49 protein-coding genes, 1 pseudogene and 1 riboswitch (1 of these 51 running past the window's edge) are annotated in these 57,671 nt (G+C 71.0%); of the genes and pseudogenes, 32 read left to right on the forward strand and 18 right to left on the reverse strand.

The window, feature by feature from the left end:
- Positions 1–754: 754 nt before the first annotated feature.
- Positions 755–1,378, forward strand: coding sequence for a carboxylesterase family protein (locus IH26_RS53485; RefSeq protein WP_245665148.1), 624 nt, complete (start codon positions 755–757; stop codon positions 1,376–1,378).
- Positions 1,315–1,647, forward strand: a complete 333-nt coding sequence (locus IH26_RS0112810; protein ID WP_051808048.1) for an MmcQ/YjbR family DNA-binding protein — start codon at positions 1,315–1,317, stop codon at positions 1,645–1,647. The genes IH26_RS53485 and IH26_RS0112810 overlap by 64 nt, the downstream gene beginning before the upstream one ends.
- 136 nt (positions 1,648–1,783) lie before the next feature.
- Here IH26_RS0112810 and IH26_RS0112815 read toward each other — a convergent pair whose 3' ends face one another.
- Positions 1,784–5,116 (reverse strand): TIR domain-containing protein, encoded by a 3,333-nt coding sequence (locus IH26_RS0112815; protein WP_030436392.1) that lies wholly within the window; start codon positions 5,114–5,116, stop codon positions 1,784–1,786.
- Between the two features lie 110 nt (positions 5,117–5,226).
- Positions 5,227–7,419, reverse strand: a complete 2,193-nt coding sequence (locus IH26_RS0112820) for an MMPL family transporter (protein ID WP_030436393.1) — start codon at positions 7,417–7,419, stop codon at positions 5,227–5,229.
- A 92-nt stretch (positions 7,420–7,511) separates the two neighbouring features.
- Here IH26_RS0112820 and IH26_RS0112825 point away from each other — a divergent pair, with 92 nt between their 5' ends.
- Entirely contained in the window at positions 7,512–8,120 is a 609-nt protein-coding gene (locus IH26_RS0112825; protein ID WP_051808050.1) for a TetR/AcrR family transcriptional regulator, read from the forward strand.
- Here IH26_RS0112825 and IH26_RS0112830 read toward each other — a convergent pair.
- Positions 8,117–9,613: a hypothetical protein gene (locus IH26_RS0112830; RefSeq protein ID WP_030436395.1), complete on the reverse strand. Its 1,497-nt coding sequence runs from the start codon at positions 9,611–9,613 to the stop codon at positions 8,117–8,119. The two genes, IH26_RS0112825 and IH26_RS0112830, sit on opposite strands and share 4 nt — an antisense overlap.
- A 97-nt stretch (positions 9,614–9,710) precedes the next feature.
- On the opposite strand from IH26_RS0112830, the gene IH26_RS0112835 reads away from it, so the two are divergent.
- From IH26_RS0112835 to IH26_RS55785, 4 genes and pseudogenes are all read left to right on the forward strand, one after another.
- The gene (locus IH26_RS0112835; protein WP_157437172.1) at positions 9,711–12,449 is read left to right on the forward strand and encodes a helix-turn-helix transcriptional regulator; all 2,739 of its coding nucleotides are present in this window, start codon (positions 9,711–9,713) and stop codon (positions 12,447–12,449) included.
- Between the two features lie 58 nt (positions 12,450–12,507).
- Complete coding sequence (locus IH26_RS0112840; protein WP_030436397.1) at positions 12,508–13,707, forward strand: cytochrome P450; 1,200 nt, start codon at positions 12,508–12,510, stop codon at positions 13,705–13,707.
- A gap of 8 nt (positions 13,708–13,715) precedes the next feature.
- Positions 13,716–13,961 carry a ferredoxin gene (locus IH26_RS0112845; protein ID WP_030436398.1) on the forward strand — a complete coding sequence of 82 codons (246 nt, stop codon included), beginning with the start codon at positions 13,716–13,718 and terminating at the stop codon, positions 13,959–13,961.
- Positions 13,962–14,011: 50 nt separating this feature from the next.
- Positions 14,012–16,915 (forward strand): annotated as a pseudogene (locus IH26_RS55785) (sensor histidine kinase); the annotation flags it as partial.
- A 41-nt stretch (positions 16,916–16,956) separates the two neighbouring features.
- Here the strand turns inward: IH26_RS55785 and IH26_RS62810 are convergent.
- Positions 16,957–18,375 (reverse strand): MFS transporter, encoded by a 1,419-nt coding sequence (locus IH26_RS62810; RefSeq protein ID WP_245665150.1) that lies wholly within the window; start codon positions 18,373–18,375, stop codon positions 16,957–16,959.
- A gap of 91 nt (positions 18,376–18,466) precedes the next feature.
- On the opposite strand from IH26_RS62810, the gene IH26_RS0112870 reads away from it, so the two are divergent.
- The 6 genes from IH26_RS0112870 to IH26_RS63885 all read left to right on the forward strand — a co-directional run bounded on the left by IH26_RS0112870 (position 18,467) and on the right by IH26_RS63885 (position 26,260).
- Entirely contained in the window at positions 18,467–19,153 is a 687-nt protein-coding gene (locus IH26_RS0112870; RefSeq protein WP_030436403.1) for a TetR family transcriptional regulator, read from the forward strand.
- Positions 19,154–19,162: 9 nt separating this feature from the next.
- Complete coding sequence (locus IH26_RS0112875; RefSeq protein ID WP_030436404.1) at positions 19,163–19,762, forward strand: mycothiol-dependent nitroreductase Rv2466c family protein; 600 nt, start codon at positions 19,163–19,165, stop codon at positions 19,760–19,762.
- A gap of 42 nt (positions 19,763–19,804) precedes the next feature.
- Positions 19,805–20,740, forward strand: coding sequence for a glycosyltransferase family 2 protein (locus IH26_RS0112880; protein ID WP_034214984.1), 936 nt, complete (start codon positions 19,805–19,807; stop codon positions 20,738–20,740).
- A gap of 146 nt (positions 20,741–20,886) precedes the next feature.
- The gene (locus IH26_RS55790; protein WP_051808057.1) at positions 20,887–22,197 is read left to right on the forward strand and encodes a glycosyltransferase family 2 protein; all 1,311 of its coding nucleotides are present in this window, start codon (positions 20,887–20,889) and stop codon (positions 22,195–22,197) included.
- Positions 22,194–24,266 carry a glycosyltransferase family protein gene (locus tag IH26_RS0112890; protein ID WP_030436407.1) on the forward strand — a complete coding sequence of 691 codons (2,073 nt, stop codon included), beginning with the start codon at positions 22,194–22,196 and terminating at the stop codon, positions 24,264–24,266. Before IH26_RS55790 ends, IH26_RS0112890 begins: the two co-directional genes overlap by 4 nt.
- Positions 24,266–26,260: a lipopolysaccharide biosynthesis protein gene (locus tag IH26_RS63885; RefSeq protein ID WP_030436408.1), complete on the forward strand. Its 1,995-nt coding sequence runs from the start codon at positions 24,266–24,268 to the stop codon at positions 26,258–26,260. The genes IH26_RS0112890 and IH26_RS63885 overlap by 1 nt, the downstream gene beginning before the upstream one ends.
- Here the strand turns inward: IH26_RS63885 and IH26_RS0112900 are convergent.
- Positions 26,243–26,794 (reverse strand): class I SAM-dependent methyltransferase, encoded by a 552-nt coding sequence (locus tag IH26_RS0112900; protein WP_030436409.1) that lies wholly within the window; start codon positions 26,792–26,794, stop codon positions 26,243–26,245. The two genes, IH26_RS63885 and IH26_RS0112900, sit on opposite strands and share 18 nt — an antisense overlap.
- A 678-nt stretch (positions 26,795–27,472) precedes the next feature.
- On the opposite strand from IH26_RS0112900, the gene IH26_RS0112910 reads away from it, so the two are divergent.
- Complete coding sequence (locus tag IH26_RS0112910; protein ID WP_030436410.1) at positions 27,473–28,672, forward strand: NAD(P)/FAD-dependent oxidoreductase; 1,200 nt, start codon at positions 27,473–27,475, stop codon at positions 28,670–28,672.
- A gap of 170 nt (positions 28,673–28,842) precedes the next feature.
- On the opposite strand, the gene IH26_RS55795 is transcribed toward IH26_RS0112910, so the two are convergent.
- Positions 28,843–29,208 carry a hypothetical protein gene (locus tag IH26_RS55795; protein ID WP_051808059.1) on the reverse strand — a complete coding sequence of 122 codons (366 nt, stop codon included), beginning with the start codon at positions 29,206–29,208 and terminating at the stop codon, positions 28,843–28,845.
- A gap of 80 nt (positions 29,209–29,288) precedes the next feature.
- Positions 29,289–29,444 carry a hypothetical protein gene (locus tag IH26_RS59735; RefSeq protein WP_157437173.1) on the reverse strand — a complete coding sequence of 52 codons (156 nt, stop codon included), beginning with the start codon at positions 29,442–29,444 and terminating at the stop codon, positions 29,289–29,291.
- A 31-nt stretch (positions 29,445–29,475) separates the two neighbouring features.
- On the opposite strand from IH26_RS59735, the gene IH26_RS53505 reads away from it, so the two are divergent.
- From IH26_RS53505 to IH26_RS0112930, 3 genes are all read left to right on the forward strand, one after another.
- On the forward strand, positions 29,476–29,847 hold the full coding sequence (locus tag IH26_RS53505; protein WP_051808061.1) for a TetR/AcrR family transcriptional regulator: 372 nt from the start codon (positions 29,476–29,478) through the stop codon (positions 29,845–29,847).
- 189 nt (positions 29,848–30,036) lie between these two features.
- On the forward strand, positions 30,037–30,816 hold the full coding sequence (locus IH26_RS0112925; RefSeq protein WP_030436411.1) for an SAM-dependent methyltransferase: 780 nt from the start codon (positions 30,037–30,039) through the stop codon (positions 30,814–30,816).
- Between the two features lie 40 nt (positions 30,817–30,856).
- Positions 30,857–31,492 (forward strand): SDR family oxidoreductase, encoded by a 636-nt coding sequence (locus tag IH26_RS0112930; RefSeq protein WP_030436412.1) that lies wholly within the window; start codon positions 30,857–30,859, stop codon positions 31,490–31,492.
- A gap of 37 nt (positions 31,493–31,529) precedes the next feature.
- Here the strand turns inward: IH26_RS0112930 and IH26_RS0112935 are convergent, their stop codons facing one another.
- Entirely contained in the window at positions 31,530–31,892 is a 363-nt protein-coding gene (locus IH26_RS0112935; protein ID WP_030436413.1) for a GatB/YqeY domain-containing protein, read from the reverse strand.
- 66 nt (positions 31,893–31,958) lie between these two features.
- Positions 31,959–32,831, reverse strand: coding sequence for a LysR family transcriptional regulator (locus tag IH26_RS0112940; protein ID WP_030436414.1), 873 nt, complete (start codon positions 32,829–32,831; stop codon positions 31,959–31,961).
- A gap of 70 nt (positions 32,832–32,901) precedes the next feature.
- Here IH26_RS0112940 and IH26_RS0112945 point away from each other — a divergent pair, with 70 nt between their 5' ends.
- A complete protein-coding gene (locus tag IH26_RS0112945; RefSeq protein ID WP_030436415.1) occupies positions 32,902–33,267 on the forward strand; it encodes a YybH family protein in 366 nt (121 codons plus the stop codon).
- A 197-nt stretch (positions 33,268–33,464) separates the two neighbouring features.
- Here the strand turns inward: IH26_RS0112945 and IH26_RS0112950 are convergent, their stop codons facing one another.
- Positions 33,465–34,148: a transglycosylase family protein gene (locus IH26_RS0112950; protein WP_030436416.1), complete on the reverse strand. Its 684-nt coding sequence runs from the start codon at positions 34,146–34,148 to the stop codon at positions 33,465–33,467.
- 1 nt (position 34,149) lies between these two features.
- A riboswitch (cyclic di-AMP (ydaO/yuaA leader) is annotated at positions 34,150–34,309 on the reverse strand.
- A 226-nt stretch (positions 34,310–34,535) separates the two neighbouring features.
- Here IH26_RS0112950 and IH26_RS0112955 point away from each other — a divergent pair.
- Positions 34,536–35,762, forward strand: a complete 1,227-nt coding sequence (locus tag IH26_RS0112955; protein ID WP_030436417.1) for a saccharopine dehydrogenase family protein — start codon at positions 34,536–34,538, stop codon at positions 35,760–35,762.
- A gap of 164 nt (positions 35,763–35,926) precedes the next feature.
- Here IH26_RS0112955 and IH26_RS0112960 read toward each other — a convergent pair whose 3' ends face one another.
- Positions 35,927–36,556 carry a TetR/AcrR family transcriptional regulator gene (locus tag IH26_RS0112960; RefSeq protein WP_245665152.1) on the reverse strand — a complete coding sequence of 210 codons (630 nt, stop codon included), beginning with the start codon at positions 36,554–36,556 and terminating at the stop codon, positions 35,927–35,929.
- 91 nt (positions 36,557–36,647) lie between these two features.
- Here IH26_RS0112960 and IH26_RS0112965 point away from each other — a divergent pair, with 91 nt between their 5' ends.
- The 3 genes from IH26_RS0112965 to IH26_RS0112975 all read left to right on the forward strand — a co-directional run bounded on the left by IH26_RS0112965 (position 36,648) and on the right by IH26_RS0112975 (position 38,856).
- Entirely contained in the window at positions 36,648–37,256 is a 609-nt protein-coding gene (locus tag IH26_RS0112965) for a GNAT family N-acetyltransferase (protein ID WP_034214987.1), read from the forward strand.
- A gap of 37 nt (positions 37,257–37,293) precedes the next feature.
- Positions 37,294–38,391, forward strand: a complete 1,098-nt coding sequence (locus IH26_RS0112970) for a winged helix DNA-binding domain-containing protein (RefSeq protein WP_030436420.1) — start codon at positions 37,294–37,296, stop codon at positions 38,389–38,391.
- A 165-nt stretch (positions 38,392–38,556) separates the two neighbouring features.
- Positions 38,557–38,856, forward strand: a complete 300-nt coding sequence (locus IH26_RS0112975) for a DUF3040 domain-containing protein (protein WP_030436421.1) — start codon at positions 38,557–38,559, stop codon at positions 38,854–38,856.
- 140 nt (positions 38,857–38,996) lie between these two features.
- Here the strand turns inward: IH26_RS0112975 and IH26_RS0112980 are convergent, their stop codons facing one another.
- From IH26_RS0112980 to IH26_RS0113000, 5 genes are all read right to left on the reverse strand, one after another.
- Positions 38,997–40,235: a bifunctional glycosyltransferase family 2/GtrA family protein gene (locus tag IH26_RS0112980; RefSeq protein WP_030436422.1), complete on the reverse strand. Its 1,239-nt coding sequence runs from the start codon at positions 40,233–40,235 to the stop codon at positions 38,997–38,999.
- Positions 40,236–40,370: 135 nt separating this feature from the next.
- The gene (locus IH26_RS0112985; protein ID WP_030436423.1) at positions 40,371–42,407 is read right to left on the reverse strand and encodes an ArnT family glycosyltransferase; all 2,037 of its coding nucleotides are present in this window, start codon (positions 42,405–42,407) and stop codon (positions 40,371–40,373) included.
- A 33-nt stretch (positions 42,408–42,440) separates the two neighbouring features.
- Positions 42,441–43,520, reverse strand: coding sequence for a 3-deoxy-7-phosphoheptulonate synthase (locus IH26_RS0112990; RefSeq protein WP_030436424.1), 1,080 nt, complete (start codon positions 43,518–43,520; stop codon positions 42,441–42,443).
- Between the two features lie 186 nt (positions 43,521–43,706).
- Complete coding sequence (locus IH26_RS0112995; RefSeq protein WP_051808064.1) at positions 43,707–45,278, reverse strand: sensor histidine kinase; 1,572 nt, start codon at positions 45,276–45,278, stop codon at positions 43,707–43,709.
- Positions 45,256–45,993, reverse strand: coding sequence for a response regulator transcription factor (locus tag IH26_RS0113000; RefSeq protein ID WP_030436426.1), 738 nt, complete (start codon positions 45,991–45,993; stop codon positions 45,256–45,258). The genes IH26_RS0112995 and IH26_RS0113000 overlap by 23 nt, the downstream gene beginning before the upstream one ends.
- 222 nt (positions 45,994–46,215) lie before the next feature.
- Between IH26_RS0113000 and IH26_RS0113005 the strand changes: the two genes are divergently transcribed.
- A complete protein-coding gene (locus IH26_RS0113005) occupies positions 46,216–46,533 on the forward strand; it encodes an RCC1 domain-containing protein (protein ID WP_084598815.1) in 318 nt (105 codons plus the stop codon).
- On the opposite strand, the gene IH26_RS0113010 is transcribed toward IH26_RS0113005, so the two are convergent.
- Complete coding sequence (locus IH26_RS0113010; RefSeq protein ID WP_245665154.1) at positions 46,520–48,616, reverse strand: hypothetical protein; 2,097 nt, start codon at positions 48,614–48,616, stop codon at positions 46,520–46,522. The two genes, IH26_RS0113005 and IH26_RS0113010, sit on opposite strands and share 14 nt — an antisense overlap.
- Positions 48,617–48,755: 139 nt before the next feature.
- Between IH26_RS0113010 and IH26_RS0113015 the strand changes: the two genes are divergently transcribed.
- Together IH26_RS0113015 and IH26_RS0113020 are read left to right on the forward strand one after the other, a co-directional pair.
- Positions 48,756–49,127 (forward strand): tetratricopeptide repeat protein, encoded by a 372-nt coding sequence (locus IH26_RS0113015; protein WP_030436429.1) that lies wholly within the window; start codon positions 48,756–48,758, stop codon positions 49,125–49,127.
- A 10-nt stretch (positions 49,128–49,137) separates the two neighbouring features.
- Positions 49,138–49,425 (forward strand): Smr/MutS family protein, encoded by a 288-nt coding sequence (locus IH26_RS0113020; RefSeq protein WP_030436430.1) that lies wholly within the window; start codon positions 49,138–49,140, stop codon positions 49,423–49,425.
- 99 nt (positions 49,426–49,524) lie between these two features.
- Here IH26_RS0113020 and IH26_RS0113025 read toward each other — a convergent pair whose 3' ends face one another.
- On the reverse strand, positions 49,525–51,891 hold the full coding sequence (locus tag IH26_RS0113025) for a M28 family peptidase (protein ID WP_030436431.1): 2,367 nt from the start codon (positions 51,889–51,891) through the stop codon (positions 49,525–49,527).
- A 76-nt stretch (positions 51,892–51,967) separates the two neighbouring features.
- Between IH26_RS0113025 and IH26_RS0113030 the strand changes: the two genes are divergently transcribed.
- The 7 genes from IH26_RS0113030 to IH26_RS0113060 all read left to right on the forward strand — a co-directional run.
- Entirely contained in the window at positions 51,968–52,303 is a 336-nt protein-coding gene (locus tag IH26_RS0113030) for a hypothetical protein (protein ID WP_030436432.1), read from the forward strand.
- 76 nt (positions 52,304–52,379) lie between these two features.
- Positions 52,380–53,582, forward strand: coding sequence for a PP2C family protein-serine/threonine phosphatase (locus IH26_RS0113035; protein ID WP_030436433.1), 1,203 nt, complete (start codon positions 52,380–52,382; stop codon positions 53,580–53,582).
- Positions 53,579–55,180 carry a sensor histidine kinase gene (locus tag IH26_RS0113040; RefSeq protein WP_030436434.1) on the forward strand — a complete coding sequence of 534 codons (1,602 nt, stop codon included), beginning with the start codon at positions 53,579–53,581 and terminating at the stop codon, positions 55,178–55,180. The genes IH26_RS0113035 and IH26_RS0113040 overlap by 4 nt, the downstream gene beginning before the upstream one ends.
- The gene (locus tag IH26_RS0113045; protein WP_030436435.1) at positions 55,177–55,632 is read left to right on the forward strand and encodes a response regulator; all 456 of its coding nucleotides are present in this window, start codon (positions 55,177–55,179) and stop codon (positions 55,630–55,632) included. The genes IH26_RS0113040 and IH26_RS0113045 overlap by 4 nt, the downstream gene beginning before the upstream one ends.
- Positions 55,625–56,434, forward strand: coding sequence for an inositol monophosphatase family protein (locus IH26_RS0113050; protein WP_030436436.1), 810 nt, complete (start codon positions 55,625–55,627; stop codon positions 56,432–56,434). The genes IH26_RS0113045 and IH26_RS0113050 overlap by 8 nt, the downstream gene beginning before the upstream one ends.
- Before the next feature lie 9 nt (positions 56,435–56,443).
- Entirely contained in the window at positions 56,444–57,214 is a 771-nt protein-coding gene (locus IH26_RS0113055; RefSeq protein WP_030436437.1) for an SDR family NAD(P)-dependent oxidoreductase, read from the forward strand.
- A 62-nt stretch (positions 57,215–57,276) separates the two neighbouring features.
- A protein-coding gene (locus IH26_RS0113060) for a coiled-coil domain-containing protein (RefSeq protein ID WP_051808066.1) crosses the window boundary here: on the forward strand, positions 57,277–57,671 show its 5' portion. It continues 619 nt past the right edge of the window; 395 of the gene's 1,014 nt are visible here — the first part of the coding sequence; it begins with the start codon at positions 57,277–57,279; its stop codon lies beyond the right edge, outside the window.

A 57,671-nucleotide genomic window follows, 5' to 3' on the forward strand; every position in this document is an offset into this window, starting at 1 on the left:
CGAAACAGGTCACCAACCCATACCAACCGGTCAGCGGCTACCGCAACGGGCAGACATCGACATGCATCACGAAGGTCACTCAGCGAAAAACGCACCCCCGGTGGATTCACCGCTGGCGGTCTGCACGGATGTGACAGTCTCTTTCATGGGAGGTCCCACAAGAAGCCGGCGGCTGAGCCGCCTCTCGGCGCGCGGAACGTCCGCGGGGATCACCGAGGACCATGCGACAAAGATGCGGCCTACCAGTAGCACGCCCTCGACAGGTCCAGCCGGATCATGCAGGACCGCTCTGATCACGGGCTCGTCCGTTATCGGTTCGCATCTTGCTGCCGACCGCGCGACAACGCCACGGTAGAGCCTGCGATCGGTTCCGGCCGGCGACAATCACGTCGCCCCTTCAGAAGTGTCACCTGGTGACCATCAAGTGACCGATGCCCACAGGTTGTTTCGCCGGATCCCCGGCAATGATTTCGGTGCGAGCAAGCCGGCCGTCGGCTTACCACGCGGCAGACCCGGACCGCGCCGGAAGGACACGTCATGACCGCCACCGCACCCACGGCCCCGACTGCACCAGGGGTGCGGTCCTGGTGGGGAATCCCGTTCGCCACCGCTGAGCGATACCGCCGCCCCGTGGTCGCGGATTTCGATCCGAACCTTCCCTATGACCGCAAGAGGGTCGTCTCTGTCCAGCCCGACAGCGGCGACTGGCTCGAAGCCGACAGCGGGATGGGTGAGGACTGCCTGAATCTGAAACGTGTGGGCTCCCGAGCAGCCGGCCGCCAACCCGCTTCCGGTGGCCGTGTACATCCACGGCGGCGGCTTCGAGTACGGCGCGAACACGCAGATCACCTCGAACGCCGCCGGTCTCGCCGCGTCGGGGCGCGTGGTGAGCGTGTCGGTCAACTACCGGCTCGGGGCGCTGGGCGCGGTGTCGCTGTCGCAGTACGGCGGTCGGCTCGCCGAGGCCAGCAACCTCTGTCTGCAGGACGTCATCGCCGCGCTGACCTGGCTCCAGCGCAACATCGCCCACTTCGGCGGCGACCCGGGCAACGTCACGGTCTATGGCCACAGCGGCGGCGCCTACGCCACCTTCGGACTGCTCGGCGCGGCCTCCGGCAACGGCCTGTACCGGCGGCTGGCCGGCTTCTCCGCCGGGCCCTCGCGTCTCCAGCCGGCCTGGTGGGCCGAGGAACTCGCGCACCGGTTCGTCACCGAGCTCGGCGTCGGGGACAACCCGGAGAAGCTGCTCGACCTTGACCCGGCCGCCCTGGTGGGCGCGCCGCCGACTGCGCGCAGGCACTCCGCGGAGCCCAGTTGGAGCACCCCTTCGGCCCCGACTGGGAGGTCTTCAAGGTACGCGGCAAGGTGTTCATGCTGATGACCGAAGTCCCGGGGCGACCCGTCGTGATCCTCAAAGCGGACCCTGGCGAGGCTCACGCCCTGCAAGAGCAGTACAGCTACATCACACCCGGCTACCACATGAACAAGAAGCACTGGATCACCCTGGAGAGCGGAGAAGGCCTCGACGAGGAACTCGTCAGGGAACTCGTCACCGACTCCTACCGGCTCGTCGTCGCCCACCTGCCCAAGGCCGAGCAGCCCGTCGACCCGCACACCTCCAGCACCGGCACATGGGCGGCCCGGTGACCGCGGCCGGTGCCTCCAGGAAACCACCCTCATCGCGAACCTCGCCGAACAAGACCCGCTCCGGCAACGCCTTACCTGGACCTACCCCGGACATCCGGAGCCCACCGGCCGCTTGTCACTCCATGGGGAGTTGTCGTCAGCAGGTGGGCTGGTAGGGCAGTTCGGGCAGGTACTGGCTCCACTCGTCGGCGTTGAGGCCGCGACCGCTGATCGCGCAGGCGCGCCGGACCGGGTCGGCGGCGAGTTCGGGCGGAATGGTGGCGTCCCAGAGTGTGATGTTGTTGCTCGGCGGGCCGAAGGTGCCGCCGGCGGCGAGGATACGCCCGTCCGGGCTGAACGCCGCGTTGAAGCTTTGCAGGTCGGGGCTCTTGATGGTCGCGTACCGGATCGGGCTGGTGGGGTCGGCGATGTCCCACAGCATCATGGCATCGTCCAGGCTGGAGCTGGCCAATGTGCGGCCGTCGGGGCTGAAAGCCACCCACACCACCGAGATGGTGTGACCGATCAGCGTGGCGATCTGGCCGGGCTGGGACGGGTCGGCGACATCCCACAGCATGATCGTCGCGTTGTCGAGGCCGGCCGCCAGCGTACGCCCATCCGGGCTGAAGGCGAGCGAGCCGATGGTGTAGACGAAGTCCTGGAGCCGGATCGAGGTGAGCTGCTCCGGAGCGGAAGGGACGGCCAGGCTCCACAGCTTCACGTAATACCGCACGCCGACGGCCATGGTCCGCCCGTCGGGGGTGAAGGCGATGGCCGACACGCCCGTGCCGAGGCTGAGGTCGGCGAGCCGGGCGGGCTGCCGCCGGTCGGTCAGATCCCACAGGGTCGCCTTGCCGTCGCTGCGGCCGACGGCAAGGGTGCGGCTGTCCGGGCTGAATGTCAGCGCATCGACGGTGCCTCCACTGTCCTTGATCGTGGTCAGCGGAATCGGTGCGGCCGGATCGGTCAGGTCGAGCAGGGTGACTGTCTTGTCGGTGCCGACCACGGCCAGCGTCCGGCTGTCGGGGCTGAGGGTCATCCCGTCGATCGTGCCGCCGTAGAGCGGCAGCGGAGCACCGCGGACCGGGCGCGCCGGGTCGGTCAGGTCCCACGGCACGGCGGAGCCCTGCCTGCCCGCGGCGATCAGCGAGCGGCTGTCCCGTCCGAACGTCAGGCCCACGATCCGTCCGGGGAACGGCCCGGGCAGTACCGCGATCGGGTCCCGGGCGTACGGGCCTTTGACGCTCCACAGCGTCGCTGTCCGATGGGCGCCGGCGGTGGTCAGCGTCCGCCCATCGTGGCTGAACCCCAGCGACCGGATCGGGCCGCCGGGAGTGTTCAGGGTGGCCAGCAGGGTCGACATCAAGGGCACCGCGCCGCCGTCGACACTCCACAGCGAGGTTGTCCCGGCGGTGTCGGCAAGCGCCAGGGTGAGCCCGTCCGGGCTGAACGCCATCGCGCCCAGGTGCGCGTCCCCGATCGCCGCGAGCTGTGAGAATCCCTCCTGCGGCTGGGCCGGGTCGGTCAGGTCCCACAGCCAGACGTAGTCGCTGGCGCCTTCGACGGCGACGATCGGCAGCTTCGGGTTGAACTCGATGGCGGCGTCGGCGATCGCGTCGCCGAACGGCGACGCGAGCTTGGCGCCCGGCACCGGGATCCTCGGGTCGGCGAGATTCCAGACGGTGACCTCCGCACCGCTGGTCACTGCGGTCCGCCCGTCGGGACTGAATTTCAGCGGGTACGCGCCCGGGAGCGTAGCCAGCGCAACGGGCGCGGCACCGGAGATGTCCCAGAGAATCGTGTTCTTGGCCGCGTTGCTCGTCGCGACGGTCCGGCCGTCCGGGCTGACCGCCACGGACACGATCCCGGCGGCGTCGGTCAGAGTGGCGAGTCGTGCCGGGTGCGCCGGGTCTGCCACCTTCCACAGCACCGCCTCGGACCGGCCGTCGAAGACCGCGAGCGTACGCCCGTCCGGGGCGGCCGCCAGCATGGTGTCCGCGGTAGCGCCGGCGGCGATCGTGGCCAGCTTGGCCGGTTTCGCCGGGTTCGCCGCGTCCCACAGCGACACCGTCGCGCCGGAGTCGACGGTGGCGATCGTCTGCCCGGTCACCGGCACGACGTTGGTCACCTCGCCCAGCGCGCCGGCGTAGTGCGTCGACATGACCAGATGGCTGAGCTGCTCACCGGTCTGCGCGTCGGGGTTCAGGCGCTGGGCGGTCAAGCCCAGCATGAGAGCCTTCCTCGGGTCGTCCTCGACCATCGTGCGAGCCCGGCGCATCAGCCGATGGCTGATCTCGATGCGCTGCTGCAACGCCGCGGCCTCCCGCTGGCGACGGGCCTCCTCCGCTGCCTCCTGGGCCAGCTTCTCCTGCCGCTTACGCTCGGCATCCGCTTGACGTGCCGCCTCGCGATACTCCTCGGCGAGCGCCTTCTGCTCCTTGGCCCGCGCCGCGGCCTGGTCCGCGAGCGTCTGCTGACGGCTGGCCTCGGCCTTCTGCCGCTCGGCGTCGGCCTTCTGGCGCTTCGCGTCCTCGCCGGCGCCCTTGGCCAGTTGTTCTTGCCGTTCGGCGTTCGCCTTCTGCCGCTGAGCGCTCGCCTGGTAGCGGTCGGCGGCGGCCTGCTGCCGCTTCGCCTCCGCGGCGGCCTCGTCGGCCAGTGCCCGCTGGTCACTGGCGAGCCGCGTCTGCCGGGCGGTCTCGGTCTTCGCCGCGCTCGCCCGGTCCTCCTGCACCTCGGCGTTTTGCTGCTGACGCTGCGACTCCTGTATCGCGCGTTCGGCGGTGTCGTGCTGCTGCGACGCCAACTGCTGCTGCGCGTGGGCCTCGGCCGCCGCGGCGTTGGCCCGGTCGGCGTTGCGCACCGCGACGACCCCGGTCAGCGAGGCCGCCAGGGTCATCAGCGCCAGCATCGTCGTCGCCGCGGTCCACAGCCGTCGCGCCCGCCGGTGCTGCCGGACGTCCTCACCCTCCAGATCGTCCTTGCTCATCCCGTGCATCGGCGCCGCGAGTTGCGCGATGGCGTCCCGGAACCGGACGTGTTGCAGGCTCAGGTGCAGATCGTCGCGAGCCCACCGCAGGTCCAGGAACAGCGGCTCCTCGGTGAACACCCCACGGAGGGCAGCCGGAACAGCGGTGGAGTCGGCGGTGAAGTTCTGAGCGTCGGCGTCCCACTGCCACTCGCCGTCGGTGACCACCGGCAGGATGAGGTCGGGAGACTTCGTCGCCAGCCAGTGCTCGATCTCACGGTTCACCCAGTGCGAGTTCGCCGCCTCCGGGGAGGCCAGCAGCACGAAGTAGTTCGAGCCGTCCAGCGCCTCCCGGATGGACGTCCACAGTTTGGGCGTCACCGCGAGCCCGGTCTGATCCCGGAAGATCCACAGCGCCCGCCGCCGGTGCCATGGCCTCGCCAAGCGGTGCAGCCCACGCTGGACGGCCGGTGCCAGCCGCCCGTCGGCGGCGTGACTGTAGGAGATAAAACCATCGAATGGCATGACATTCCCGCGGTCGAGGTGATCGGCGGGAACCGATTCTCCATGCCATCGGCCCGACGCGCTGACCCGGTCTCGGCCTTGGACAGGCCGAGACCGGGGAAATTGCCGGTTCAGGCGCCGATCGGTGCCGGCTCCGGGGCCGGCTCGTCGCGTACGTCCTCATCGGCCGGCTCGACCGACAGGTGCGGAAGACGGCGGTCCAGCCAGCCGGGCAGCCACCAATTGGCCCGGCCGAACAGGTGCATCAGGGCCGGCACCAAAACCGTACGCAGCACGAAAGCATCCAGGAAGACGGCCGCGGACAGGCCGATGCCGAACTCCGCGATGACCCGCTGGCCGCCGAACACGAAGGCCAGGAAGACGCAGATCATGATGGTCGCGGCGGCCGTGATGACCCGGCCGGTGGCGGCTTGGCCGACGGTGACCGCGCGCCGGTTGTCGCGGGTGTGCACCCACTCCTCGTGCATCCGGCTGACCAGGAAGACCTGGTAGTCCATGGAGAGTCCGAACAGGATGGCCAGCATCATCACCGGCAGGAACGCCTCGACCGGCCCGGCCTTGCCCAGGCCTAGGGCGTCGCTGCCCCAGCCCCACTGGAAGAACGCGACCACCACGCCGAACGAGGCGCCGGCGGCGAGCAGGTTCATCACCGCGGCGGTGAGCGGGACGACCAGCGAGCGGAACGCGACCAGCAGCAGGAGGAAGCCCAGGCCCACGATCACGCCGATGAACAGCGGCAGCTTCCCGCTGATGACGTCGGCGAAGTCGTCGAAGATGGCGGTCTGCCCGCCGACGTACACCTTCAGGGTGTGGCCTTGCTCGGCCGCGGGAATGATGTCGTGGCGGAGCGTTTTGATCAGGTCGCTGGTCTTGGCGTCCTGCGGGGCGGTGGTCGGCACCACCTGGACGATGCCGACGGTGCCGCCAGGCTTGACCGGTACCGCGAACGCGGAGGCGACGCCGGGGGTGTGCGCCACCGTGCCGGCGAGTTGGGTGAGCGCCGTCGCGTCGTCCGGCGAGCCGATCGTGGCGACCAGTTGCAGCGGGCCGTTGAAGCCCGGGCCGAATCCCTCCGCCAGCAGGTCGTACGCCTTGCGGGTGGTGGTGCCGGCCGGGTCGTTGCCCTGGTCGGAATTGCCGAGCCGGAGCGAGAACACGGGAATGGCCAGGACCGCGATCACCGCGAGGGCCAGCGGGGCGAGCAGCATGCGGCGGCGCTGCACGAGTTGCGCCCAGCGGTACCAGAACCCGCGGGCGTACACGTCCTCGGGTCCTTCGTCCGCCAGCCGGCGGCGTTCCCGCCGGCTGAGCACCCGCGGGCCGAGGATGCCGAGCAGCGCGGGCAGCAGCGTGCTGGCCGCGATGACGCTGAACACCACCATGACGGCGGCCGCGATGCCGACGCCGTTGAGGAAGGACAGGTTGAGCACGAGCATGCCGAGCATGGCGACGCAGACCGTGGCGCCGGCGAAGAGGACCGCCCGGCCGGACGTGTTGAGCGCGCGGACCGTGGACTCCTCGGGAGTCAGCCCGGCCTTCAGCCCGCTGCGGTGCCGGGTGACCACGAACAGCGCGTAGTCGATGCCGACGCCGAGGCCGATCAGCGCCGCGATGGTCGGTGCGATGTCGGCGATGGTCAGCGCGTGGCTGAGCAGGCCGATGCTCATCACCGCCGCGATCAGCGAGAGGATCGCGGTGACGATCGGCAGCAGCATGGCCAGGACCGAGCCGAACGCGATCAGCAGGATGATCGCGGCGCCCACGATGCCGATGAACTCGGACGCGGAGGTGGAGACCCCGTTCGACGCCTGGATGGCCTGGCCGCCCAATTCCACCTGGAGATTCGCCTGGCGTACGCCCTGGGCCAGGCTGATCACGTGCTTGACGTCGGTCGGCGGCACCTCGTTGCCGATGCCGGTGAAGGTCACCGTTGCGTACGCCGTCCGGCCGTCCCGGCTCACCTGCGCCGCGCCCTGCTGGCTGTAGGGGCTGGTCACGCCGGCCACCGAGGCCGCGTGCGAGACCTGGTCGAGCATCGCGGTGACCGGCTGCTGGACGGCCGGGTCGCGGACCGAGCCGCTCGACACGTGCCAGACGATCGTGTCGGAGTCGCCGGCCTGCTGCGGAAACGCGGTCTTCAGCAGGTCGAGCGCGCGGGTCGACTCGGTTCCCGGCAAGGCGAAGCTGTTGTTGTACGCGGTACCGACGGCTTGGTTGGCCACCCCTAGTCCGACCAGTGCCGCCACCCAGAACAGGACGACGATGTACCTGTGCCGAAAGCACCAGCGAGCGATCGCGGCCATCGGCTTCCCCCTAATTAATCGGACGGTCGGTATGTTCGACGGGACGATATCGTTCAGTACCTGACAGCAAGCTGAGACCGGGAGGTGGCGTCGTGGCGCGCACGGTGGGCAGCCTGGCGGAGGACACCCGGCAGCGCATCCTGGACGCGGCGCTCGAGCTGATGATCGAGCGCGGCTACGCGGCGACCTCGGTGCGCGACATCGCCGAGCAGGTCCGGATGACCAAGGGATCGCTCTACTATCACTTCGCGTCGAAGGACGACCTGCTGTTCGCCCTGCTGACGCCGCTGGTCGCCGCGATGGACGAGTTCGTCGGGCAGGCCCGCACCGCCGACCGGATCACCGGCGACCTGCTCCGCCGGCTCGTCGACATCTTCGATGAGCACGCGCCGCTGCTGCGCGCGCTGATGGGCGACCCCTCGGTGATCCGCGGAATGATGCTGCGGCACCGCCTCCCGGAACGCCTCGGCACGCTGCTCCGCGTGCTCGGCGGCGGCGACGACGAGGCGGCCGGGTTGCGGGCGCGCTGCGTTCTCGGCGTGATCCACTCGGGCGTCCTGGCGCCGAGCGACCCGACCCGCAAGATGGGACCGGCCGCGGACGGGACGTGCGCCCCGCATCCGCAGCCACGGCTCACCGAGGCGGAGAAGGCGTACGTCACCGCCGCGGCCTGCGCCGTGCTCGCGGTGCCGACCTGTTAGGCCCGGTTCAGGTACACCACGGCGGGGCCGTGCGGGAACGGCGACGAGAACTCGACCGTGCCCGCCGACTCGACCCGCAGCACGTCGCTCGCGGTGGTTTCACGGGTGGTGACGTCGAACCATTCGACCTGGTACGAGCCGGCTGCCAGGTCCACGGTGAAGGCGCCGCCGTCCGGCTGCAGCACGAGGTACTCCGTGCCGGGGTTGGCCAGGGCGTACCCGGTGGAGGCGACCTCGCGCCGCGGCCGCATGTCGATCAGGCCGATGCGCTCGGCGTACCGGCGGGTGTCGCCCATCGCCCACCGCGCGGGCTCGTAGTGGGCGAACGGCGGTACACCGGTCTCGGCGGGCGACTCGGCGGTCGGCTCGAGGCCGGCGATCAGGCCGAAGTCCATGAGGATGGGATGGTGGCCGCGCAGGAACGACTTCCACGCCCAGAGCGCGTCCCCCTGCCCCGGCGCGTAGTGGTCGGTATCGCTGATGATCACCTTGGCGCCGTCGGCGACCGGCGGATCGGCGTACCAGCGCGACGGCGGGGAGCCGGGCGCCATCGGATGGGCGCCGCCCGCGAAGATCTCATCGTCGTAGCCCGGCGAGATCCATTCGGCACGGCTGCCCAGCAGCGGCTCGTTCACCCTGGTCTGCTCCGCCACCGGGAACTGCATGGTCATGCCGATCGGGTGCGGGTCGTACCCCTGCGCCGCCTCGTGCCGCTTGACCGTGTCGATGACCCAGTACTGCCAACCGGTCGAGTCGCCCCACGACGGTGCCTTGTCCATGCCCAGGAACGCGGCGAACTCGTCCGTCACCGTACCGTCGCCGGAGGACTCGTTGGCCACCTCCCACAGCACGTTGGGCAGGTCATGCAGCGTGTCGACAATCTTCCGGACGTACGCCCGCTGGATGGTTTCGACACGCGGGTCGAGCGGCAGGACCTGTAGGTCGTCGATCGAGGTCGCCGAGATGCCGTTGACGTTGTTGCCGGCGTGGAAGGGGTGGCCCTCGATGTGGTCCGGCGGCGGGCTCAGGTGCAGTGCCCAGCCGTCGAACAGCATGACGCCGACGTAGATGCCCGCCTCCCCGGCCGCGGTGACCCGGTCGCGGAGCCGCTGGAAGAAGGCGTCGTCGAGCCGCTCCAGGTCGAACCGGGGCTGGCCGTCCTTCGCGGTGCCCGGCCCGGTGCGAGTCCAGGGTTGGGGCGTCATGTTGAGGTGGTAGTTGCCGCCGGCCGCCTGGGAGCGGACCTGCTCCCAGCGCCAGAGCCGGATAAAGTTGTGTCCCCGTTCGGTAAGGAACCGCAGGTAGGCGTCGTAGTCCAGCACCTCCGGCTCGGCCGGGCCGTCGCGGCCGGGACCCATGCCGTCGTGCAGGTTGTTCCAGATGTGCGACCCGGTCAGGTAGACGGCGCGGCCGGCGCCGGGCCCGGAAGCCGGGGTGAAATAGCGGGGGTTTCGGGTGGAGACGGCGAGCGGTCCGTCCTGCATGATCGTCATGCCCCGAAGCCTCCTCGTCCCGGGGGCGCGGATCATCTGCCAGATGGCCGATGCCGTCGCCGGGGCTGGCCGATGGGCGACCTGGCATGGTGAGTCCATGCCGAACAACCTCGTGGCGCCGTTGACGTCGTTCGTCGGGCGCTCCGCGGAAATCGGCGCCGCGGCCGGGCTGCTGGCCCGCCACCGGCTGGTGACGCTGACCGGGCCCGGCGGCGCCGGCAAGACGAGGCTGGCGGTGCAGGTCGCCGCCGGTCAGTACGACCGGTACCCGGACGGCGTCTGGTGGATCGACCTCGCCACCGTGACCGACCGTACGGCGGTGGCGGAGACGATCGCCGAGGCCGTCGGTGCCCCGGTCGTCGGTGGGCGCGTTCATGCACTGCGTACGCATCTGGCCACCTGGCGGTCGCTGCTGTGCCTCGACAACGCCGAACACCTGCTCGACGGGGTGGCTGGCACCGTGGAGGCCGTGCTGCAGGCCTGCCCGCAGATCACCGTCCTGGTCACCAGCCGCGAGCCGCTCGGCGTACCGGGTGAAGTGGTCTTGGGGGTTCCGCCCCTGTCCGACGACGATGCCGTGTCGCTGTTCGTCGATCGCGCGCGCCTCGTGCAGCCCTCGTTCGCGCTCGACGAGTCCAACGAGGCGGCCGTCCGCTCGATCGCGGCGCACCTGGACGGGATACCGCTGGCGCTGGAACTCGCCGCGGCGTGGGTGCGAACCCTCACGCCCGGGCAGGTGGAGGCGGCCCTGGACGACCGGTTCGCGCTGCTCGTCCGCGGCCCGCGTGGCGCGCGGCGGCGGCAGCGCACCCTCCTCGGGTCGATCGAGTGGAGTCACACGCTGCTGGACGAGACCGACCGCATCGTGCTTCGCCGGCTCGCGGTTTTCGCCGGGACGTTCGGACTCGCCGCGGCGCGGGCGCTGTGCGCCGACGGGACGGTGAACGCCGCCGAGGTCCTACCGGCGCTCGGCCGGCTGGTGGACAAGTCGCTGGTGGTGGCCGACGTCCGGGCCGACGAGTCGCGCTACCGGCTGCTGGAGACGATCCGGGCCTTCGCCGCGGCCCGCCTGGTGGCGGCGGGGGAGGACACCGCCCTGCGCGAGCGGCACCTCGCCTGGTTCCTCCGGTACGTCGAGGACGCGGAAACGGACCGGGAGCGCGACGCCGACGGGTGGCGGCGGGCGTTGGTGCTCGAATACGACAACCTGCGCGCGGCGCTGGACTGGGCTCTCGCGGCCGAGGACCCGCGGGGCGGCCGGCGCCTGGCGGCGGCCTTGGCCTGGCTGTGGCACCTCGACCGGCGCGGCCGGGAGGGACTCGGCCTCCTGCGGCGGGCGATCGACCGCGCGCCGGACGAACGCTCCCGGCTCCAGGCGCGCCTGATGACCGGCCTCGCCCTCGTCGCCGACACGGCCGGACCGCTCGACGTGGAGCGGGACGCCGCGGCGCGAGCGGTCGAGCTGGCCACCGAAGCCGGCGACGACAAACTCCGCGCGCTGTCCCTGAACCTGCTGGCGGTCGGCTCCTTCTACACCGATTTCGACGAGGCCTGGCAGCTCTGCGAGCAGGCCCATGCCGCGGCGCACGCGGGCGGCAACACCTTCGTGCTCGGCGGCGCCCGGGCGCTGCAGGCGATGATCCTGCACCTGCGCGACCGGCACGCCGAGGCCGAGGCCGTGATCGACGAGACCGTCCGGCAATGCCTGCGACACCACCGCGGGGTGCTGTCCACATTGCTGACCTACCAGGCCGACGGCGCCCTGGCCGGCGGCGACCCGGCCCGTGCGCTGAGCCTGGCCGCGGAGGCGCTGCGGGTCGCCGAACCCCTCGGCGACCATCTGCGGGTCGGGATGGCCCGCTCGGTGCTCGCCCAGATCAGGGCGCTGACCGGCGATCCGGCCGGCGCGACCGCGGCGATCGAGCCGGTGCTGCGCCTGATCGAGGGCGCCCAGGACGAGGTCTTCGTACCCGGTCTCGACCACGCCCTGGCGGTGCTGGCGATGCGCCGGGACGACCCGGCGGCCGCCACCGACGCGCTGCGGCGCGCCGCCCACTCCACCGACCGAGGCGCCCCGACCTGGCTCGCCGGTCGGGCCCTGCCCCGGCTCGGCGCGGCCCTCACCGCCGCCGGCCGTCCCGACGAGGCGGTGGCGGTGCTCGACCGGGCGGTCGAAGTCGCTCGGCGCCTGCGCATGCCCGGTCCGCTGGCGGAGGCGTACGCCGCCCAGGCCGAACTCGCCGCCGCCGACCCGGACGGTCTCACCCGGGCCGTCGAACTGCACCACGCGGCACTGGCCGTCCGCGTCGACAATGGACTGCGTGCCGCCCAGTTCGACAGCCTCGAAGCGCTCGCTCGCGTCGGTGCGGCCATCCAGCCGGCCCCCGACGACGTACGCATCCTGTACGCGGCCGACGCGGCCCGGATGAGCACCGGCCTCCCGCGCGGCGCCGACCGGCAGCGGGCCTACGACGGCACCGCCGCCGACCTGCGTCGAGCGCTCGGGGCGACCGCGTTCGACCGGGCGGCGACCGAGGGCGCGCGACTCACCCTCGACCAGGGCGTCGAATACGCACGCCGGGCCCGCGGGCGGCGCGGCCGCCCGGCCACCGGCTGGTCCAGCCTCACGCCGACCGAACTCGAAGTCGTCCGCCTCGTCGCCGAGGGCCTCACCAACCCGCAGATCGGCGATCGCCTCCTGATGAGCCGCGGCACGGTGAAGACCCACCTCTCGCACATCTTCACCAAACTCGACATCGCCACCCGCGCCCAGCTCGCCGCCGCCGCGATCAACGCGGGGATCGCGGACCGTGGCGACGTTCGGCCGATTCCGTGACGACGCCTCGGCGGGCAAGGATTGCAGGTGCTCGATGCCTGGACTCGAGGAGACCGTCATGGCAGACCCCACCACGGTGCGGTCCTATCCGTTCGGCCCCATCCACGCACTGGAGATCGATCCGACGTACTTCTGGCTGCAGGACCATGAGCCGCTCGCCCGGGTGAAACTGCCCTACGGCGAGGAGGGCTGGCTGCTGACCCGCTACGACGACGTACGCACCGCGCTGGGTGACCCGCGGTTCAGCCTGGCCCAGGCCACGGTGCGCGACGTGCCCCGGCTGACCCCGCAGCGGTACGGCGGCATCCTCACCGACCAGGACCCGCCCGACCACACCCGGCTGCGCCGGCTGGTCGCCAAGGCGTTCACCGCCCGCCGGGTCGAGCAGCTGCGGGACCGGGCCGAGCGGATCACGGACGAGTTGCTCGACGAGATGGTCAAGGGCGGTCAGCCGGCGGATCTGGCGCAGGCGCTGGCGGTGCCGCTGCCCGGGCTGATGGTCTGCGAGCTGATCGGGGTGCCCTATGCCGACCGCGACCAGTTCCGGGACTGGGTGGGCGCGTGGATGTCGGTCACCGCGCTGAGCCCCGAGCAGCGCGGCGACTACATCGGCCGGCTCGCCGGGTACGTGGCCACCCTCGCGGAGCAGCGACGCCAGACACCCACCGACGACCTGCTCGGCGCGCTCGTGACCGCCCAGGAGGAGGACGACCGGCTGACCGCCGAGGAGGTCGTCCAGTTGACGCTGGTCATTCTCGCCGCCGGGTACGAGTCCACGGCCAGCCAGATCGTCAACTTCACGTACGCCCTGCTGACCCACCCCGACCAGCTCGCCCTGCTGCGATCCCGGCCCGACCTGATGCCCGGGGCCGTCGAGGAGCTGATGCGCTGGGTGCCGCTGCTCGCGGCCGCCGACGTGCTGCCGCGGTACGCCCTGGTCGACGTCGAGCTGTCCGGCGGCACGGTGCCGGCCGGCGAGCCGGTCCTGCTGGCCAAGCACGCCGCCAACCGCGACCCGCGGAGGTACGAGGACCCGGACCGCCTCGACCTCACCCGGGACGCCCAGGGCGAGCTCGGGTTCGGGCACGGCGCGCACCACTGCCTCGGCGCGCCGCTGGCCCGGCTGGACATCCAGACCGCCCTGACCGCGCTGCTGGCGCGCTTCCCCGAGCTGCGCCTCGCCGTCCCGGAAGACCGGATCAAATGGAAGAGCGGCATGGCCGTACGGGGTCCGGTCGCTCTCCCGGTCGCGTGGTGACCGGGCCGATGAGCGAGCACTGGAGGATCGCCGTCGACCGGGAAGCCTGCCTCGGATCCGGTGTCTGCGCGGCCACCGCGCCCGGCCATTTCCGGCTCGACGACGGCAGGTCCCGACCCGTCGAGGACGACGTCGAAGCCGACGACATCGTCCTCGACGTCGCCGACATGTGCCCGGCCGAAGCGATCACCGTCCATGACGCCGCCGGCAACCGTCTCGCCCCCGACTCGGATATCGGCCCTAGAACGGCATAAAAGGTAGGCCGGCGCTCAGTAGGCTGCCGAATCCGCCGATCTGAGCAGTTGTGCAGCACGCGCGGGAGTTCGATGCCGAGCGGCTGGGCGTTCTGCGGGCCACCGGCCTGCTCGAGGCGGGTCGTTCCCCGTCGCTGGACCGGCTGACCGGGCTGGCCGCCCGGCTCATCGGCGCCCCGGTCGCGCTGGTTTCCCTGGTCGACGCCGAGCGGCAGCGGTTCGCCAGCGCCTGCGGCCTGGACGGCGAGCTGGACGAGACCCGGGAGACGCCGCTGACCCACTCGTTCTGCCGGCACGTGGTCGAGGAGCGGCGGCCGCTGATCGTCGAGGACGCGCGGGCGGACGAGCGGCTGCGCGGCAATCCGGCCGTCGCCGAGTACGACGCGATCGCGTACGCCGGCTTCCCGCTGCGCTCCCCGGACGGCCACGTCCTCGGCTCGTTCTGCGTGCTCGACACCCGTCCCCACCGGTGGACCGAGGACCAACTGGCCACGCTCGCCGACCTCGCCGCCGCGGCCGAGTCGGAGATCGCGCTGCGGCTGGCGAACCGCGAGCAGGAGCTGGCCGCCGCCCGGATGCAGGCGGTACTGGACAGTGCGCAGGACGCGTACGTCGCGATCGCCGACGACGGCCGGGTGATCGCCTGGAACGCCGCCGCGGAGCGGTTGTTCGGCTACTCGGCCGCCGAGGCGCGCGGCCGTTCGGTGACCGAGCTGATCATCCCCGAGCGCTATCACGCGATGCACGAGTCGGGTCTGGCCCGGGTGCGGGCGACCGGCAGGTCGCAGCTGACCGGGCAGCGGCTGCAACTGGCCGCGATCGACCGTTCCGGCCGGGAGTTCCAGGCCGAGATGACCGTGCAGCTCAGCCAGGAGCAGGACGAACTCGTCTTCCACGCGTTCCTGCACGACATCACCGACCGGATGGTCGCGCTCGCCGAGCTGGAGCGCCGCGGCCAGGAGCTGGACGACGAGCACACCTTCCTGCAGGCACTGCTGGACAGCCTGGACGCGGGGGTGGCCGCCTGCGACAGCGACGGCCGGCTCACCTTTTTCAACCGCGCGCTGCGCGAGTTGCACGGCCGCGACGCGACTCGCGGCGAGACCGAGGAGACCTGGGCTCAGGCGTACGACCTGTACGCGCCGGACGGTCGTACGCGGTTGCGGCCGGAGGAGGTTCCGCTGGCCCGCGCGTACGCCGGCGAAGCCGTTCGCGGTCAGCACCTCGTGGTGCAGACGGCGACGGGACCGCGCCGGTTCGTGAGCAACGCCCGGCCGATCGACGCCGCCGACGGCCGCCGCCTCGGCGCCGTGGTGGCCATGCACGACATCACCGAGGCGCACCGGGCCGAGGAGCTGCGCCGTGCCCGGCACAAGGTGGCGCAGGTGCTCTCCGAGGCGACCAGCGCCGAGCAGGCCGCGGTCCGGGTGGTCGCCGCGATCACCGACGCGCTCGGCTGGCTCTGCGGCGAGTACTGGCAGGTCGACGAGCACCGCCGGCGCATCGACCGGGTCAGCTCGCACACCCGGGCTGGCCGCGATCTGCACCGCTTCTCCGGCGAATGGCCGCTGTCGTTCGTACGCGGGGCGGGGTTGCCCGGCCTGACCTGGAAGCGCGGCGCCGACGTCTGGTCCATCGTGGAGCCGGACCGGCTGCTGGCCGGCGGCCGGATCGAGGTCGCGCGCGAGTACGGCGTGCGGACCGCGATCGGCGTGCCGGTGCGCTCCGGCCGCCGGGTGGTCGGCGTGCTCGCCTTCTTCCTCGACGACGAGCTGGCCCACGACCCGGATGTGGTGGCGATGCTCGACGCGGTCTGCGCGCACCTCGGCCGGTTCGTCGAGCGCCGCCGGGCCGAGGACCTGACGCTCGCCCTGGCCTCCGCCCGGCGCGATTTCGACCGGGTGGTCGGCCAGCTCAACGACTACGTCTGGACCGTCGAGGTACGACCGGACGGCCGCACCCGGTCGGTGTACGCGAGCCCGAACGGCCTGGGCGTCTTCGGCGGCACGCTGCCCACCGGCGGCGACCTGAACGCGACCCTGCGCGGGCTGGTGCACCCGGAGGACCGGGCCGACTTCGTCGCGTTCCACGAGGCGATCGCGGCCGGCGGCGACTCGGAGATCGAGTGCCGGGTCGTCGGCTTCGACGGCGTCACCCGCTGGGTCTGGACCCGGGCCACGGCCCGCCGCGACGGCGACCGGCTCTACGTGGACGGGATCAGCACCAACGTCACCGAGCGGCGGGAGGTCGCCGAGCAGCGCGAACAGCAGGTCGAGCAGCTGCGCGAGCTGGACCGGATGAAGGACGAGCTGGCCGCCGTGGTCATCCACGAGCTGCGCAACCCGGTCGGCGTGATCCGCGGCTACGCCGAGATGCTGCTGGACAACCCGAAGCTGGACGACCTGGCCCGGCGGCACGTGGCGGTGGTCGACCGGACCGTGCTGCACCTGCAGCGGCTCGTGGACGACCTGCTCGACCTGGCTCGCCTGGACGCCGGGCACATCAGCATCGAACCGCTGCCGATGCCGGCCGACCGGCTGCTCCGCGATGTCGTGGACAACCATCGCCCCGGCGCGTACGGCAAGAATCTGATCGTCCACGAGGAGCTGGACCCGGATCTGCCGGTGCTCGGAGACGCGCAGCGGCTCCGGCAGGCGCTCGACAACCTGCTGTCCAACGCGATCAAGTACACGCCCGAGGGCGGCACGATCCGGGTGGTGGCCGGCCGCCGGGACGGCGCGGCGGTCATCGAGATCAGCGACACCGGCATCGGCATCCCGCCCGAGCAGTACCCGCACCTGTTCAGCCGGTTCTTCCGGGCCAGCAACGCGACCCGGGACGGGATCAAGGGCACCGGCCTCGGCCTCGCGGTGACCAAGGCCATCGTGGACGCGCACGAGGGAGAGGTCTCGGCCCGGCCGGCTCCCGGCGGCGGCACCACCTTCACGGTGACGCTGCCCCTGCGGAGCGAGCCGGGCCGTATCGGTCGTCCCGGTCAGACCAGTTCGAGCTGCGGCGCCTCGGTCTCGACCGACGCGACCGGCCGCACCGCGCGCAGCGACCAGAGCGCCACCGGCACCCCGACGGCCACCAGGATCGCGGCCACCACCAGCGAGAACTGGTAGCCGGAGAGGTAGCGGTGCAGCTCGGTGCCGCTGGCCGCGCCGGCCCGGTTGCTGAGGATCGCGCCGAGGATCGTGATGCCGAGCAGGCCGAAGACCTCGCGGGAGACGTTCAGCATGCCGGAGCCGATACCGGCGCGCTCGGCCGGCAGCGCGCTGACGATCACGTTGTTCAGCGGGACCAGCATGCCGCCGCCGACGCCGTAGAACACGAACCAGGGGAGCAGGTCGGTGTAGGTGGTGCCCTCGCCGTACGCGGAAATCCCGAAGATCGCGATGGCCATGATCGCCAGGCCCAGCGCGACCGTGCGGCCGGCCCCGAAGCGCGCCTCCAGCCGCGGCGCGAGCGTCGCGCTCACCGCCATGACCAGCGCCATCGGCACGAACGACGAGCCCGCCTCGGTGGGCGAGAAGCCGAGCACGTTCTGCAGGTAGATGGCGGTGTAGAAGTAGATGCCGAAGACGCCGAACGCCCACAGGCCCATCGCGAGCAGGCCGCCGGTGAAGACCCGCTGCCGCAGCATGCTTAGGTCCATCATCGGGTTCTTCGACCGTAGCTCGATGACCACGAAGGCGGTCGCGGCGAGCGCGGCGAGGGCGAACGACGCCAGGATGAGACCGGAGGTCCAGCCCTTCGATTCCCCTTCGATCAGGGCGTACGTGAGGGCGAAGAGCGCGACCGAGGAGGTCAGCACGCCGGGCAGGTCCAGCCCGCGGGCCGTGCCGCGCTCCGTGGTCGGGACGCTGACCAGGGTGAGGATCGCGGTGGCCACGCCGATCGGTGCGTTGATCAGGAAGATCCAGCCCCACGACGCGTGCTGGGACAGCCAGCCGCCGGTGAACGGGCCGATGGCGAGGGCGAGCGCGCCGACCGCACCCCAGACGCCGACCGCGGTGCCACGCTCGCGCGGGTCGGGGAACAGCCGGGGGAGCAGGGCCAGCGAGGCCGGGGTGAGCAGCGCGGCGCCGATGCCCTGGACGGCCCGGGCGCCGATCAGCATCTCCTGGTTCTGCGCGAGGCCGGCGCCGACCGAGGCGAGCGTGAAGACCGCCAGGCCGCCGAGGAAGGCGGCGCGGGTGCCGAGCACGTCGGCGATCCGGCCGCCGGCCAGCAGCAGGCCGGCGAAGACCAGCACGTACGCGCTGGCGATCCACTCCAGTCCGGAGATGCTCAGCTGGAGGTCCCGCTGGATGGACGGCAGGGCCACGTTGACCACGTTGTTGTCGAGGTAGGTCATGAAGGTGCCGAGCGCCACCGCCACGAGCGCCCACCACCGTCGGTTCTTCTCCACGGGAATCCCCCTGTACAACGTCCTTGTACAACGTCCTTGTACGCCGTACATGTACTAGGTACATCAGACCTGTACGTTGTATGGTTGTCAAGTGGCGGGCGAGAGATTGACGAAGACGGCGGTGGCCGAGCGGGCGTTACGGCTCGGCGACGAGGAGGGCCTGGAGGCGGTGACCATCCGCCGGCTGGCCCAGGAGCTGGGCGTCACGCCCATGGCCCTGTACTGGCATTTCAAGAACAAGGACGAGCTGATGGCCGGCATCGTCGACCAGGCGTTGTCCACCGTCCGGGCAGATCGCGACGCCACCGACCCGTGGCAGAAACAGCTGCGCGCGATGGTCGAGGCGCTGATCCGGGCGATGCGCGAGCATCCCGCGCTGGGCGATCTCATGCATGTGGTCGCCAAGGAGGACGGGCAGAGCTTCACCCGCGCCACCAACGACGCGCTGGTGCTGCTCACCGCGGGCGGGTTCGGCGTCGAGGAGGCGTACTGGGTGGCCTCGTACCTGCTGCATTCCGCGATCGGCCTGGTCGCCGCCCAGCCCGACTGCCCGATGAACGTGCCGGCCGCGCAGGCCGCCGAGTGGCGCCGGCAGAAACGCCTGAAGCTGGAGAGCCTCCCGGCCGACAAGTTCCCTCTGGTGGTCGAGTTCGCCGCGACCTTCGCCCGGGTGCCCGACATCGAGCGGTACTACGCCTTCGGGCTCGACCTGGTGATGGCCGGCGTCGAGGCGGTCGCGCCCGGAATGGAGCAGACGATGGGTGCCGCGCGGGCGTAGGTTCGACGAGTGACAACAGTCGACTTCTATTTCGACCCAGCCTGTCCCTTCGCCTGGATCACCTCCCGCTGGATGCTCGAGGTAAGGAGCCAGCGGGAGTTCGACCTCCGCTTCCACGTGATGAGCCTGTACGTGCTCAACGAGAACCGGGACCTGCCCGACGAGTACCGCGAGCTCATCAACCGCTCGCTCGGCACGGTCCGGGTGGTGACCGCCGCCAAGGTCAAACACGGTGACGAGATTCTCGGCCCGCTCTACACCGCGCTCGGCACCCGCATCCACAACCAGGGCAACAAGGACTTCCCGGTGGTGATCCGCGAGGCGCTGGCGGAGCTGGGCCTGCCCGCCGAGCTCGCCGAGGCGGCCGACTCGGAGGAGTACGACGAGGAGCTGCGCCGCAGCCACCACGAGGGGATGGACCCGGTCGGCACCGACGTCGGCACCCCGACCATTCACATCGACGGGGTCGCGTTCTTCGGGCCGGTGCTCTCCAGCATCCCGCGCGGCGAGGATGCGCTGAAGGTGTTCGACGGGGCGGTGGCGCTCGCCTCGTACCCGGACTTCTTCGAGCTCAAGCGCACGCGTACCGGTGGGCTGAAGTTCGACTGAGAGTTGTCTCAAGAAGGGCGCTAGCCCGCCGTAGTTCCCGGCATGCCTTCGATCAGCGTGGTCATCTGCAGCTACACCGATCGTCGCTGGGACGACTTCCGGCGGGCCTGCGTGTCCGTCGAGCGCCAGCTGCTCGACGGGGACGAGTTGGTGGTGGTGATCGACCACAACGACGCCCTGCTGACCCGTGCCCGGGCCGCCTTCCCGCGCGCCCGGGTCGTGGCCAACGGCGGTAAGCAGGGGCTCTCCGACGCCCGCAACACCGGCGTCGCCACCGCGAAAGGGGACGTGGTCGCGTTCCTCGACGACGACGCGGCCGCCCGGCCCGGCTGGCTCGCCGGGCTGCGCGCCACCTTCGCCCAGGCGGAGGTGGCGGTGGCCGGCACCGCGGTGGTGGCCGAGTGGGAGGGCGGGCACCCGCCGCGCTGGTTCCCCGCCGAGTTCGGCTGGGTGGTCGGCTGCAGCTACCGGGGACAACCGGAGACCAAGGCGGCCGTACGCAATCCGATCGGTGCGTCGATGGCCGTGCGCCGGTCCGTCTTCGGCGAGGTGGGCGGGTTCTCCGACGCCATCGGGCGGGTCGGCGCAACCCCGGTCGGCTGCGAGGAGACCGAGTTCTGCATCCGGGTGGCGGCGCACGACAGCGCGGCCCGGGTCGTGCTCGACCCGGCCACGGCGGTGGACCACCATGTTCCGGCGGCGCGGCAGACCGTGGGGTATTTCGTCCGGCGCTGCTACCACGAGGGCCGGTCGAAGCGGATCGTCTCGTTGCTGCGTGGTGCCAAGGCCGGTCTGTCCGCCGAGCGGACGTACATGCGGGAGACGTTGCCGAAGGCCGTGGCGCGGGGGGTCTCCGGCGCGGTGCGGGACCCGGATGGGCTGGTACGGGCCGGGGTCGTGATGCTGGGGCTGGGCAGTACGGTGCTCGGCTACGCCGTCGAGTCGGTCCGCCGGGGCCCGCTCACCGTGACCGGCTGAATCCGCCGGCCCGAGGGGTGGCCCGGTAACCGGCTGAATCCGCCGGCCCCGAGGGGTGGCCCGGTAACCGGCTGAATCCGCCGGCCCCGAGGGGTGGCAAATCCGCTTTAGCCGCATCAGGGCGGAATGCCGGGGAGAATGATCCCGTGCCAGCGTCCCCGCTCGTCCGTTCGCGCCGGCCCGCCTGGGCCCCCGGCGACGCGGTCTGGTGTTGCGACTTCGACTTGGCCGGCGACGAGCCGTCGGCGATGGTGCCGCCCCGGAACGAGACCAGCATGCGGGTGCTGGTGCGGCTGCACGGCGAGCCGCTCGGCTACCTGACGCTGCCGCGGACCGGCACGCCGGAGGACCTCGACCTGATCCGGGCCGAGGCGTTCCGTTCGCTGGCCGGGCCGCTGCGGCGGCACCTGGCGGCGGAGGGCGTGGCGGTCCCCGAACCGATGTCGCCGGTGCCCGCCCAGACCGAGAGCTGCCCGAACTACGTCGTCGCCGAGGACCTGGTCTCGGTGGTCGTCTGCACCCGGGACCGGGCCGACGCGCTGCCCGCCTGCCTCGACCGGCTCGCCGAGATCACCTACCGCCCGGTCGAGTTCGTGATCGTCGACAACGCGCCGCGCGACGACTCCACCCGCGCCGTGGTCGAGAAGTATGCCGCGGACGACGACCGGTTCCGCTACGTGTGCGAGCCGCGGCCCGGCCTCTCCCGGGCACGCAACGCCGGGCTGGCCGCGGCGACCGGCCGGTACCTGGCGTACACCGACGACGACGTGGCGGTCGACCGGCTCTGGATCCACGGGCTGTTGCGCGGCTTCCAGCGGCGCGCGGACGTGGGCTGCGTGACCGGCCTGGTCTGCACGGCGGCGGTCAGCAACGGGCCGGAGGCGTACTTCGACGCCCGGCTCGCCAACTGGTCGACCCGGTGCCGGCCGCAGTTCTTCGACCTGTCGGCGAACGGCCGGCACGGGGCGCTCTACCCGTTCTCGGCCGGCATCTTCGGCACCGGCGCCAGCTTCGCCTTCGACCGGGAGTTGCTCGCCCGGGTCGGCGGCTTCGACGAGGCGCTGGGCGCCGGCACGCTCACCCGCGGCGGCGAGGACCTGGACATCTTCGTCCGGGTGCTGTTCGGCGGCGGGGCGATCGCGTACGAGCCGGCCGCCGTCGTCTGGCACCACCACCGGGCCACCGAGGAGTCGTTGCTCAAGCAGATGTACGGGTACGGCACCGGGCTCACCGCGTACCTGACGAAGCTGGTGCTCGACCGCTCGACCCGGACCCACCTGCTGCGCCGGGCGCCGGCCGGCGTACGGCAGATCGTGCGGATCCGGAACCAGACGCACGAACGACTGGGCCCAGCCGTGGCCCCGCCGGCCGGGGCGATGCGCCGCGAGTTCACCGGTTTCCTGGCCGGCCCGCTGCTCTACCTGCGCGCCCGCCGCGCCCTGCGGAACCCCCGGTGACCACCCTCCTCGAACGAACGGTGTCGGCGCTGTCCGGCCCGGTGGTACGCGAGCCGGGCACCGCCCGGGTCCGGCTGGTCATCTCGGCGTCGAGCCTGCTCGCGTTCCTGCTCGGCGTGCTGGGGCTGATCGCCGGCGTGTCGGGCCTGCGGGTGGTCGGCTTCGTCGGTTACTTCCTCTTCGGCATCGGTGCGGCGCCCTGGGCGTTGCTGCCCCGGCTCGACCTGCCGCTGCGGCTCGCGCTGACGATCACCACCGCGATGGGCACGCTGGTGATCGTCTCCACCGCGATGCTCGAGGCGGGCGCGTGGCAGACCGCCGTGGCCACCTCGCTGCTGTGCGCGGTCACCGTGCCGATGCACGTCGCCGGGCTGGTCCTGATCCGGCGCGACCTGCGCGGCGCTTTCCCCGCGCTCGGGCCGGGCATCTATGTCTCCGGCACCGGCGCGCTGCTCTGCCTGGTCGCCGCCCTCATGCACCGGCACACCGACCCGGGGATCTGGGGCTTCCTCGCGCAGATCGGGCCGCTCTGGTACATCGGCGTCGGACTGACCGTGCTGTCGCTGGCGGTCTCCCGCTCGTACGCCGAAACGGCCACCGCGATCGGGGTGCTCGCGCTGATCGTGGTACTGACCGGCACCCCGGCGATCGTCTACGACCTGCCGCGCATCCAGTCCTCGGCCAAGCACGTCGAGATGGTCCAGCAGATCCGCCACGCGCACGTGCTGCGGGCCGCGGTGGCGGTGTACAACGGCTGGCCCGGCTTCTTCTCGGCGATGGCCTGGCTGGCCGACGCGGCCGGCATCCGCGACCCGCTGCACCTGGCCACCGCGTGGCAGCTGCTGATCGGCCTGTACCGGGTGATCGCGATGCGCTACTTCGCCGGCCAGGTGCTCCGGGACGGCCGCCAGGCCTGGCTGGCCGTGCTGTTCTGCGCGCTGCCGGACACGATCGGCCAGGACTACTTCTCGCCGCAGTCGGTCGGATTCGTCTTCGGCATCCTGATCTTCGGCTACGCCCTGTCCCGGCTGCCGCTGCGTCGCAAGGCGGCGGCGATGACCGGGGCGGCCGTCACGGTGGCGATCACCCACCAGCTCAGCCCCTACATCATCGGCGGCGCGCTCTGCGTGCTGGTGGTCTTCCGCCGGCTCAAGCCGTGGTGGCTGCCCGCGACCGTGCTCGGCACCGCGGTCGCCTGGGCGCTGCTCAACTGGGCCGACATCAGCAAGTTCGTCGACCTCGACAGCCTCGGCAGCTCTGGCAACTTCACCACGCCGACGCCCACCGCGGTCAGCGGCCTGACCCGCCTGCCGGTCTTCCTGGCCATGGAGGGCGCGCTCGCGCTGAGCCTGCTGATCCTCGGCGTGCTGACCGCCGTCGTGGTGTGGCGGCACCGGCGGAGCCTCCGGATCTGGGCGCTGGTCGCCTGCCCCGGTGCCGGCCTCGCGATCGTCGTCGCTCATCCGTACGGCAAGGAAGGTCTTTATCGGGCCGTCCTCTTCGCGCTGCCGTGGCTGGCGGTGCTCGCCGCCCCGGCGTTCCCGATCCGAGCGAGCCGCTGGTGGCAGGCGATCCGGCTGGCCGTCACCGCGGTGCTCACGGTCGACTTCGTGGTCGGCACGTTCAGCCTGGATGCCTCGAACGTGATCCGACCGGGCGATGTGGACGGGTTCGCCGCCTACGCGAAGACCCCGACCGGGGACGACGTCAACTACTGCCTGCTGATCGGGCCGGGCGACCTGCCGAGCGGGCCGAACCTGGAGCCGAACACGCGGGTCTCGGTCTACCGCGATGCCGTCGATACGACGTACGCGTTCACCATAAGAGCCGCCGACGCAAGCGCGGTTGACACTCTGACCCAGGACCTCATCTCGTACACCGGCCTGAACGATCCGACCGACCGGCTCTACGCCTTCTGGTCGCCGACCAACTCCTACTACGGCTGGGAGTACGGCCTGCACACGCCCCAGCAGTTCACCGCCCTGCGGGACGCGTTCGCCGCCTCGCCGTTGTGGAAGGTGATCTTCTCCGAGGGCGGCTCGGTGCTCTTCGAGTACACGGGCTCCTGATGGCCGCCGGCTCGGCGCCACAAGAGAAGAACCACGTCGCGCAGCTCTTCGGCCGGGACTCGGTCTACATGCTGATGTGGGCCGTGCAAATCATCAGCGCGGCGCTGCTCACCCCGATCACCACCCGGGTGCTGGGCCTGGGCGAGTTCGGCACGGTCACCTCGGCCAACGCGATCATGCAGGTGCTGTTCGTCTTCGCCGGGCTCGGCCTGCAGACCGCGGTGCAGCGCGAGTACTCCACCTTCGAGAACCCGCGCGGCGCCCGCCAGCTGATCCTCGCCGCGCTCGGGCTGACCGCGGGCGTCTCGGCGCTGGCCTGGTGGACGGTGCCGCTGTGGGCGGGCGCCCTGGAGATGGCCGACGACCGGACGGCGCTGCGCTGGGCGGTGCTGTGGGCCGGGTCGTCGGCGATGACCACGGTCTCCCTCGGCCTGCTGCGCAGCCTGGACAAGCTGCTGATGTTCAGCGCGGTCAGCTTCCTGCAGTCGGTGGTGGCCGAGGCGCTCGCCCTGGGCCTGGTCAAGTTCTACCGGCCGACGGCCGAGGCATTCCTCGGCGGGCAGGTGGCGGCGCAGTTCGCGGCGGCCTTCCTGGGGCTGGTGGTGGCACCGCCGGCGCTGCTGCGGTGGCGGGAGAAGTACGTGCTGGACCGCGCGCTGCGGTTCGCCCTGCCGCTGGTGCCGGCCGCGTTGAGCACGTTCGTGCTGTCGGTCTCGGACCGGTTGATCGTCGAGGCGCAGCTGGGCGCCGAGGCGGTGGCCCGCTATCAGGTCGCGTACAACGTGGCGTCGATGCCGATGCTGCTGCTGTCGGTGCTGAACTCGGCCTGGATGCCGCGCTTCTTCGGCATCTCCGACGAGGGCGAACGCAGGCGCGTGCTGGCCTCCAGCCGGGACGCGCTGTACCGGCTGATGCTGCCGGTGGTGGCCGGCTTCGCGTGCGGCGCCCCGCTGGTGCTGCGGATCTGGGCGCCGTCCTCCTACCACCCGGCCAAGCTGCACTTCGTCGTCTGTCTGGTGCTGATAACCGCTATTCCGTACGCCGGGCAGCTCGCCGTGACGCGAACGTTGATGGCCGAGGGGCGGACCGGGGCCTCGGCGGCGGCGACCCTGGCCGCGGCGCTGGTCAACGTGGCCCTGAACCTGGCGCTGGTCTCCCGGTTCGGGCTGGAGGGCTGCGCGTTCGCGACCCTGGCGGCGTACGCGTTCCTGTATGTGTTGCTCGAAGTGATCGGCCGGCGGGCACGGGTGCCGCGCTCGCCGCGCGGATTGCAGCTGCAGTTGACCGGGGCGGCGGCCTTGGCGCTGGGGTCGGCGTGGGTCTCGGAGAACGCGCTGACCCTCACGCTGCGGGCCGCTGCCGGGGCGGCGGCGGGGGTGTGGTTCCTTCGGGTGCTGATGACGATCGGGCAGGAGAACCGGGAGACGGACGCCCGCACCGAGCCGGTCCGCGGCCCGGACGAGGCCACCCAACTGCTGTGGGTCGGCGCGACGATCGAGATGACCACGCTGGTCCCGAATCGGCGGCGAGGAGATCGTCGGCAGGCCGACCCCGCCGAGAATCCGTGGCCGATGGAGCGCCGCTATGACGACCGCCGTGCTAGCGGACGCCATCGTCGGGTCAATCCCTCGGCGCCGGCCTTCCCGATAAACCCGACAAACCCGTCTTGGCTAGCGGCGTTGTCCGCACCGTCATCCATGCCCAGCCCTCCGCCCGCGCCCTTACCCGCGCACGCGCCCTCGTCCGGACCCGCACCCGCCTTCGCGGCCGCGCCCGCCTCCGCGGCCGCGCCCGCCTCCGCGGCCGCGCTCACCTCCGCGGCCGCGCTCACCTCCGCGGCCGCGCTCACCTCCGCGGCCGCGCCCCCTTCCGGGCCCGGGACGGTGCCCTCGTTCGGGTCCGCGCCGTTGCCCCCGCCGCCGTGGCCGCCGCTCCATCCCGCGCCGGCCGCGTGGTCGCCGCTTGTCCCGGACGGGTCAAGCGCGGGCCGATAGCCGGGACACCAGCAGGCTGAGCGGCCAGTGCCCGACGGCGACGGGCTCCTTGCGCACTGAATCGAAGGTCCTCTCGGCGGCGCGCACCGCTCGACGCAGCGCCCACCGCGCGTCGTAGATCCACAGCCGCCCGCCCGGGCGCAGCACCCGGCGCAGGTCGCGGATGCCGCCCTCGACGTCGCCCCAGTGGTGCTGGCTGATCGACGAGACGATCAGGTCGAACGTCTCGTCCGGATAGGGCAGCGCCGCGACGTCGCCGACCGCGAAGGTCACCCGCCCCCTTGTGTCCTGCCGGCGGGCGAAATCGATCATGCGCGGCTCCCGGTCGACCGCGTCGATGGTCCAGGTCGGGCGCACCATGGCCAGGTCGCGCGGGATGCGGCCGGGCCCGGTGCCGGCGTCGAGCACCCGCGCGCCGTCGGGCAGCCCGGCGGCCGCGGCGTCGGCGACCACCTTGGCGTAGAGCCGCGCGGCGAGCCGGCCCGCGTGCCGGTCGTAGCGCTCGGCGTTGGCGAAGACATGTGCCGCCTGCATGAGATACTCCCGTATTCAGTGTTCCTTTCCGAACATCGTGTTCGGTTACGCTGATCGGGGTCAACGGCCGATCCGGGCCATCCGTCCGGAACCGAACAGGGGTGGTGACATTGGCCGGAAACGAGGATCGCCGCGTCCGGCGCACCCGTCGCTCGCTGCAACGGGCGCTGGTGGCGCTGATAACCGAGCGTGGGTACGAGAAGGTCACCGTCCAGGAGGTTTGGACCGCGCCGACGTCGGCCGCACCACCTTCTACGCCCACTTCCGGGACAAGGACGCGCTGTTCGCCTCCTGCTTCGACGACCTGCGGACCGATCTCGAGCGCGAGTTGAGCGCGATGGGCGGCCCGCCGCCCGACGATGCCACCTCGCCGATCGGGGTCATTTTCGAGCACGCATACCGCAACCGGCCCGTCTACCGTGCGGTCGGCGCCGCGCACCTGCACGACTTACTTTTCCGGGCGTTGCGCGATCACCTGGCCGAGCAGAGGCCCCCGGCTGCCGGTCGACGTGGTCGCCGAGTACCACGCCAGTGCCCTGACCGGCGTGCTCGGCTGGTGGGTAAGGGCCGACTTTCCGCATGGGCCGGCCGAGATGGCCCGGATGTGCCGCGAGATGACGCAACCCGGTGTGATGGCTGCCCTGCGCGGGATCCACGCCGAGGGGCCAAGATAGGCCTATGACGTATGTCGTGGTGGGCGGTGGCCTGGCCGCCGCAAAGGCGGTGGAAACCCTGCGTGACGAGGGCTTCGAGGGCCCGGTCACGCTCATCGGGACGGAGCAGGTCCGGCCGTACGAGCGGCCGCCGCTCTCCAAGGGGCTGTTGCTCGGCACGGATGCGCCGGACAGTGTCTTCGTCCACTCTCCGGAGTGGTATCCGGAGCACGATGTCACCCTACGCAGCGGCACTACGGTGACCGCCGTCGACCGAGCCGCCAAGGTCGTCCGAACCGACGCGGGCGACGAGATCGCGTACGAGAAACTGCTGCTCGCCACCGGCTCGACCCCGCGTCCGCTCCCGGTGCCCGGCGGCGACCGGGCGCTGCTGCTGCGCACGCTCTCCGACTCGCGCCGGATCTCGGAGGCCGTCACCGAGAAGAGCCGGGTCGTGGTGATCGGCGCCGGCTGGATCGGCCTCGAGGTAGCCGCCGCCGCGCGCAGCCGGGGCGCGACCGTCGACGTGGTCGGCACCACCAAGCTCCCGCTGGCCAACGTACTGGGCGACGAGATCGCCCAGGTCTTCGCCGACCTGCACCGGGCCAACGGCGTGACCCTGCACCTGAACACGCACGCCGAGGCGGTCGACGGCACCGCGGTACGGCTCGCGAACGGCGAGACGCTCACCGCCGACGTGGCGATCGCCGGCATCGGTGTCACTCCCAACGTCGGCCTGGCCACCGACGCCGGCCTGACCGTGGACAACGGCGTCCTGGTCGACGCGAGGCTCGCCACCAGCGATCCGGACATCTTCGCGGCCGGCGACATCGCGAACGTCGACCACCCGTTCCTCAAGCACCGCATCCGCGTAGAACACTGGGCGACGGCGCTGAACACCGGCCCGGTCGCGGCGAAGGCGATGCTCGGCCAGGACGTGTCCTACGACAAACTGCCGTACTTCTACACCGACCAGTTCGACCTGGGCATGGAGTACACCGGCTGGGTGGCGCCGGACGCGAAGCCCACGGTGGTCGTCCGCGGCGACCTGGCGACCCGCGAGTTCATCTCGTTCTGGCTGGTCGACGGCAAGGTGGCGGCCGGCATGAACGTCAACATCTGGGACGTGACCGACCAGATCGAAGCCTTGATCCGCTCCGGCAAGGCGATCGATCCGGCCCGCCTCGCCGACCCCGGCGTGGGCTTGGCCGACCTGCTGAGCTGAGTCGCCTCCATCACCGCCAGCCGGGCTTGATCCCGTCCGGCATCCGGCGCACCCTGCAGCGGGCCGAACCGGCTCGCCTCAGCGGGCCGAACCGGCTCGCCTCAGCGGGCCGAACCGGCGCACCTGCAGCGGGCCGAACCGGCTCGCCTCAGCGGACGGGCCGGCTCGCCTCAACGGGCCGTTCCCAGTGCGGCCTTGAGCAGCCCGTTCCGCAGCGGCACGCCGTTTCGTCGCCGGGTCAGCCAGGTGACCGCCGGATCGGTACACCCGCCGAAGATCTCGCGCAGCGCGTCGAGCTCGGCGCCGGGCCGGAAAGCGCCCTCGGGCAGGGCGGCCGAGGCGAACCAGTTGGTCCCGCCGTTCTCATGTGGAGTGCTGCCGAACTTCACGCCCGCGCCCCAGACCTCGGCGAACGTGTCGGTCGGCAGGTCGTCGATCACCCCGCGCCAAGCGGTGCTCCCGGCGTACCGCGCCCGATAGCTCTCCCCGAACAACCGCTCCCGTGTCTGGCTGAACACGCCGTCCGCGGCCACCACGAGGTCGTCCGGCAGCGCCTCGGTGACCGGCTCGCCGAAGCGCAGCTCACACCCCTCGGCGGCGGGCTTGCGCAGGACCGTCAGCAGGGGCGCCGGGAGACCAGGTGAATCCGCTCGCCCAGCCGGCGCTCGAGCCGGGCGACGTCCATGGTGACGATGCGGCTGCCGTCGGGCCGGCGCAGCTCGCCGCTCTGCTGGGGCGGACCTTCCTTGCGTACGCGTCCGCCGACGCCCAATTCGTCGAGCGCCTTGAGGGCGGCGGGCCAGATGCCGAGGGCGGTGCCGGTGCTCGGCGTCGACCTGGCCGGCTCCGCGTCGAACTACTTCAAGACCCGGGACGCGCTGGTCGACGCGATCATCGAGCGGTTCGCCGAGCGGGACCGGGCTTCGTGGGAGGCGCTCGCCGGCCTGGTCATGCCGCGCACCGCCCAGGACCTGGCCGGGATGCTGGCGGCCTATGTGCGGCGGGCCGTTGGGGCGGACCGGGTGGTGACGATCGCGCGGTACGGCGTCTTCATCGAGTCGGCGCTGCGACCCGGCTCGCGGAGCCAGCTGACCGAGTCCGCGCGGGAAGTCCGGCGATGGGGGGGCCGAGTGGCTGCGGTCGATCGGGGCGCCCGACCCGGCCCTGGCCTGTGAGCTGCTGTTCGATCAGATTGACGGGCTTATCCTGCACCACCTGGCGTATCCCGACCTCTCCGGCGATCTCGAGGGCCGGCTGGCGGCGACCGTGCGCGCCACCGTGGGGATGTGGCGCCGGCTTGTCGCGTACGAAATCGCCGGGTTTTTGATCTCCTGCACGGGGACTACAGTTCGGTCGTGGATCGCATGGACACCTCGGTGCCGCACCCCGCTCGGCGGTACAACTACTGGCTGGGCGGCAAGGATCATTTCGCGGCCGACCGGGAGTCGGGGGATCTGCTGGTCAAGGCGTTTCCGACGGCGCGGATCGCGGCGCGGGAGAATCGGGACTTCCTCCGGCGGAGCGTGCGGTTTCTGGCCGAGTCGGGGGTGCGGCAGTTTCTCGACGTCGGGACCGGCCTCCCGGTGCCCGACAACACACACGAGATCGCGCAGCGCATCGCGCCGGAGTCGCGAGTGCTCTATGTGGACAACGATCCGATCGTGATGACGCATTCGCGGGCGTTGACGGTCGGGACGCCGGAGGGCCGTACCGGATACGTCGAGGCGGACCTGCGGGATCCGGAGTCGATTATCGGCGATCCGGAGCTGCGGGCGGTGCTCGATCTGCGCGAGCCGGTGGCGTTGCTGCTGGTCGCGGTCCTGCATTTCCTCCACGACGACGATCAGGCCGCTGCGGTGGTCGCCCGGCTTCTGGCGGCGTTGCCGTCCGGCAGTTACCTGGTGGCCAGCAATTTGACGCTGGACCATGCCCCGCCGGCGCAGGTGGCGAAGCATGAGGAGCTGTTGGCGTCCGGGCGCACCGACGCGCGGGCCCGGAACCTCTCGGAATTCGGCCGGTTCTTCGCCGAGCTCGACGTCGTCGATCCCGGGATCGTGGCGGTGAGCGACTGGCGGCCGGAGCGGAGCGACCAGCCGACCCCCACCGACGTGGCCATCTACGGTGCGGTCGGCCGGAAGGCGTAGCCGTTCGGCGCGGTCCCACCGTTTCTCCTAGGGTCGGGGCATGGACATCCTCGTAGCGGGCGGCCACGGCAAGGTCGCCCTTCGCCTGTTGACCCTGTTGGCAGCCCAGGGCCACACGGCTCGCGGCCTCATCCGCAATCCGGAGCAGGCCGAGGACCTGCGCTCGGCCGGCGCGGTCCCGGTGATCGGCGACCTGGAGGCGGCGTCCTCCCTCGCGCCGTGGGTGCACGGCGCCGACGCCGTGGTCTTCGCTGCCGGCGCCGGCCCGGGCAGCGGTCCCGGCCGCAAGCGCACGGTGGACTTGGGCGGTGCGGTGAAGTTGGCCGATGCGGCGACGGCCGAGGGCGTGACCCGCTACGTCATGGTCTCCTCGATCGGCGCGGAGAACCCGTCCGCCGGCGGCGCAATGCGGCCCTACCTGGAGGCGAAGGCAGAGGCGGACGCGTACGTGGCGGCCAGCGGCCTCGACTACACGATCGTCCGACCGGGCGGCCTCACGGACGATCCGGGAACCGGTCGGGTAACGGTCACCCGGACGCTGGGCAATCGGGGCCGGGTCCCCCGAGATGACGTGGCTGCCGTGCTGGCCGCCTGTCTGCAGACTCCGTCGACGATCGGAGTCACCTTCGAACTCTTCGCCGGCGACACACCCATCGCCGACGCGCTTCGGTTCTAGGTCCGCCGAGCCGGATGCGGCCTGGCTGTGGGCGGCGCTAGGCGTCCGGCAGGTGAGCGGCCAGAGCGCGGGCCTCGCTCCGGAGTTGTTCCGCCCGTTCGGTGCGTCCGGCCCGGTCGTATTCGTCGGCCGCCGTCTCTCGCTCGGCCAACTCCGTACGCACGATCTGCTCGACCTCAACGTCGGTCAAGGTGCGCCGCGCCACCTCGGTGGCACCCACGCCGATGGCCACCTGCTCGATGGCCTGCCCGCGAACCTCGCCCCCGGCCGGCGCCACTGCCTCGGCATTGTCGATCGCCGCGAGGGTGGCACGCAGCGCCGACGTCGCCGCCCGGTCGCGCGATTTCATGGCAGCCGGCAGCGCAGCCCTGAGCCGCTGCCGCAACGAGCTCTCGATCATGTCCGCGACGCTATAGGCCCCACCATCTGCCCCGAAACCTATTTCGTCGCGGCCTCTCTTCAGTTGTCAACGAAACTCTCGTCGGCAGTGCGGCAACAGCGCGGACAAGGCCGGACTCGTCCGCGGCCTCCATACCAAGGCGAGCAGTGCCGGGATCGGCACCCCGGTGACCGGCACGGCCACCAGCTCGGCGTGCACCTTCGCCATAGACTCGCTCAGCACGGCGATTCCCAGACCACGTGAGGCTAGCTCGGCCACCGCACCAGGTGCCGACGCGACCAGCACGACGTCGGGAATCAAGCCCCCGGTCACACACGCCTCGTCGAAAGCTGCGCGGATACCGGTTCCCTCGGGCAACGTGACCAGAGGGTACGCCACCAACTCCGTGAGCGGAAAGGCCTTCTCGCTCGCCTGTGGATGGCCGGGCGGGACGAGCGCGACCAGGCCCTCGCTGGCGATCACCTGGGCGGACAGGTGCTCGGGCGGCGCGCCGGCCACGCCCACCAGCGCGATGTCGACCTCCCCGGTCCGCACGGCGTTGACCAGATAGGTCGAGTTCTTCTCCATCAGCTCGAGCTCGATCCCAGGGTGCTCGCGGTGGAACGAGGCGAGCGCGGCGAACAGCGGCGTGATCTCGCATCCGGTCACCATCCCGATGGTCAGGCGGCCACGGATGAGTCCCTTCACCGCGTCCACGGCTTCGCGGAGGTCCGTAACGGCATCCAAAGCCAATTGGGCGTACGGGAGAGCCACCGTCCCCGCCTCGGTGAGCCGTGCGACCCGGCCGGACCGGTCGATGAGCTCCGCGCCCAGCTCGTTTTCCAGCGTGCGCACCTGGGCACTCACCCCGGACTGGCTGATGTGCACGCGCTGTGCCGCGCGGGTGAAGTTGGCCTCCTCGGCCACCGCCAGGAAGTACTCGAGCTGCCGCAGTTCCATAACCGCAGATTCTAGTTCGCAGAAGAACCATGTGTTGGACTTCTGCTGGCGGCCGGGGAAGGGTGGAGTCATGACCGAACACGAGAAGGCTCGAAAGCCGGAAGACCTGACCCGCCTGTTCGTCGAGCGGGCGAATGCGAAGGATGCCGAGGGCCTCGCCCTGCTGTATGAGGAGGATGCGGTGATGGCCTACCCGCCGGGTCAGCAGACCGTGGGCCGGGCGGCGATTCAGAAGCTGTGGGAGGAAGCGTTGCCGCACATGCCGGCGTTCGAGCCGGAGCAGCCGCTGCCCACCCTGATCAGCGGAGATCTGGCGCTGACCTCGACTCCGCCGAAGGACGGCGCCGGCGCCCGAGCCCAGGTGGTGCGCCGCCAGCCCGACGGCACCTGGCTAAGGGTGCTCGACCAGCCCGAGTTCGTCGCACCGAACGGCTGACACGCGGGCCTGACGGGCGCGTGAAGGCCGAACGCGCGCCCGCGCCGAACGCGCGCGGGGTCGAACGCGCGCCCGCGCCGAACGCGCGCGGGGTCGAACGCGCGCCCGCGCCGAACGGCGGCCGCGGGCGGTGGGGATGCGGCCCGGCCACCTCGGAGGTTTCCGGGGGGACAGGCAACCGGGCCGCACGAGGTGGATCAGAGAGTGATCCGCTGACCGGGGAAGATCAGGTTGGGGTCGCTGACGGTCTTGCTGTTCAGCTGGTAGAGGGTGTGCCAGCCGCCGCTGATGTGGTTCGTCGTGGCGATGGCCGACAGCGTGTCGCCGGAGCGGACGACGTAGGTGTTACCGGTGGCCTTCACGGCCGTCGAGCGGGTGACCTTGTGGGCCGTGGTCGACTTCTTGGCCGACTTGTGGGTCACCGACTTGGACTTGTGCGTCGACGACGTGTGTGAGGCGGACTTGTGCGACTTCGAACCGCTCGTGTTGGTGCCCTTGTAATGCTTGGACGAGCCGCCCTTCTTGCCGCACACCGGCCACGCGCCGATGCCCTGACCGCGGAGCACCTTCTCGGCGATCGCGATCTGCTCGGAGCGGCTGGCCTTGTTGGCGGTGGGGGCGTATTTGGTGCCCCCGTAGGCCCGCCACGTGCCCTTGGTGAACTGCAGGCCGCCGTAGAAGCCGTTGCCGGTGCTGATGCCCCAGTTGCCGCCGGACTCGCACTGCGCGATCGCGTCCCAGTTCACACTGGACGCCTGCGCCGCGGAGGCCGGGCCGAGCAGGGCTGCTGTGCCCGCAACGCCGGCGGCCGTGAGGCCGATCGCGAGACGGGCGTGCTTGCGCACCCGCGACGTGCGGGCATGCTTGCGGATCTGTGCCATGACAGAGAAACCTCCACGCCTGCGAGGTCAGCTGTCGGGTTCGGACGGAGTTGCCCGGCCGCCATCGTGCGGCTTCACCCCGAGGCGCGCGAACCGCGCGCCGAGGAACGTTTGGGTCCCCCGCTCCCTGCCACGGGTTCGATGTCCGGCGGGCGGTGGCAGGGACTCGGCGTTCCACCCGCGGTGCCCGCCATCGCGGGACCGGCCGACGGTAACCACGGGCCGGCGAGAACGACCAAGCTCAGAGCGAGAAAGGTGACGTTGTTCTCATCAATTGACCTATTTGATCTTGCTTTATGTCAAGAATGACCGATAGGTAAGCATCTCGAATTACCGATCGGTAACTTGTCCGGCCGGAGCGCGAAACCTGATGGAGAATCGGCAGCCATGAGCGATCACGACATCGTCGTCTACGGCGCCTCCGGCTTCGTCGGAGAACTGGTGGCGAAGTATCTGGCCGAACACGCCCCGGCCGGCACGCGCATGGCCCTCGCCGGTCGCTCCGAGGCCAAACTCGCGCAGGTCAAGCAGCGACTCGGGGTCGATTGGCCGATCCTGGTGGCCGACGCCGCCGACGCGCCCGCCCTTCAGAAGATCGCCGCGGCGACCCGGGTTGTGATCACCACGGTCGGACCGTACGCGAAATACGGCAAAGCGCTCGTGCAGGCGTGTGCCGCCGCCGGAACCGACTACGTCGACCTCACCGGCGAGGTGCTGTTCGCCCGGCAGAGCATCGACGACAACCACGAGTTGGCCCGCACCACGGGCGCCCGAATAGTCCATTCGTGCGGCTTCGACTCGATCCCGTCGGACATCGGTGTGCACGTGCTCGACCAGCAGGTGAAGGCCGACGATGCCGGCGAGCTCACGGATACCACGCTGGTCGTCACGAGCATGCGTGGCGGCGTCAGCGGCGGCACGATCGACTCGATGCGGCACCAGCTCGACGTGGTGAAGAACGACGGCAAGCTGCGCCGGGTCGCCGCCAGTCCCTACTCCCTGAGCCCCGATCGAGCGGCCGAGCCCGACCTCGGCCGGCAGGACGACACGGCCACGCTGTCCGGCCCGGAGGTCCACCCCCGACTGCGGGGAACGCTCGCCCCGTTCTTCATGGCCTCCTACAACACCCGGGTGGTGCGCCGTAGCAACGCGCTGCGCGGCTGGACGTACGGGCGGAGCTTCCGCTACCGCGAGGCGATGAGCGTGGGCGCGTCTCCGCTGTCGACGGTGTTCGCGCAGGCCACTCGGCTTGGCCTCGGCGTGCTGATGATCGGTCTGTCGCTGCCGCCGACCCGGTACGTCCTCGACCGGGTGCTGCCCAAGCCGGGGGAGGGCCCGGACGAGAAGTCGCGGGAGAGCGGCCACTTCACGATCGATGTGTTCGGCATCACGACGACCGGTGCCCGCTACACCGCGCGGGTCCGGGCCAAGGGTGACCCGGGCTATGCCGCCACCGCGGTCATGCTCGGCGAGTCGGCGTTGACCCTGGTCCACGACCGCGACGCGCTGCCGTCGTCCGAAGGCGGCGTGCTGACCCCGGCGACCGCGCTCGGCGATGCGCTGGTGGCCCGCCTGCGAGCCGCCGGAATGGAGATCAGCGCGAAGAAGAGCTGACCGGACGACAGATCCCCCGGGCGCAGGCCAGCCGGGCGGAGCTGTGCGGCGACGAGCCCGATGGAGGGCGGCCGCGGCGGAGCTGAGCGGCGACGAGCCCGATGGAGGGCGGGCGCGGCGGAGCTGAGCGGCGACGAGCCCGATGGAGGGCGGGCGCGGCGGAGCTAGGCGGCGACCAGTACGGCCTGGCAGTACGCGGCCAGGTGGTCGGCGAGTTGGTCGAGGTCGTCGGTCATGCCGCGGGACAGCCAGTCGATGATCACCTCGCTCAGGCCGGCCACGAGCGCGAGCAGCATTCGCTCGTACCGAGTCTGGTCCTGAGGATCAACACCCAACTGGCGCAACATGCCCGCCAGGAACTGCGCGTCCTTGCGCAGCACGCCTCGGCGCCGGGTCTCCATCCGGGGCGCGTTGATGTAGATCACCTGTGCCCGCTCCGGGTTGGCGCGCAGCATGGTGAGCAACTGGTGCACCGCCGGTCGCAGCATCTCGTCGAGGGTGACCGGCGTCTCCGGCATGATCGAGAAGACGCCGGCGAGCAGCCACTCGTTCTGCTCCTTGTGCAACGCTCGCACCAGATCTTCACGATCGACGAAGTGCTCGTAGAAGTAGCGTTTCGACACTCGTGCGCCGGTGCAGACCTCCGCGACCGTGACCTCGTCGTAGTCGCGCGTCCCGAACAACTGCAGCGCCGATGTGAGGATCCGGTCACGCCGATCGGTCGCGCGTTCCTGGCGGGATCGACCGCCATAATTCTCGCCCCGCCGGGTCGCGATCGCAGTCCGCTCGTCCACGAGATCACGGTAGGCCCCCGCCGATAGGACGCACCCATCGGGAGACATGACCTACTGGCTTGAATTGGGTTCATTCGGGCAGGATCAAGTCGTGGCCGCCCGCCGTCTTCCCTTCCCGCTCGTGCTCACGGGCGACGGCATTGTCCTGCGCGACTGGCGGACGGAGGATCTCGACGATCTCATCGACCTTCTGGACGACCCGGACATCGCCCGCTGGACGCCGATGCCGTCGCCGTTCGACCGTGAGGCGGGTTTCGCCTATCTCAAGCGCGCCCACCAGGGCCGGATGACCGGTCAGCGCCTCCAACTCGCGATCACCGAACGCGGCGGCCGCCCGCTCGGCGAGGTCCTGCTCTTCGGCATCGACGCCGGCCTCCGCGAGGCGGAACTGGGCTATCTGGTGGGCGCGCGCCATCGCCGGCGCGGGCTGGCCGCGGCGTCACTTTCCCTTCTTTCCGGGTACGCCGGGACCACCCTCAAACTCAGTCGCCTGCTGCTGCGGATCGACCCCGCGAACACGGCGAGCACCGCGGTGGCGCGTCGCTGCGGCTACACGCTCACCGGCGAGCCACCGATCCTCCAGGTCGGCCCGCACGGCCCGAGCAGCCTGGACACCTGGGAACAGGTCACCGGCCACCCCGGCAGCCGCCTTGATCGACTGAAAAATGTCGCAGCCCGGCGGTACGGTCGTCGCACGTAGAAATCGCACCTGGAAATGGGCAAGGGCAGGAGGTGTCATGGTCAGCGTCGACCGTGCACAGGTGATGGCGTTCCGGGTGGCCGCCCTCGGCCTGGCCGAGCGAGGCAATGGGCGCCCGGCCGATCTGCCGGTGCTCGACCTGGGCGTGCAGGAGTACATGCCCGGTTCCCAGCGGGTCGCCCTCGCCGCGCGCACCTCCGCCGGCCTCGACGACGATCGGCTGATCACGGTCTGGGCCGCTCGCGGCGCGCCCCACCTGCACCGCCGCGCCGACCTCGCGGCCCTGGTCAAACAGCTGTGGCCGGTCGGCGACGCCGATGCCGCCGCCCGGATCAAGAGCGGCCAGATCCCCGACGCCGCGCGCCTCGGGGTGGCCGCGTTCACCGCGACCGCGGCCGCGTTTCGCCAGGTGGTGACCGATTCGATGCCGCGCGGCGTGGTGAGCACCGAGGTGACCAAGCGGGTGCCGCGCGAGCTGACCTACGACTGCCGCACTTGCGGCACCCGACACGTCTCCGGCGGCGTCTGGCAGCATGCCGGCTTGGCCGGCGGCGTCCAGGTCGAGTCGCGCGGCCGCGACGCGACGCTCGGCCCGATCCCCGACGCGCCGCCTCAGCCCGAGGAGAACGAGGGCATCGCCGACCTGATCACGACCTATCTGCGCCTGCTCGGCCCGGCGACCCCCACCGAGTTGGGGAAGTATCTGGGCACCACGACCGCCGAGATGAAACGCGTCTGGCCCACGAGCGGCCTGGCCGAGGTCAAGGTCGACGGTCGTAAGGCGTGGCTGCCCGAGTCCTCGGTGGACGGTCTGATCAAGGCGGCGCCGCCCGAGGGGGTGCGGCTGCTGCCCGGGATGGATCCGTTGCTCCAGGCCCGCGATCGTGACCTGCTGATTCCCGACCGGGCGCAGCAGAAGGAGGTGTGGCGCATCCTGGGCAACCCGGGCGTGCTGCTGCTCGACGGCGAGATCCTCGGCGTGTGGCGGGCCAAGGCGGTCGGCCGTAAACGAGTCGACCTCACCGTCACGTCGTTCGTTCCGTTGCCGGCCGCTCGCCGGAAACAGATCGAGGCCGAGGCAGCCGAGGTAGCTCGCGGTCGCGACGTGCCCGAGGCCACCGTCACGATCGACTGATGGGCCGCAGCACCGAGCGCCACCGGTAGGGGTAAAGCGTGCGCCGGGCGGGAACTGGCATCCGGCGGAGGTATCACTAAGGCAACGGGCGAGTAACAATGAGATAGATCGAGATGATGCTCGCTCGATCGCGGCTAGGCCGGTGCCCACCGGAGGTGACGACACATGCTGAGCAGGGAAGACAACCAGCGGCTGGCGGAACTCGAACGCCAGCTCAGGCGCGAGGACCCGGAGTTCTGCGCCCGCATGACCGACGGCATGGCCCATCCGTTATCGCGCCGAGAGCCTCGCCGGGGGCCGGTGCTGTCCCTGCTTCTCATCGCTGTCGTCCTCTGGGCGGCCGCGATCACGCTGGCCGTGCTCGGCTGGTGGATCGCCGCCGTGATCACGGCCGTGCTCGCCACCAGCGCGACCTCCGTGTTGACCTTCCACCTGATCCGCCGCCGCCACACCGACTCCGCCTGACCGAGCGACTCCGCCACGACCCGCGGCCCGAGAGCATAGGAAAAGGCGGCGCCGAGTGGGGTTTCGGCGCCGCCTTTTCGGTGGGCTGATCTGTGCTGGGAAGATCCCGCGAGGCGCCCCCGCATCGCGGGCAGCGAAGATCAGGCCCGGGCGCGGGAACCTCGGCGGGAGCGGAACACCCAGATGCGCAGCATCAGGAAGCGGACCGCCGTGGCCAGCAGGTTTGCCAGGATCAGGACGGCCAGCTCGACCTTCTTGGCCGGGTGTGTGCTGATCGCGTCGAGCAGGGCCAGCGAGCCGCTGGTGAGGGCCAGGCCGATGCCGAAGACGATCAAGCCTTGGGCCTGGTGGCGTACGGCGCCGTCGTTGCCGCGGACACCGAAGGTCACCCGCCGGTTCACCGCGGTGTTCGCGATCGCGGTGACCAGCAGGGCGACCAGGTTTGCCCACTGCGGACCGACGGCGGTGCGCAGGACGGCGTACAGGATCAGGTAGGCAAGCGTGCTCGCCACCCCGACCGCGGCGAAACGGATCAGCTGGCCGGTGAGGCCGGCGGGCACGCCGGCCACCGGCAGCGGGTTGCGCCCCAGCTGTTCCCGCAGCGTCGCCAGCGGCAGCCGGCCCGAGCCGAGCGCCCGTAGCAGCCGCGCGATGCCCTTGAGGTCGGCGACCGCGGTCGACACGATGTCCACCCGGCTGTCCGGGTCGTCCACCCAGTCGACCGGCACCTCGTGGATGCGCAGGCCGGCCCGCTCGGCCAGCACCAGCATCTCGGTGTCGAAGAACCAGCCGGTGTCCTCGACCATCGGCAGCAGCCGCTCGGCCACGTCGCCGCGGATCGCCTTGAAGCCGCACTGCGCGTCGGAGAAGCGGGCCGACAGCGTGCCCCGCAGGATCAGGTTGTAGCTGCGCGAGATGAACTCCCGCTTGGCCCCGCGCACCACCCGGGACCCGCGGGCCAGGCGCGAGCCGATCGCCAGGTCGGAGTGCCCGGAGATGAGCGGCGCCACCAGCGGAAGCAGCGCGCCCAGATCGGTGGAGAGATCGACATCCATGTACGCGAGGACCGCCGCGTCCGAGTTGATCCACACGTGCTTCAGGGCCCGGCCCCGGCCCTTCTCCGCCAGGTGCACCGACGCGACGCCGGGCAGTTCCCGGGTCAGCCGCCGGGCCACGTCGGCGGTCGAGTCGGTGCTCGCGTTGTCGGCGATCGTGATCCGGAACCGGTACGGGAAGTGTGCCGACAGGTACGCGTGAAGGCGCCGCACGCACGGCTCGAGGTCGATCTCCTCGTTGTACACGGGGACAACCACGTCGAGCACCGGGGCGTCGATCCGGGCCGGGTTGGCGTCGTGCGATGCCAGCGTCTCAAGACTCATGTCGTATAAATTCGCTGCCGCAACTGGGGGCCACGTAAGGCGGTCCTGTGCCGGTCCTGTGAGTCTGTTTTCCGGGGTGTGACGCACGGGTGGGCGGCACCCTCGGCCGGGTGCCGCCCACTGTTCGTGAGTAAATCAGGAGGTGGGAGACGTCAGGTCATAGACGGTCGTGTTGCCGACGGTCTTGGCCGTGAAGTTCTGCGACACCCACTGGGCGATCTGCGAGCTGTCGTTGCTGCCGCCGGTGTTGCTGCCGCCCATGCCGCGGCCGGTGCCGCTGCCGATGAAGTAGTGGATCTTCCCCGCGGCCACGTACTGCTTGAACTGGGCGAGTGTGGGGGAGGGGTCGGTGCCGTTGAAGCCGCCGACCGCCATCACCGGGTCGCTGGTGGCCAGCTGGTAGCCGGACGCGTTCTGCGAGCCGATCGCGGCCGCCACCCACGTGTACTTCGAGGCGTCGGCCTGCAGCAGGGTCTTCATCTCGTCGCTGACCGTCGCGGCGTCGAGGAGACCACCCATGCCGCCACCGCCACCGCGCATACCCCCGCCGCCAGGAAAGCCGTTCTGCGTGGTGGTTCCGTTCTGAGTGGTCCCGCCTCCGTTGTTGCCGCCGCCGGGGAAGCCGCCACGACCACCGAACCCGCCGCCGCGACCGCCGAACCCACCGCCGCCCGGGCCACCTCCGCCACCGGGCCCGAAGCCGGTGGACGGTCCGGCCGACGGGATCGACCCGGTGTGCGCCTGGGATGCGGTCTGCACCGCGTACGCCGAAGGTCCCGCAAGCACCGCGGCCAGAGCAGCCCCCGCCGAAAGCATCCCGATCTTCGCCGACAGGCGCTGGGTCGCCAGGACGCCGGCCGCCGCGGCCAGCCCGCCGATCAGCACCACCCAGCGCAGCCACGGCAGGAAGTCCGAGCTACGAGCCAGCAGGTGGTAGCACCACCACGCGCTGACCGTGATCGCCGCGGCCAGGGTCGCCGCGGCCGCGATGTTCCGCCGGGCCCGCCACAGCATGACCGACCCCATCCCCACCACCGCGCCCACGGCCGGCGCCAGCGCCACCGTGTAGTACGCGTGGAAGATGCCCTGCATGTAGCTGAACACCAGCCCGGTGCCGACCAGCCAGCCGCCCCACAGCACGAGCGCCGCCCGCTGCCGGTCGGTGCGCAGCCGCGGCGCGGTCAGCACCAGCCCCGCCACCAGCACGATCAGCGCGCCCGGGATGAGCCAGGAGATCTGCCCGCCCTGCGAGCTGTCGAACATCCGCAGCAGCCCGGTCTCACCCCAGCCGCCACCTCCACCGCCACCGCCGACGCTGCCCGTCTCGTCGCCGGAGAGCCGGCCCAGCCCGTTGTAGCCGAGGGCCAGTTCGAGCAGGCTGTTGTTCTGCGAGCCACCGATGTACGGCCGGTCGGCCGCCGGCACCAGCTCGACGATCGCGATGTACCACCCGGCCGAGACCACCAGCGCGAGCCCGGAGATCACCAGCTGGACGATCCGCTTGCCGAGCTTCGGCGGCCCGGCGATCAGGTACGCGAGGGCGAAGGCCGGCACCACGAGCAGCGCCTGGAGCATCTTGGCGAGGAAGCCGAACCCGACGAACGCCCCGGCCAGCGCGAGCCACTTGGTGGACCCGTTCTCGATGGCCCGGGTGGTCGCCCACGCGCCGGCCACCATCATCAACACCAGCATCGCGTCGGGGTTGTTGAACCGGAACATCAGCACCGCGATCGGGGTGAGCGCCAGCGTCGCACCGGCGATCAGACCCGCGGCCGGGCCGAACCAGCGCTTGACCGTGGCGTACAGCAATCCGACGCTGGCCACGCCCATCAGCGCCTGCGGCACCAGGATGCTCCAGGAGTTGACCCCGAAGATCCGGGCGGAGAGCGCCATGATCCATAGCGCGCCGGGTGTCTTGTCCACCGTGATCGCGTTGGCCGCGTCGGACGAGCCGTAGAAGAACGCCTTCCAGCTCACCGAGCCGGCCTGGGCCGCCGCCGAGTAGAACGCGTTGGCCCAGCCGGACTTGTTCAGCCCCCAGATGTAGAGGACGCCGGTGAGCAGCAGCAGGGCGATTACCGAGGGCCGCACCCACGCGGGATCGCGGCGGCGAGCAGGCGCCTCGGGTACCGGGGCAGCCGCCACCGGTGGGGCGGGGAGCGTCGAGGTCATGGGTCAACTCTCGACGCGCCCGCTGTCGGGTCTTTATGCCGTCGCTGTGCGCCGGCTGTGAGCTGCCGTGGCCAGTTTCTCCAGCACCTGGACGGTCGGCTCCCAGCCCATGCAGGCGTCGGTGACCGATTGACCGTACGTCAGCTCGCCGCCCAGATTCTGCCGGCCCGGGACGAGGAAGCTCTCCAGCATGACGCCGCTGATGCCACGCTGGCCGTCGGCGACCTGACCGGCCACGTCGTCGGCGACGAGCGGCTGGCGGAGGTGGTCCTTGTTGCTGTTGCCGTGCGAGCAGTCGATCACCAGGCGCTCCGGCAGCTCGGCCTTGCGCAGCAGCTGGAGCGCACCCTCGACGTCCTCGGCGCTGTAGTTCGGCCGGCCGGCGCCGCCGCGCAGCACCAGGTGGGTGTCCGGGTTGCCGGCGGTGTGCAGGATCGCCGGGGTGCCGGAGTAGTCGATGCCGGGGAAGACGTGCGGGACAGCGGCGGCCTGGATGGCGTCGACCGCGGTGCTGATGCTTCCGTCGGGACGGTTCTTCATGCCGATCGGCATGGAGAGACCGGAGGCCAGCTGCCGATGGACCTGCGATTCGACCGTACGGGCACCGATCGCCCCCCAAGCCACGGTGTCCGCGATGTACTGCGGCGTGATCGGGTCGAGGAACTCGACGGCGGTCGGCAGGCCGCGCCCGACGATCTCGAGCAGCAGCTTGCGGGCGATCCGCAGGCCGGTTCCGACGTCGCCGGTGCCGTCCAGGGCCGGGTCGTTGATCAGGCCCTTCCAGCCGACCGTGGAGCGCGGCTTCTCGAAGTAGACGCGCATCACGATCAGCAGGTCGTCGGCGAGCCGGTCGGCCTGCTCGCGCAGCAGTCCCGCGTACTCGCCGGCGGCGGCCGGGTCGTGCACCGAGCACGGGCCGACCACGACGAGCAGGCGTGGATCTCGGGCGTTGAGCACGTCCTCGACCTGGCGCCGGCCGTCGAGCACGTTGTCGTGCAGGTCGGCGGTCAGCGGCAGCTCGTGGTGCAGCAACGCGGGGCTCATCAGCGGGACGACGGCGGCGATGCGCTGGTCACGTACGCGCTGAACCTCGGGGATGGTCACGTTCTTCATCTCCTCAGCCGGCACCCGTGGCGAGAGCCGGCTTTGCTCGGGGCAAACAAAAAGGCAGCGACGACGTCGCTGCCTCGGGCCGGCTCTGGCTGGTGTCTCAGGTCATGCGGTGACAACCGAGGCACCGGCGTGAGCCGGCCCGGTAAACCACCGATAGGTCCAAGACACGTCCGCAAGCATAACGTGTCATCGGGCCCGCGGCGCTATCTGGGCGAACTGACCAGTTGTTGGGACGATCGCCGGAGGTCCGAGCGGCAGGACGACCGTGAAGATCGTCTGACCCGGGACGCTCTGCACGGACACGTGACCCTGGTGCGCGGTGACCACGGCGTGCACGATCGACAGGCCGAGACCGGTGCTGCCGGCCGCCCGGGAGCGGGAGCTGTCGCCGCGGGCGAACCGCTCGAAGATGTGCGGCTGCAGCTCGGGCGGGATGCCCGGGCCGCCGTCGATGACGTGCACCACGGCCGCCTCGCGGTCGGCCCGCACCGACACCGTGACGGTGGTGCCCTCGGGCGTGTGCGTACGCGCGTTGGCCAGCAGGTTCGCCAGCACCTGGTGCAGCCGCGCCCCGTCGCCGATCACCATGACCGGCTCCTCGGGCAGGTCCAGCTGCCAGTAGTGGCGCGGCCCGGCGGCGTGCGCGTCGCTGACCGTGTCGACCGCGAGCATGGTGAGGTCGACCGGGTCGTGCGCGAGCGGCCGCCCCGCGTCCAGCCGGGCGAGCAGCAGCAGGTCCTCGACCAGCATGGTCATCCGCTTGGCCTCGGACTCGACCCGGTTCAGCACATGCGCGATCTCGTCCGAGATCGGCGCCCGGCTGCGGCGGCTGAGCTCGGCATACCCGCGGATGGCGGCAAGCGGCGTGCGCAACTCATGGCTGGCGTCCGCGACGAACTGGCGCACCTGCATCTCACTGGCGTGCCGGGCCTCGAGGGCGTTGCCGACGTGGTCGAGCATCCGGTTGAGAGCCGCCCCGACCGCCCCCACCTCGGTACCGGGATCGGTGTCCGCCTCCGGCACCCGCTGCGCAAGCTGCACCTCCCCCCGGTCCAGCCGCAACTCAGAAACCCGCGTGGCGGTAGCCGCCACCCGACCCAACGGCCGCAGCGTGCCTCGCACGATGAACGCCCCGGTCCACCCCGCGATGACCAGGGCGATCAGCACCGCACCACCGGTGACGAGGGCAACCGACACCAACACCCCGTTGGTGGGCCCGAGGGGCAGTCCGGTCACTACGATGTTGCCGGATTCATCTTGGTCCGCGACGACGCGATACTCGCCGATAGAGCCGAGGTTGACGTTGTGTGGGTGACCGTCGACAGTCACCGACTTCAGCGCGGTCTTTGCATCGTCCTGTAGTTCGTCCGCGTTCAGCGTGAGGTCGCCACGGAGGATGCCGCCATAGATGATCGTCTTGTCGGTCGACGACAACTCGGCCATCACCGTCCCAAGCTGGACGCCGTTGGGCGGCCCGCCGCTGGGGAAGTTTTTCCGAGGGTGCGGTTCCCCCGGCCCGTCGTCCTGATTGTTGAAGAGACCATGGGAGCGGCGCTGGGCGTCAGTCAGGTTGGCGTCGAGCTGGGTGTACAGCCGTTGACTCAGGAAGATCTCGGCGGTCGCGCCGACCACCAGGCCGAGCGCGGTGAGCAGCACGATGATGATGGCGACGATGCGGGTGCGCAGCGGCCAGCCCGCTGGGGAGCGCCAGCGGGCGGGACGGTTCACGGCCTTCTCAGTCAGCGGGCTTGAGGACATAGCCGGCCCCGCGCATGGTGTGGATCATTGGTGCCCGTCCCGCGTCGATCTTCTTGCGCAGGTACGAGATGTAGAGCTCGACCACGTTGGCCTGGCCGCCGAAGTCGTAGTTCCACACCCGGTCGAGGATCTGGCTCTTGCTGAGCACCCGGCGGGGGTTGCGCATCAGGTACCGGAGCAGCTCGAACTCGGTCGCGGTCAGGGTGACCAGGTCGCCGCCGCGGCGGACCTCGTGGCTGTCCTCGTCGAGCGACAGGTCGCCGACCACCAGCTGCGAGTCGGTACGCAGCGGGGAGTGGCCCATCCGCCGCATCAGGCCGCGCAGCCGGGCCACCACCTCCTCGAGGCTGAACGGCTTGGTCACGTAGTCGTCGCCGCCGGCGGTGAGGCCGGTGATCCGGTCCTCCACCGAGTCCTTCGCGGTCAGGAACAGCACCGGGACCTCGGGCGACTCGCCACGTAGCCGGCGCAGCACCTCAAGGCCGTCGATGTCGGGCAGCATCATGTCGAGGATGACGGCGTCGGGACGGAACTCGCGGGCGGTACGCACGGCGGTCTGTCCGTCACCGGCACTCTTCACATCCCAGCCCTCGTAGCGCAGCGCCATCGAGAGCAGCTCGGCCAGCGTGGGCTCGTCGTCCACCACAAGGACTCGAACCGGGCCACCGTCAGGGCGGCGAAGTTCGGTGCCGGATTCTGCATTCGCCATCGTCATGCCCCTACTTTCCCGGGTCACGCTTTGCGCCGCCTTTTCGATTCCTGTGTAGCACCTGTGACCCCGGCACACAGGGGGCCCGGAGAATCGGCACAGCGGGATCACACCGTACGTGTCGATCGTGGTGGCATGACGCAGACGAGGGTGGCCGCGATCTCGAAGGGGCCGCCGATGAGCGTGTCCTAGGCCCCTAAAGCGGGATAAAACGCCCATAATGGTTGCATGGGGATGATGCGTCGAGTACTGGCGATCTTGGCCGTGGTCGCGACGCTCTTCCTGGCCGCGCCCGCGCCGGCGACGGCGGACAGTTGTGATGGACTGTGCCGCGACCGTCTGGTCCAGGTCGGCCTGCAGGGCAAGGTCGTGCAACTGGTCGCCGACGGGGACAGCACCTGTGCGCTGACCGAGGCCGGCGACGTCTACTGCTGGGGCGCGGATGAGGGCAAAGCAAGACCGGCGCACAACCCACTCCTGCTGATCACCCTCGGCGCGCTGCTCGTGGCCGGCGGCACCACGCTGCTGATGCTCAGCCGCCCGTGACCGACAGCGCCGCGTCCCGGAACTGGGACGCCCCCGACTTGATCCGCTCGGTGTAGCCCGGCACGGTCCAGATGTTCCAGGTCACCTGCCCGACCGCCTGATCGGTCCCGGAAGCCACGAACGACACCCGGACCCCCGGGCTGGTCTGAAAGGTCAGCTTGCCCGACCGGGGGACGCCGATCTCGCGCGACGACGGGTCGGCGAACGCCAGCAGGGCCCACGGCACCCGTACGGTCAAATGGTCTTTGTCGAGATGCCACAGGGCCAGGCTGTCGGTGTCGAAGTCGCCGGAGCGCAGCAGGCCGGCGTTCTGCAGCTGGATCGGCTTGGCCGGATCGGTGAGCAGCTCGAACGGGCGCCATCCGGGTGGCGCCGGACCGCGCTGGGCGTCCGGCACGTCCGCGTCCAGGGGCAGCGGATCGAGCTGGTCCCGTACGTACGCCTGCCCGGTTTGTCCGATGAGATTCAGCGCGAAGACCGCGTCCGGACGGCGGTCGGCACTCCCGGGCATCGGCGTCCCGGTGAGGCTGGGCAGCACGTCGAAGCCGATCTGCAGCGACCCGGGCGGCGAGTTGCCGAGCTTGATGTCCAGGTGCAGATAGCTCTCGTCGATCGTGGCGCGCACCTGGCGGGCGGGCCACGCGCCGTCCGTATCCAGCAGCGTCGAAGACTCGCCGAGCGGCCCAGGATCGGTGGCCAGCAGCCCGAAGTGCTGCTCATTGGTGAGCGGGTCGTGCCACAGCTGGCGGCGGCTCGCGTCCTGGTGGGTGATCGTGTTCCAGGCCAGTCGGTACCACTCGTCGGCCCACTCGAAGAGGAACCCGCCGGCCATCCCCTCCTCCTTGATCTCCCGCAGCAGCTCGCCGTCGATCCGCATCGCCTCGGCCTCGCTGTGTTCGCCCTGGTCGCGGCCGAGCGGCCCGCTGTGCGCCGAGCCCAGCGAGGACGGCACGCCGAACTCGGTGATCATCGTGGGCATCGTCGCGTGGTGCTCGTGCAAGGCATTCAAATAGGCCGCGTACGGGTCGCCGTTGCGCAGATCCGGCTCGCGCTGCAGAAAGTCCGGGTAATAGGGGAACGCGTGGTAGCTGGCGAACGTGCCGGCCGGCCAGTTCTCGGTCGGCGCCACATGGTTCGCGTCCAGCTGATACAGGTCCTCCTGGGGGAGCGGCTCCTGCGGGTGCCGCAGCGGGTCGGTGGTCGGCCAGTTGACAAAGGCGATCGGCTCGCTCAGCCCCCGCGCCGCCTGATAGCGGGCCAGCTCGTTCATCCGCGCCGCCAGCCACCGCTCGGTCGGGTTCGCGCCCTCGGTGCTGCGGAAATACCGGCCGGACACCGGCTTGGCGTCCCGGTTGCGCCGGTCCGAGACCTTCAGCGCGTACGGGTCGAACTCGGTCCCGATGATCCACCCGGCCAGCCACGGGGTCACGTCCGTGTCCCAGGCGCCGTCCGACGTGTCGAGATCGCCGGAGATCGCCTTCGCCGCGTCGCTCAGCTCGGCCGCGAAGGCCCGGGTGACCTGCTTGTCATACAGATTCTTCCGGGCGATGTACGCGTCGTTCGGCAGCGCCACCCCCTGCATGAGGTAGAGCGGCCGGTCCGGGTTCGCCCGGTTGTACTCGGCCAGCTGCGCGTAGAACGCCGGCCGGTGGACGGTGTAGATCCGTACCACCCGGATGCCCAGCTGACCCATCGCCGCGAACCACGCCCGGTACTGCGCCGCCGAGATCGACGGGTCGCCCGGCACGTGCCCCGGCGTCGTGTCGCCCAGATCGACCCCGGGCAGGAAGGTCTGCGCGCCGGAGGCGGTGTGCAGCACGAACTGCTGCCCGTCGGTGCCGGCCACCATCCGTAATCCGGCCGCGGTGACCGGCGCCGGCGTCCACGGCCGCCCCGACGGCGCCGACGGGAGGTCCCGCATCCCGGCGATCAGGAAGGCCGGCGAGCGCAGCGCCGGCGACGGACTGCCGCCCGCGAGCATCAGGCACAGCACGAGGGCGAAGACCCCGACCGTGCCGGCCCGGACCCGTCCGAATCGTGGACGGCTCGGAACGGTCACCACATGACTCGGAAAGTCCCCCACCCAGGCATTGTCGGGCGCGGAAGTTGCCGAATGCGGGGATTTGTCGGGAAGCTTGGAACGCCGGAACACTCGCAGTTGGCCGCATGTTGTGCCAGCGTTGGTGTTTGCCGGGCCGGGCGCGAGCGTGGGGAGCGTGCACGTGGATCTTCTCGATGAGTACCGCAGAGCCAACTTCTTCTTCGAGTCCGGTGACCCGCTCGGCGCGTCCCGCCTGCTCGAGCCGATCGTCGAGGCCGAGCCGCAGAACACCGCCGTACGGCAACTGCTGGCCCGCGCGTACTTCAACTCCGCGCAGTTAGCCGGCGCCGAGGCCCAGCTCAGGACCCTGATCGAGCATGATCCATCGGACCACTACGCGCACCACGTGCTCGGCCGGACCCTGGAGAGGGCCGGCCGAATCCGTGAGGCGCTGCCGCACCTGCGGCTCGCGGCCGCGATGAAGCGGCACCCCGACTACGACGAAGCCGTCCGCCGGGCCGAGGAATGGCTCGGCAAATCCGAACACGCATAGGATTTCCCAGGTGAAACTCAAGCTCGACCTGCATGACATCTTCAACAAGGGTCACGAGATCGACCGTGCCCTGCGCGGCATCATCGACGAGGCCATCGAGAAGAAGGCGGCGATGGTCGAGATCATCCCGGGCAAGGGCAGCGGCGCGCTGAAGAAGAAGGTGCTGCGCTTCCTCGACCAGCGCGAGATCAAGCAGCTGTACCACCGCGTGGAGAAGGACGGCGACAACTGGGGCCGTCTCTTCGTCCACTTCCGCCACGACGCCCCCACCGGCCGCCGCGGGAGAGGCCGGAGCTAGCTGGCGTCGCCTCCGGCGCCGCGGGCGATCGCCCCTCACCAGCGGGGCGATCGCGGGCCGTTCCCTGATACGGGGCACCCCGGAAATATGTGGTCTCGGCTACAGCGTGTAGGTCTTGGCGACTGCCAGGAGCTCGCTGGAGTGGGAGCCGAGGATGCCGACGCCGGGCGGCCGGGTGTGGAAGCCGGGGAGCGCGGTCAGCCCGTCGCTGCCGTCCATTGCCCGGAACTTGACCGGCCCGGTCGTCTTGACGGTCAGCGTGATCTCGACGCCCGCGGACGGCGGTGCGTTGAAGACGAAACCGAAGCCCCATGGCCCGCCGGCCTTGGCGGTCGTCGGCACGTCGCGGCCGCCGATCTTGGCCGCGGTGACCGGCACGCTCGCCGCGACGTGCAGCGTGGTGAACCGGACCGGCCGCTGGGGCTGCAGCCGGAGCTTCAGCACCCGGCTGTCACCCGACCGGGTGTCCGACTCCAGGGTGAGTTTCGGGGCGGGCAGGTCGAAGGGCTGGGCCGGGCCGGTGCGCAGCTCCTCCGGCCCGAACACCGGCAGCGTCGCGGTGACCCGGTGCGGGCTGCCGGAGACGTACTGCGACGTCCATTTCTGCACCTTCGGCTCTTTGCTCAGCCACTGTGCGGTGTTGTTGTCGGTGTCCAGCGCGTACATCAGGTGCGTGGGCGACGGATGCGCGGCGTCGAACCGGTCGACCGAGAGGCCCACCGCGGCGCAGAGCACCGTCGCGAGCAGCGCGACCAGGGCTGGCGTGGCGCCGCGCCGGCGGGCACTCAGCGCCTCGAGCCCGCGCTGGCCGCCGCCGACCGGGTGGAGCAGCTCGATCACCGGGAGCAGGGCCAGGCCGAGCAGTACCGCCAGGAACGCGCCGACGCCGGCCATCGGCATGCCGAGCGCCGGGAACAGCATGATCACCGTGGGCAGAAGGACGATCACCGCGACCGCGCCGCCCACCGTGATCGCCAGCGCCGACCACCAGCCGCGAGTAAGCAGGGCCACGATGCCGGCCGCCGCGCCGGCCAGGGCGGGCACGGCGCCCAGGTAGGAGCCGCCGGGCATGACGGCGGCGAGGGCCAGGCCCAGCACGGCCAGCCAGCCGAGGCCGGCGACGGCGAGTGCCACCGGCCCGGCCCGCCGGATCCGGTGGAACCAGCCGTACCAGGCGAACAGCACGGTCGCGGTCAGGGCGAGCACGCCGACCCGATACCACTCCGGGCGGTACGGGTCGATCGGCAGCGCCGCGTACCCCGGGCGGATCAGCTTGAGCACCAGCCAGAACACCTGGGCCAGCAGCGGCGCCACGACGATCGGCGCGAGCGTGGCCAGGAACCCGCCGGCCAGTTTCCGGCCGCTGGTCAGGCCCCGCCGCCGGGCCAGCCAGCCGAGCCCGACGACGGCGACCGGGGCCAGCCCGGCGAGCGGCCAGACCAGCTCGCCGGGGTAGCGGACCAGCAGGCCGGGCGCGGGGAAGTAGGTGGCGTCGTCGGACGACTTCAGGGTGGCCAGGTCGCGGCCGCCGAGCTCCCGGGTCACCGCGAGGGCGTTGTCGCCGTGGTGCTGGAGACTGTCGAGATCCATCGAGGAGGGCAGGTCGGTGGGCGCGTGGTAGACCGCCGCGCCGTCGATGTACGCCGAGTTCAGCCCGGTGAACCCGGACTCCCGGAACGGGGTGAAGTCGGTGTCGTTGGGCAGCAGCCGGTAGATCTCGACCGCGAACGACGTGCCGACCGGGTGCGGCGCGTGCGCGTACACGTCGACCAGCGCGCGGTTGTCCGCCGCGGTCTCGAACATGATCGCCGGGCCGCTGCTGCCCCGGGCCTCCAGGTTGAGCACTATTCCGCGAGGCTGATCGGGCAAGCTCTGCGCCAGCGGGTTCTGGTCGACGAACGCCTTCGCGCCGCAGAGGCACGCCTCCTCGCCGTCGGTGAGCACCAGCACCACGTCGTTGCGCAGGCGGGGGCCGCTGGTCAGTTCGCGGGCGATCTCCAGGATCGCCGCCACGCCGGCCGCGTCGTCATTGCCGCCCGGGCCGGTCTGCACCGAGTCGGTGTGGGCGACCAGAAAGATGCGGCCGGTGGAGGCGGTGCCGGGGATGACGGTCACCACATTTCGCACGCGGGCGAGGCTGATGCCGCCCTCACTGGCGGCGAGCTTGCCGCCCTCGACCGACACCGCGTCCTGAACCTGCGGTGACAGGCCGAGGCTGCGCAGCACCGAGACCAGGTGGTCGCGCACCTCGTCCTGCGCCTCGCTGCCGACCGGGTGCGGCCGGGTGGCGATCGCCTCGATGTGCTGGAACGCGCGGGCGGCGCTGAACCCGGTGGCCCCGGCGCCCTGCGCGGCCGGCGGGCGCACCGACCAGATCGCCGCGAACCCGGCCAGCGCCAGGATCGCCACCGAGGCAATGGCGGCGACGGCCCGGCGGACACCGGTGACGAGAGCGGCATCAATCATGGGTGACATCTAAGCGCTTGGGTACGACACCCGGGTAGGCGAAAGATCCTTTCCGGCGTGGCATAGCGTTGTCGGGGTGAGCACGCCGTTCGACCCTGCCGCCGTGATCGCGCAGTTCATCGACAACGTTGCCCCATATGACCCGAATCCCGAGGCCGCCCCGGTGGCCGTTGTCGGGGTGCGTACCGCCCTCGGCGAGGGCGTCTTCGCGCTCAGCGACCACGTGATCCGCGCGATGTGCCGGGCGCTGGAGTCGTACCACGACCCGGAGGACCGCGGGACCTGCGTCGGCTGCGGCAGCCGCCGGCTCGACGAGAACCTGCACTGCCCCGATTGCGGGCAGCTGCACGGCATCCTCGGACAGGTCATCGCCGAGCACGCGCGCCGCGTCGCCGCCGAGGATCCGACGTGAGATTCGCCGAGTTGTGCGGCCGCCGGGTGTGGTACACCATCGTCGAGTCCGGTCGAGCAAAGAGTGGGGTCACGGCATGACGGAACGGTCGGTCGCCCCGCGCGCCCAGACCAATTCCGTGGCGAGCCAGGAGCGGCTGCGCGTCCTGCTCGTCGAGGACGACGAGGGCGATGCCTTCCTCGTGCGCGAGCTGCTGCATGAGGCGGAAGCGCCGTTCGACCTCCAGGTCGCCACCACGCTGCGCGAGGCGACCACCAAGATGCGCGGCACCCAGTGCGTCCTGCTCGACCTGGGGCTGCCCGACGCCGAGGGCATCGACGGCCTGCGCAAGCTGCTCGCGGTCGCCGGCAGCGCCGCGGTCTGCGTGCTGACCGGCCGCTCCGACGAGCACCTGGGCGTCGCCGCGGTCGGCGAGGGCGCGCAGGACTACCTGGTCAAGGGCCAGGTCGACGGGGTGCTGCTGACCCGTTCGCTGCGCTACGCGGTCGAGCGCAAGCGTGCCGACGAGAACGCGCAGCGCCTGCGCGAGGTCGAGCTGCGCCAGGCCGAGTCGGCCCGTCTCGAGCGCGGCCTGCTGCCCCAGCCGCTGATGTCGACCGCCGCGGTCGGGGTGCACACCTTCTACCGCTCGGGCCGGGCGATGGGCCTGCTCGGCGGCGACTTCTTCGACGTGGTCCAGGTCGGCGACGACCGGCTGCACGTGATCGTCGGCGACGTCTGCGGGCACGGCGTGGACGAGGCGGCGCTCGGCGTCGAGCTGCGGGTCGCCTGGCGGGCGCTGGTGCTCGCCGGAGTGCCCGACGACCAGGTGCTCGGCTCGGTCGAGCAGGTGCTGATGAGCGAGCGGCGAGCGCGTGAGGTGTTCGCCACGGTCGCCGCCGTGTCCTTCGACCTCGAGAGCAACAAGGCGACCGTACGCCTGGCCGGGCACCCGCCGCCGGTGCTGCTCTCGGGCGGGCGGGCCCGGCCGGTCGCCGCCAAACCGGGCATCGTCCTCGGCGTACGCCCCAAGCCGCCACCGCCCACCGAGCTGGAACTGACCGGCGACGCCTGGTCGCTGCTGCTCTACACCGACGGCCTGATCGAGGGGCACACCGGCGTGGGCACCGAGCGGCTCGACGTGGACGGGCTCTGCGGCCTGCTCGACGAGCCGGCCGCCCGCGAGGTGCCGCTGCCGGCCCTCCCGGCGTGGCTGGTCGGGCAGGCCGACCAGGCCAACGGCGGGCCGCTCGCCGACGACGTGGCGATGCTGCTGATCACCCACGGCGGCGGCCGATGAGCCGGCGCTGGCTCACCCTGCGCGGGTGGACCCTCCGCGCCCGGATCACCGCGCTCTGCGTCACCACCGGGATAGTGCTGAGCGCGCTGGCCGCCCTGGCCGTGATCACCGGGGCGCAGAACAACCGGCAGCTCGATGACGTGCTCAACCGGGCCAGCCCGATGCGGGCCGCGGGCGACTCGCTGAACACGGCGTATGTCGATCAGGAAACCGGCATCCGCGGGTACGCGATCACCGGTAACCAGGGCTCGCTGGACCCGTACCGCCAGGGCATCCGGGACGAGACCGCGAGCATCGCCGAGATCGAGGCGCAGCTGCACCCGGGCGACACCGCGATCCGCGACTCGCTCGAGACGGTGAAGCAGCGGGCCGCCGCCTGGCACCGCGAGGTCGCCGACCCGGTGATCGCCGCGGTCGACACCCAGGGTCCGGAGGCCGGGCGGGCGCTGATCAAGGCGGGCAAGACCGCCGACTTCGAGTCCCTGCGTACGGCCATCGCCGACATGCAGGCCAACATCCAGGTGCTGCGGGCCCGGTCGGCGGCCGCGGCGCGGAACTCCAGCCAGACCATGGTGGCGATCCAGATCGCCGCCGCCGCGATCATCATCCTGGCCGGGGCGGCCCTGCTCCTGCTGCTCGACCGCCTGGTCAGCCGCCCGGTCGTCGAGCTCGCCGAGCAGGTGCGGGCGGTCGCGGCCGGCCAGTACGACAAGCACATCGAGAGCGGCGGCTCGCCGGAGTTGGCCGTGCTCGCCCGCGACGTGGATGGCATGCGACGGAAGATCGCCGCGGAGCTGGCCGAGGTGCGCGAGGCCCGCAGCCAGATCGAGTGGGTGAACGACCAGCTCAAGCAGCAGACCGAGGAGCTCACCCGGTCCAATCGCGACCTCGAGCAGTTCGCGTACGTGGCCTCGCACGACCTGCAGGAGCCGCTGCGCAAGGTGGCCAGCTTCTGCCAGCTGCTGCAGCGGCGCTACGCCGGCCAGCTGGACGAGCGCGCCGACCAGTACATCGCCTTCGCGGTGGACGGCGCCCAGCGGATGCAGCGGCTGATCAACGACCTGCTGGCGTTCTCCCGGATCGGGCGGATCACGGCCGGGTTCACCGAGGTCGACCTGGGCCGGGTGCTCGCCGACGTGAGCTCCCAGCTGGAGGACCGGTTCGACGGGGAGGCCGAGGTCAGCTGGTCTGACCTGCCCACGGTGGAGGGTGAGGAGCCGCTCATCACCACCCTGTTCGTCAACCTGATCGGCAATTCGCTCAAGTTCCGCCGCCCGGGGGTCCCGCCGGTCGTGCGGGTGACGGCCCGCCGCGAGGAGGACGAGTGGGTGATCAACGTCCGGGACAACGGCATCGGCATCGAGGCCGAGTTCGCCGACAAGGTCTTCGTGATCTTCCAGCGGCTGCACGCGCGGGACGCGTACGAGGGCACCGGGATCGGGCTGGCTATCGTGAAAAAGATCGTCGAATACCATGGCGGACGGATCTGGCTCGACCTCGACGTCGAAGAGGGCACGTCGATCAACTTCACGCTTCCGGTGCTGCCGGGCGCGCCCGATCCCGCGCTCACTACGGAGAAGACGGAGGTCAACGCGTGACTGGTCCGACCCGAGCCGACGGCACGCCGATCGAGGTCCTGCTCGTCGAGGACGACCCGGGCGACGTGCTGATGACCCAGGAGGCGTTCGAGGAGCACAAGGTCCGCAACCGGCTCACCGTCGTCTCCGACGGCGCCGAGGCGCTGGCCTACCTGCGCCGCGAGGGTGAGTACGCGGAGGCCGTACGCCCCGACCTCATCCTGCTCGACCTCAACCTGCCGCGCCGGGACGGCCGCGAGGTGCTCCAGGAGATCAAGAACGACGACGAGCTGGGCCGCATCCCGGTCGTCGTGCTCACCACCTCGGCCGCCGACGAGGACATCCTGCGCAGCTACCAGTTGCACGCGAACGCGTACGTGACCAAGCCGGTCGACTTCGAGCGTTTCATCACGGTGATCCGGCAGATCGACGAGTTCTTCGTCAGCGTCGTGAAGTTGCCGCCGCGTGCTTGACCAGGTGGCCGAGCTCATCCGGGAGGTGGCCGCCACCGTCGTGCTGCCGCGCTTCCGGCACCTCGCCGCGGGCGAAATCCAGCAGAAGTCGCCGGGCGACGTGGTCACGATCGCCGATCAGGAGGCCGAGAAGGCGCTGACCCGCGGGCTGACCGCGCTGCTGCCCGGCTCGACCGTGGTCGGCGAGGAGGCGGTCGCCGCCGATCCGCGGGTGCTCGACCGGGTGCGTAACTCGGGCGCGGTGTGGATCGTCGACCCGGTCGACGGCACCAACAACTTCGCCGCCGGCAAGACGCCGTTCGCCGTGATGGTCGCGCTGGTCCAGGACGGTGAGCAGGCCGCGTCGTGGATCCTCGACGTGCCCGGTGATCACCTGACGGTCGCCGAGGCCGGTGCCGGGGCCTATCGCGACGGCGTACGCGTGAAAGCCCGGACGGACGATCCCGGCGCGAGCGAACTCCGCGGCGTGGTGGCCCGCAAGTACCTGCCGCCGCGGCTGCGGGAGATCGCCGGCGCGAACGCGCCCCAGCTCGGCGTGGTAACCGCCGGACACCACTGCGCCGGGTACGAGTATCCGGCCGTGGCCACCGACGAGCAGCAGTTCGCGCTGTTCTGGCGGATCCTGCCGTGGGACCACGCGCCCGGTGCGCTGATCATCCGGGAGTCCGGCGGCGTCGTCCGGCACCTCGACGGTTCCCCGTACCACCTGGCCAACAGCGAGCACGGCCTGCTCATCGCGCCCAACGATGACGTGTGGCACACCGTGCGCGACACGCTCTTCCCGGACGTCTCCGTCTTGTAAGTTCGCGCCGTGTCGTACCTCCATGAGGTTTTCGGTCTGCACGGTCGCACCGCGGTGGTGACCGGCGGAAGCTCCGGGATCGGCCGCGCGATGGCGATCGCGCTGGGCCGGGCCGGCGCCCGCGTGCTGTTGGTGGCCCGGCGCGAGGCGCCGATGGCCGAGGTGGTTGCCGAGCTGCGCGGCTTCGGCGCGGTCGGGCACGCGATCTCCGCGGATCTCGCCGACCGTGCGGCCGTCGCGGCCGTCATTGACAAGATCATTGGTGGGTACGGCGAACCCGACGTCCTGATCAACTCGGCCGGGGTGAACCGGCGCCCGCCGCTGGACGCCCTGACCGTCGACGACTGGGACGTGACGCTCGCCGCGAACCTCACCGCGCCGTTCCTGCTCGGCCAGGCGTTCGGCCCGCGGATGGCGGCCCGCGGCTGGGGACGGATCATCAATGTGGTCTCCCAGCAGGCGTTCCGGGCGTATGGGAACAGCGGGGCCTACGGCGCGGCGAAGGCCGGCCTGGTCGGGCTGACCCGGTCACAGGCCGAGGCATGGTCGCGGCACGGCGTCTGTTGCAACGCGATCGCCCCCGGAGTGGTGCACACGCCACTGACCGAACCGGTTTTCGCCGATCCGGCCACGGTGGCCCGGCACGCCGCCCGCACGATGATCGGCAGGAACGGCGTACCGGATGATTTTGGTGCTTGTGCGGTCTTTCTGGCGAGCGCCGCTGCCGTCGCGGTAACCGGCCAGACACTCTTCGTCGACGGCGGTTACTCGGCGACCTGAGCGACCTGCCGAGTCCCTTGACCTCGCGGTAAAGTCTCCGCGCTGACTCTTGGGAGGTATCCGTGGCGGCGGTGTTCCCGCGGCGACTCAGCGCTGTCCTCGCGCTGCTGATCGCCGCATCGGTGCTCTGGGTGGGCGGGGTTTCGTCCCCGGCGCTGGCCGACCCCGACGAGGGCGGCAGCAAGACGCTGTCCGACGCGCTCGAGTCGGCGGCGAAGGGCCAGGCCGACGCGATCCAGAAACTCAACGCCTCCAAGAAGCGGCAGGCCGACCTGCAGAACACGGTCAAGACGTCCCAGGCGTCGGCCAAGCAGCTGGAGGGTCAGGTCGGCGCGATCGTCAACCGGGCCTATCGACTGGGCCGCACCAGCACGATGTCCCTGCTGCTCAATTCGAGCTCGCCGGACGCGTTCCTGGAGCGGGCCCAGCAGATCGACATGATCGCCCAGCTGAACGG

It is taken from the genome of Actinoplanes subtropicus (assembly GCF_000721705.1).
In the GTDB taxonomy this organism is placed as follows: domain Bacteria; phylum Actinomycetota; class Actinomycetes; order Mycobacteriales; family Micromonosporaceae; genus Actinoplanes; species Actinoplanes subtropicus.

Bases quoted from the DNA above. Each gene is read 5' to 3' on its own strand.
- IH26_RS0112815 (WP_030436392.1), bottom strand. From the start codon at position 5,116: ATGCCATTCGATGGTTTTATCTCCTACAGTCACGCCGCCGACGGGCGG.
- IH26_RS0112820 (WP_030436393.1), bottom strand. From the start codon at position 7,419: ATGGCCGCGATCGCTCGCTGGTGCTTTCGGCACAGGTACATCGTCGTC.
- IH26_RS0112830 (WP_030436395.1), bottom strand. From the start codon at position 9,613: ATGACGATCATGCAGGACGGACCGCTCGCCGTCTCCACCCGAAACCCC.
- IH26_RS0112835 (WP_157437172.1), top strand. From the start codon at position 9,711: ATGCCGAACAACCTCGTGGCGCCGTTGACGTCGTTCGTCGGGCGCTCC.
- IH26_RS0112840 (WP_030436397.1), top strand. From the start codon at position 12,508: ATGGCAGACCCCACCACGGTGCGGTCCTATCCGTTCGGCCCCATCCAC.
- IH26_RS0112845 (WP_030436398.1), top strand. From the start codon at position 13,716: ATGAGCGAGCACTGGAGGATCGCCGTCGACCGGGAAGCCTGCCTCGGA.
- IH26_RS0112880 (WP_034214984.1), top strand. From the start codon at position 19,805: ATGCCTTCGATCAGCGTGGTCATCTGCAGCTACACCGATCGTCGCTGG.
- IH26_RS63885 (WP_030436408.1), top strand. From the start codon at position 24,266: ATGGCCGCCGGCTCGGCGCCACAAGAGAAGAACCACGTCGCGCAGCTC.
- IH26_RS0112900 (WP_030436409.1), bottom strand. From the start codon at position 26,794: ATGCAGGCGGCACATGTCTTCGCCAACGCCGAGCGCTACGACCGGCAC.
- IH26_RS0112910 (WP_030436410.1), top strand. From the start codon at position 27,473: ATGACGTATGTCGTGGTGGGCGGTGGCCTGGCCGCCGCAAAGGCGGTG.
- IH26_RS53505 (WP_051808061.1), top strand. From the start codon at position 29,476: ATGCCGAGGGCGGTGCCGGTGCTCGGCGTCGACCTGGCCGGCTCCGCG.
- IH26_RS0112925 (WP_030436411.1), top strand. From the start codon at position 30,037: ATGGACACCTCGGTGCCGCACCCCGCTCGGCGGTACAACTACTGGCTG.
- IH26_RS0112930 (WP_030436412.1), top strand. From the start codon at position 30,857: ATGGACATCCTCGTAGCGGGCGGCCACGGCAAGGTCGCCCTTCGCCTG.
- IH26_RS0112935 (WP_030436413.1), bottom strand. From the start codon at position 31,892: ATGATCGAGAGCTCGTTGCGGCAGCGGCTCAGGGCTGCGCTGCCGGCT.
- IH26_RS0112940 (WP_030436414.1), bottom strand. From the start codon at position 32,831: ATGGAACTGCGGCAGCTCGAGTACTTCCTGGCGGTGGCCGAGGAGGCC.
- IH26_RS0112945 (WP_030436415.1), top strand. From the start codon at position 32,902: ATGACCGAACACGAGAAGGCTCGAAAGCCGGAAGACCTGACCCGCCTG.
- IH26_RS0112950 (WP_030436416.1), bottom strand. From the start codon at position 34,148: ATGGCACAGATCCGCAAGCATGCCCGCACGTCGCGGGTGCGCAAGCAC.
- IH26_RS0112955 (WP_030436417.1), top strand. From the start codon at position 34,536: ATGAGCGATCACGACATCGTCGTCTACGGCGCCTCCGGCTTCGTCGGA.
- IH26_RS0112970 (WP_030436420.1), top strand. From the start codon at position 37,294: ATGGTCAGCGTCGACCGTGCACAGGTGATGGCGTTCCGGGTGGCCGCC.
- IH26_RS0112975 (WP_030436421.1), top strand. From the start codon at position 38,557: ATGCTGAGCAGGGAAGACAACCAGCGGCTGGCGGAACTCGAACGCCAG.
- IH26_RS0112980 (WP_030436422.1), bottom strand. From the start codon at position 40,235: ATGAGTCTTGAGACGCTGGCATCGCACGACGCCAACCCGGCCCGGATC.
- IH26_RS0112985 (WP_030436423.1), bottom strand. From the start codon at position 42,407: ATGACCTCGACGCTCCCCGCCCCACCGGTGGCGGCTGCCCCGGTACCC.
- IH26_RS0112990 (WP_030436424.1), bottom strand. From the start codon at position 43,520: ATGAAGAACGTGACCATCCCCGAGGTTCAGCGCGTACGTGACCAGCGC.
- IH26_RS0112995 (WP_051808064.1), bottom strand. From the start codon at position 45,278: ATGTCCTCAAGCCCGCTGACTGAGAAGGCCGTGAACCGTCCCGCCCGC.
- IH26_RS0113000 (WP_030436426.1), bottom strand. From the start codon at position 45,993: ATGACGATGGCGAATGCAGAATCCGGCACCGAACTTCGCCGCCCTGAC.
- IH26_RS0113005 (WP_084598815.1), top strand. From the start codon at position 46,216: ATGGGGATGATGCGTCGAGTACTGGCGATCTTGGCCGTGGTCGCGACG.
- IH26_RS0113025 (WP_030436431.1), bottom strand. From the start codon at position 51,891: ATGATTGATGCCGCTCTCGTCACCGGTGTCCGCCGGGCCGTCGCCGCC.
- IH26_RS0113035 (WP_030436433.1), top strand. From the start codon at position 52,380: ATGACGGAACGGTCGGTCGCCCCGCGCGCCCAGACCAATTCCGTGGCG.
- IH26_RS0113040 (WP_030436434.1), top strand. From the start codon at position 53,579: ATGAGCCGGCGCTGGCTCACCCTGCGCGGGTGGACCCTCCGCGCCCGG.